The organism is Pseudomonas sp. 3JA, assembly GCF_036961705.1.
Classification (GTDB): Bacteria; Pseudomonadota; Gammaproteobacteria; order Pseudomonadales; family Pseudomonadaceae; genus Aquipseudomonas; species Aquipseudomonas fluorescens_Q.
The window spans coordinates 1-57,671 of record NZ_JBAMDJ010000009.1 but is presented as its reverse complement, the minus strand read 5'-3'; the positions used below and the strand labels follow the sequence as shown (position 1 = coordinate 57,671).

Below are 57,671 nucleotides of genomic sequence, written 5' to 3'. Positions count from 1 at the left end.
GCGGGGATATCTGGCGGAGGGCAGTTACCGAGTCGAAGTTCCGGAAGAGTCAGCCCTGCTGAGTGTGACTTGGCTGTTAGGGCAACAGCGAGTGGACGAAGCCTGGGCTCTCATAGAAACGATCACACCCTTCTTCGACCGCTTGCGTTTCTTTCCATCACCCTGTGAAAAGCTGCAATTTTCTGCGGCGCAAATACATGTCTTTGATGTCGGTGAGATTCGGCAGCGGCTCTTGAAGTTGCGCGGTCAATCACGTGTGGCGGTTCAAAAACAGGTTATCGAAGTCTGCTTACCCCTGTATGACGCCGCCGTGTCCCATTTTCTTTTGACTTACCAAGACGATTGGCCCTGCAGGGTTTATCCAGAGGGGTGGCGTGAACAGGCTGCTTTGCTTTGCACTCGCGTCAATGCAGCTCGCGAAACGCAAGGGGACACAGTCGGGGTTTCGAAACGCCGCTGGGAACTGTTCGCGCTGCTCGAACAATGCGCTGGCGATTCGAACTCGCTGACAGGCCGTCAAGTGGGTCGCGTTCGTCAGATTGTTGATGATTTCGTGCGCAAGCATGGGCGGCCTGACTCCAGCGCTCACCGTGAGTACCGGTCAACGCAACGCGAGCATGTAGCGGCGCCGGGGCATCACGTCATCGCCAAGGCTGTTGCCATGCGAATGGAGCGCTATCCGGCCAACGATGGGGTCGCGGATTTGACTCCCTTGCTTGAACCGATCACTACGGAAGAGGCAAACGTCTTCGCCTTGACGGACGGAGCTGATCTTCCGCAGGCGATTCGCCGGCGCGTGGAGCGCTGCCGTAGCGGTACGATTGCTGAGTTGATCGAACACGGCTTGATTACCTCGGGCGACACCGTCGCGCGGGTATTGCCGGCGATGAGCGCTGAAATACGTAGTTCCGGATTCCGCGACCCCTCGGTGGGCAATTTATACGCCGCTACTTATCGTGTTTTTCGTCGGCGGCGCTCGTTGTTATTGCTCGATCTGCAAAGCCAGGTCAGGCTGAGCGAGTTGCCGTGGGTCGCGGCCATCGAAGGCAATCGCCAACGTGACCCTGCCGATGCGGACATTGCCCGGCAGGCGCTTATCGAGTCCTCAGCGCTGACGTTATCTGCCTTCCCCCAGGCGATTGTGCCCAACAAGCTGCTTAAGGAACTGTGCGCCCTCGCTGAAACTGCCGGGTTGAATCTTCCCTTCGTTGACGAAGTCGCTTCGGACATATTCATGGGGGAGTTTTCAAACAAGTTCATCGACGCCGCCAGGCGCGCGGCCAAGGCGCTGACAGGCACCCTGTACGCCCGTTACTACGACATTGATATCGACGTACTGGCGAGGCTTCCCGATAAACCCAAGTCGAAGGCGAACGGATCGTTTTGGCGGCGCTCGTCGAGTACCGATGCTTTGACTTCCTTGTGCGCGCGACGCGCAAACGCAGAACTCAATACCTGGAATCCAGCAACCAACGGCACCATCATTGAGCAACAACAGATACTGACCACGCAGAATCTCTCATTGTTCTTTTGCGAGCTCAATTTGAGAACCCTGTTGTATCCACGCTTGAGCTCACTCGTTCAGGTCTGTTTTGAATGGATCTGCAGGCGTCAGCAGATGCGAATCGAGCATTATCATGGGCGTTTGATCATGCTCAAGAACACCGCATACGCCTGGCGCCAGATGGTGTTTTACCTGTCCATGCTCAACGAGTCCGAAAGGGGGCTTGCTATCGAGGCTATCGAAGCGCATTTCGCTCAGCAGCCAGGTGCTTTCCGGGAGAAATTCCAACCTGTGATGATTGGACTGCGCGTCGCGGCAGCGGGCCGTCGCCTGCCACAACATGAACCGACTGCCGAAGGTGCGCGTGTTTTTCTGGGGTGGACAACTGAGTCGCATTGGCTGCGATAAAAATTTCAGTAGAGGGCGCGTGATCAAGTCCCAGGCACATCTTCGACTCGATCAACGCCAAGCCCGAAAAAACGCCCTGATATCCTCCGACGTAGGCGCCTGCGGCATCGGCAAATGCCCCGGCACGTTGCAGGAAGGCGGTTTCTGCATCGGCTTCCTGGGCATGCCAATCGAACGCGGTCGACCAATGTGCGAGAAGTTCTCGTAGCACATCCATGTCCATGCCTTCGCTCCAGCCTTGCTCGGCCAAGGGCTCTGGTAGCCTTGCGTTCAGCAGGCGGTGCCGAAGGTCTTCAAGGACGCTGTCGGGGATGTCGATGGAAAGGCTCGATGAGCATGATTACGCCTTCGGCTGAGCGGTGGCCGGCTGCCGGATCTGAGAAAATAGCCAATCAACAAAAAACTGCGCGTCAACCGCGGCATCCCGAGACACACCGTAATAGTAACGGGACAACGGCAGGCGCAACGACGGCAGTGGACAGGTCAGGCGCCCGTTGGATAGATCCTTGCTCAATAGTGAAGCCGGACACAACGCCACGCCCAGCCCATCGACGGCGGCTTGCAGCACCAGGTGCATGTGGTCGAATTGCAAGGTTGGCGAGTTGTGCAAGGGGCTGATGCCCGCGTGTACTGTCCACGCTTGCCAATCGCTGCTGCGGGTCTTGCCCGACAGCAATGTGTGCCGGGCCAGGTCGTGGGTGTTTTCCAACGGCACGCTTTGCAGCAATGATGGCGCGGAGACCAGCAATAGGTCGTCTTCCAGCAATGCCGTGGGCTGCACATGGGCTGACCATCCGGCGCGTCCACGGCGGATGACTACGTCGAAGGGTTCTCGTGACGGGTCCGGTGGTCTGGTGCTGGTGACCACTTCGGGCTTGATGTCCGGATGCAGCGCCACGAAATCCGGTAGCCGAGGGATCAACCAGCGCACCGCGAAGGAGGGGCGCACGTTGATGATCACTTTGCGCTGGGCTGCACTGCGTGTCAGTGCGGTGGCGGCATTGGCGATCTGGGTCAGCGCCTCGCTGACCTGTTCGTAAAACGCCTTCCCCTCAGGCGTGAGCAAAGACTGACGGGTTCGACGTTCGAACAGCAGCACGCCCAAGCGCTCTTCGAGCAGCTTTACGTGGCGGCTGACGGCACTGTGGCTCACGTGCAGTTCTTCGGCGGCGCGGCTGAAGCTCTGGTGGCGAGCGGCAGCGGCGAAGGCGCGGACGGCGTTCAACGGGGGGAGGTTGGCGATCATGCGTCTAATTTAGTCACATATGAGTCGCAATTAAAACGTTTGTCAGCGTCCCGGTGCCACGCCACCCTGAAGGCCACAGCAATTCGCCTTCAATGTGGAGTGATGCATGGCCGGTTATGGACTTTTTCTGATCCTGGCGACCCTGACGGTGCTCAGCCCGGGCCCCGGTGTGGTGTTGACGATTTCCAATGCCTTGCGCCATGGCTGGCGCGGTGCACTGCCGGGCATCTTCGGGATCGCGTCGGGCGCGTTTATCGTGGCGGGTATCTGCGCCAGCAGCTTGGGATTGATCCTGGCCGCCTCGGCGACGGCCTTCACGCTTTTGAAATACATCGGCGCGCTGTACTTGTTGTACCTGGGCATCAAGATGTGGCGCACCCAACGCTTCGTGCCCGAACTCACGGTCACGTCCACGCGCCCGTGGCGGCGATTTGGCGAGGCGCTGTCGATCCAGTTGCTCAACCCCAAGGCCGGGTTTTTCTTCCTCGCCGTGTTCCCTCAGTTCATCAAGCCGTTGGATCACTATTACAGCCAGTTCTTCTTGCTGGTGTTGTCCTATAGCGTGCTTGTCGTACTGGTGCATTCCGGTTATGCGCTCATGGCCAATGGCGCCAGGGGCTGGCTCTCTTCAAGCCAGGGCGCCAGGATCGTCGGCAAGCTGTCGGGCATCACCTTCCTGGGGTTCGGCGTGCTGATGGCGTCTGCCAGCAAATGACGAGTACACGTCAACGCCGCCCCGTGCGCGTACTCACATCCACCCACACCGCCAGCACCAGAATGCTGCCCTTGACGATCATCTGCCAGTAGCTGTCGACGTCGAGCATGGACATGCCGTTGTCCAGGCTGGTGATCACCAGCGCGCCGAGGAGAGCACCGTAGACCGTGCCAGAGCCGCCGCGCATGGAGGTGCCACCGATGAAGCAGGCGGCGATGGCATCGAGTTCGCCCATGTTGCCCGCCGACGGTGAGCCAGCGGCCAGGCGTGCGGTGTTGACCACGCCGGCGAGGGCGCACATCACGCCCATGATGCCGAAGATCCACAGCTTCACGGCCTGTACGTTGATGCCGGACAGGCGCGTGGCTTCCATGTTGCTGCCCACCGAATAGACACGTCGACCGAACACGGTCTGGCTGGTGACGTAGCTGAATACGCCCAGCAGGATCAGTAGGAGCAGCACCGGCACCGGGATGCCGTCGTAGCTGTTGAGGGTATAGACGAACCCCGCCAGCACCGCGCCGATCACCACCACGCGCAATACGTCACGCACCAGAGAGTGGGCCGCCAGGCCATGGAGGGCACGGTTGCGCCGCTGTTTCCAAGTCAGAAACAGCGTCAGGGCGAACAGCAGGATACCGAGCCCGGTCCCGACCGTGTGCGGCAAGTAACCCTGCCCAACGTAGACCAGTTCCGGTGACACCGGGGCAATGGTGGTGCCGCCGGTTACTCCCAGCAGAACGCCGCGAAACGCGAGCATGCCACCCAGCCCGACGATGAACGACGGGATACGCAGGTAGGCGGTCATGTAGCCGTTGCCCAAGCCAATCACCAAGCCGCACAGGGCCACCAAACTCAGGTTCGCCAGCAGCGGAATGTGATAGACCACGTCGAGAATCGCCGCCAGGCCACCGAGCAGCCCAAGCAATGAACCCACCGACAAATCGATCTCGCCGCTGATGATCACCAGCACCATGCCGCAGGCCAGGATTCCGGTGATGGACATCTGCCGCAGCAGGTTGGAGAGGTTGCGCGGGGTCACGAACCCACCCTCGGTCTGCCAGCTGAAAAACAGCCAGATCAGCGCCACGGCGATCACCAGCGCGAGCATTTTGTAGCGGGAAAACAGCTGTTTGACCTGATTCATCTACGCGGACTTCCGATCATTATTGTTATGGCCATCGGGATGGCTGAGCGCGGCGGCAAGCACTTGTTCCTGGGTCAGTTCGTGGTTGATGAAGTCACCGCGCAACTGGCCTTCGCCGATCACCAGGACGCGGTCGGAAACCCCCAGCACCTCGGCCAGCTCCGAGGACACCATGATGATCGACACGCCTTCGGCCGCCAGCGCGCCCATCAGCTTGTAGATCTCGTACTTGGCGCCGACGTCCACGCCGCGGGTGGGTTCATCGAGAATCAGCACGCGGGGTTTGGTCAGGAGCATTTTCGCCAACACGGCTTTTTGCTGGTTGCCGCCGGAGAGGCTGGTGATCGGCAGGAACGGGCTCGCGGTCTTGAGGTGCATGCGCGAGATTTCCTTGTCGATGCTGCCCAGTTCGGCTTCGGCGTCGATGCGGGTCAGTTTCGAATAGTTATCCAGCACGGCCAGGGTGATGTTCTGCCCCACGCCAAGGTCCGGAATGATGCCTTGGCGCTTGCGGTCTTCGGGGACCATGCACAAGCCGGCGCGGATCGACTTGAGGGGTGTGCGCGTGTCGATTTGTTGGCCGTTGAGCCAGACTTCACCTTCGTAGCGGCCGGGGTAGGCGCCGAACAGCGCGGACACCAGTTCCGTGCGGCCGGCGCCGACCAGCCCGGCGATGCCGAGGATTTCCCCACGCTTGAGAACGAATGAAATGTCGTCGACCCGTTTGCGCCTGGGGTTGTCGACGTCGTAGCAGGTGAAGTGGCGCGCCTCGAAAATCACTTCGCCGACGTCATGGGGTTCGGTGGGGTAGAGGTTGCTCATTTCCCGTCCGACCATCTGGGTGATGATCTTCGGGATGTCCATGTCGGTCATGGCGGTGGTAGCGATGTGCTTGCCGTCGCGGATCACCGAAATGGTGTCGCACACGGCGGCCACTTCATCGAGCTTGTGGGAGATGTAGACGCAGGCGACGCCCTTGGCCTTGAGGTCGCGGATGATGTCCAGCAGCACCTCGATTTCCGAACGGGTCAGGGCCGAGGAGGGCTCATCGAGGATCAGCAGCCGCGCCTGTTTGTTCAACGCCTTGGCGATTTCCACCAACTGCTGGTAGCCACCGCCGTACTGCGAAACCGGCAGCGAGACATTCATGTCCGGCACTTTGAGTTCACGCATCAGGGCTTCGGCGCGGTGGATCATTGCCGGGTAGTTCATGCGTCCGCCGGGCAGCGTGAGTTCGTGGCCCATGAAGATGTTTTCCGCCACCGACAGGTCGGGGACGAGGGTCAGTTCCTGGTGAATGATGACGATCCCGGCGGCTTCGGTTTCGCTGATGGACTGCGCCTTGAGCGGCTGGCCATCCCAAAGGATTTCACCGTCCCAGGTGCCGTAGGGATAGACCGCCGACAGCACCTTCATCAGCGTGGATTTGCCGGCGCCGTTCTCACCGCACAGGCCGACACACTCACCTGGCCTGACCTTGATGTCGATGCCGTTCAGGGCTTTGACGCCGCCAAAGGTTTTGACGATGCCGTTCATTTGCAGCAGGTAGTCGGACATGGCAAGGACTCATGGAAAAGGGCTCACACATACGCAGGGGGCAAGTATTTCCTGATGTCAGTCAGCCCTCTGTGGGAGCTCGCGATAGCGGTGTTTCAGCTTGCACCCACATTGGATGGGCTGCCGCCATCGCGAGCAAGCTCCCACAGGGACTCTGCTTAACCCAGAATTTGCCCCCGGGTCACTGCCCGGCGATCTGCGCCTTGGTGTAGAACCCGTCCTTTTCCAGCAGGTCGATGTTGTCCTTGGTCAACGGTGTAGGGGTAAGCAGGATGGTGTCGACTTTCTTGCTGCCATTGTCGTATTGCGAGCTGAAGGTCGGCTTCTCGTTGCGCGCCAGTTGCACCGAGAGCTTGGCGGCTTCGGAGGCGATCAGCTTCAGCGGCTTGTAGACGGTCATGGTCTGGGTGCCATCGATCACGCGCTTGACCGCTGCAAGGTCGGCGTCCTGGCCCGAGATCGGCACCTTGCCGGCCATTTTCTGGGCGGCCAGGGCCTGGATGGCGCCGCCGGCGGTGGCGTCGTTGGAGGCGACGATGCCATCGATCTTGTTGTTGTTCCGGGTCAGGGCGTTTTCCACGATGCTCAAGGCTTCGGTGGGGTTCCATTCCTTCACCCACTGCTGGCCGACGATCTTGATATCACCCTTGTCGATGGCCGGTTGCAGCACTTTCATCTGGCCTTCGCGCAGGACCTTGGCGTTGTTGTCCGTGGGCGCGCCACCGAGCAAGAAGTAATTGCCCTTCGGCGCGGCCTTGAGCACACCGCTGGCCTGCATCTCGCCGACCTTTTCGTTATCGAAGGAAATGTAGGCGTCGATGTCGGCGTTGAGGATCAGTCGGTCATAAGACACGACCTTGATCCCGGCCTTCTTGGCTTCGGCGACGGCGTTGGTCAGCACGGTGGCGTTGAACGGCACGATGACGATCACATCGACGCCGCGGGAAATCAGGTTTTCGATCTGCGAGATCTGCTTCTGCTCGTTGGCATCGGCCGACTGGACGAAGACCTTGGCGTCGAGTTTTTCCGCCGCCGCGACGAAGTAGTCACGGTCCCGCGACCAGCGTTCCAGGCGCAGGTCATCGATGGAAAAACCGATTTTCGGATGGGCCGCATCGGCCATGACCGGCAGCGAGAGCAGGGCGAGGGCGCCAGCGAGTAACGTGCGTTTGAATGTTTTCATGGTGGTGCGTCCTTTTATTGTTGTTTGAAAGACACTGCCTGACGATGAGCGTGGTGCGGATAGAACTGTAGAGAGTCGCCGAGCGCTGTGGGCAGAGATTTGTCGCGAGAATGTAACAACCTCACAGCACCACAGCTCTGCCCGTTGTCAGGGATAGATAAACCGGTTGACCACGTTCTCGAGCATCTCCTGTCGACCGCTGACGGCTTGGGGATTCAGCTCGTTGGTGAAGGCATGCTCGGCCAGTGAGGCGAGGCTGAATTCACCGGCCAAGACCGCTTGGCCGAACGGCTGCTGCCAACCGGCGTAGCGTTGGTCCTTGAACTGCTGGAGCTGGTCGTTCTGGACCATGGCTGCCGCGCGTTCCAGGGCCAGGGCCAGGACGTCCATGGCCGCCACATGACCGTGGAACAGATCGAGTTCGTCCACGCTCTGGCGCCGCACTTTGGAATCGAAGTTGAACCCGCCGTTGGTGAAACCGCCCGCCTTGAGAATCTCGTAGGTGGCCAGGGTCATCTCTTCGACGCTGTTGGGGAACTGGTCGGTGTCCCAACCGTTCTGCGGGTCGCCCCGGTTGGCGTCGATGCTGCCGAAGATCCCCAACGAGACGGCCGTGGCGATCTCATGATGAAAGCTATGCCCGGCCAGGGTCGCGTGGTTGGCTTCGATGTTGACCTTGATCTCGTTTTCCAGGCCGAACTGTTGCAGGAAGCCGAACACCGTGGCGCTGTCGTAATCGTACTGGTGCTTGGTCGGTTCCTGGGGCTTGGGCTCGATCAGCAGGTCGCCCTTGAAGCCGATCTTGTGCTTGTGCTCGACCACCATGCGCATGAAACGGCCCAGTTGCTCGCGCTCGCGTTTCAAGTCGGTATTGAGCAGGGTTTCGTAACCTTCTCGACCGCCCCACAGCACGTAATTGGAGCCCTTCAGGCGTTGGGTCGCGTTCATGGCGCTGAACACCTGGGCGGCGGCGCAGGCGAACACTTGCGGGTCCGGATTACTGGCGGCGCCTGCGGCAAAACGTGGGTTACTGAAGCAATTGGCGGTGCCCCACAGCAGCTTGATCCCGGTTTGTTCCTGATGGCGCTCCAGGTGGTCGACCATCTGGGCGAAGTGTTCGCGGTACTCTTTGAGCGAAGTGCCTTCCGGGGCGACATCGGTGTCGTGGAAGCAGTAGTAGTCGATGCCCAGCTTGGAGAAGAACTCGAAGGCCGCTTCGGCCTTGCCGATGGCCACCTCCATGGGATCCCCAGCGTGCTGCCACGGGCGCTTGAAGGTACCGGCACCGAACACGTCCGACCCCGGCCAGACGAAGGTATGCCAGTAGCAGACCGCCATGCGCAGGTGCTCGCGCATGGGTTTACCGAGCACCAGTTTGTTGGCGTCGTAGTGACGGAAGGCAAGCGGCGAGTCGCTGGCGGCGCCTTCGTAGCGAATCTTGTCGACAGCGGGGAAGTACGACATGGGCGAGTTCCTTTTTTATTCTTGGCGGTGTCTCGATACTAACGCCGGCCCCGAGGCTGCTGATTATGAAAATCACCAACAGGGCGTTCGATTTTGAGTATTGAGGTTCATCGCTTGCGCGCCTAGTCTGTGTGCATCGGCCCAGGGTTAAACCAATGAAAACCGTCCCGCCCGTTCACCGCATCGCACTGTTGTTCAATGGCAGCAAGATCTACGACCGCGGCATCATCAGCGGCATCGGCAACTACCTGAGCAGCACCCGCGCGTCCTGGGACTTGTTCCTCGAGGAGGATTTCCTCTGTCGCTTGAAAGGCATCGAACGCTGGCAGGGCGACGGGATCATTGCCGACTTCGACGACCCGCTGATTGGCGAGGCACTGGCCGGGATCAAGCTGCCGGTGGTGGCGGTGGGCGGTTCCTATCAGGATGAGCGCGCCTATCCGAAAGGCATCCCCTATGTCGCCACCGACAATGATGCGTTGATGACGTTGGCCTACGAGCACCTGATCGAGGCCGGGCTGACGCGTTTTGCCTGTTTCAGCCTGCCTGAAGCACAAGCCAATCGCTGGGCCCAGGAACGGGAAAAAGCCTTCCGCCGGCTGGTGCAGCGCGATGGCCTGCACGCCGAGGTCTATCGCGGCATGGGCACCAGCGCACCGCTGTGGGACAGCGCCGTCGAACAGCAGATCGCCTGGCTGCAAAGTCTGCCTAAACCCATCGGCATCATCGCCGTCAGCGACGCCCGCGCCCGGCAACTGCTGCAAGCCTGCCTGACCGCCGGAATCGCTGTGCCGGAGCAGGTGGCCTTGATCGGCATCGACAACGACCCCCTGACCCGCAGCCTGACGCGAGTGCCGCTGAGCTCGGTGATCCAAGGCACCGAAACCATGGGCCGGACCGCCGCGCGCCTGCTCCACCAGATGCTGCACGGCATGCCGTCCACGGGCACACAGATTCTGATACCGCCGGATGCGATCAATGTGCAGGTGTCGAGTCTGCATCAGCCGTTGGGCAACCCTTATGTCATGCAGGCACTGCTCTTCATCCGCCAATACGCCTGCCAGGGCATCAAGACGGCCCAGGTGGCGGCCTATGTGGGCGTGTCGCGCTCATCGCTGGAATCGCACTTTCGCAAGGAGCGGGGCTGCAGTGTCCACGACGAAATCCTGCGCTTCAAACTGGCCGCCGCCGCCAATGGCCTGGAAAACACCCACTCGCCGATTGCCGACATCGCCCAGAATTGCGGCTTCAAATCGGCGCAGTACCTGCACACCGTGTTTCGCCGCGAGTTCGGCTGCACCCCTCGGGAGTATCAGCAGGGGGCCAATGCAGCAACTCACTGACCCACTGCCGAACCGCTCGTGTGGCGAGGGAGCTTGCTCCCGCTGGGGCGCGGAGCGGCCCCGAAACCGACATACCGGTGCGTCAGGTTGATTGAGTGGATGCCTTAGGGTCTGCTGCGCAGCCCAACGGGGATAAATCCCCTCGCCACAAAAAAACAGCTCTGCTCCTGATGAACTGACCCACTGCCGAACCGCTCTTGTGGCGAGGGAGCTTGCTCCCGCTGGGGCGCGAAGCGGCCCCGAAACCTGATATACCGGTGCGTCAGGTTGATGGAGTGGATGCCTTAGGGTCTGCTGCGCAGCCCAACGGGGATAAATTCCCTCGCCACAAAAAAACAGCTCTGCTCCTGATGAACTGACCCACTGCCGAACCGCTCGTGTGGCGAGGGAGCTTGCTCCCGCTGGGGCGCGGAGCGGCCCCGAAACCTGACATACCGGTGCGTCAGGTTGATTGAGTGGATGCCTTAGGGTCTGCTGCGCAGCCCAACGGGGATAAATCCCCTCGCCACAAAAAAACAGCTCTGCTCCTGATGAACTGACCCACTGCCGAACCGCTCTTGTGGCGAGGGAGCTTGCTCCCGCTGGGGCGCGAAGCGGCCCCGCTTATTTGCTGGGCTAAATATCGATCCGTTCCGCCGGGTAGGTCCCAGGCGTGGGAATCTTCAAAAAACGCCGCTCATGATCCGCGCTCGGCAAAAGGCAAACGTCGTATTTGCCAAACAGCCGATAACGATTCAGGGCAATGCGATCGTAGGCCCAGTCCCGCAGCCTGCGGGGGACGTAGCGCAGCAGTTTCACCGGGCGCCAGGCCCAGGGCAATAGGGCTACGACTTCAAAAATCGCATCCGAACGCACCCAGTAATGCTGATCGCGAACCACGGCCATGGTGTCGAATTGATGCAGGGGCAGGCCCGCCCAGGCAAGCAAGGCTTGTCCTTCTGGCGACTGTACGGAGGCCAACCGCACGCGTCGGGCGTGGTCATGGCGGATCAGGAATTTCGCCCAGCCATTGCACAGTTTACAAACGCCGTCGAACAGGACCACTGTCTCGCCTGGCTCGAGCAAGGGTGCGGGAGAGGGGCGTGTTTGGGAGATGGGCATGAATGGGTGTCTACATGGCGCCTGGTTACCCGGATAATACGCGTGTTCCAGCGTCAAGGGGCGCCCCGAAGGGTTGCTCGACCATGATGATTTCAAGGGCATGATCCGATCCATGAGCGATGACACCTACATCCTGTACATGCGCTTCCAGACCCCCGACCCTGGCATCGGCCCACGGGAGAGGGTGCCGATGCTGGAGCAGGAGCTGGCCTGGGCGCGTGAGCGCGCGACCCTGCATCGCTTCAGCTGGATCATGGTGCTGGTGCCGCCTCTGTGCCTGGGCCCGGTGCTGCCGGGCATCGCGTTTCTGCTGGGGCTGCTGGTCTATCAAGGGTTATCCGCCCCTGGCGTCGACCTTGACCGAATCGTCGGGGATTCCCTTGGCTGGCTTGTGCTCGCCACCTTGTTGTTCATGGCTGCCTGGGTCCTGCATAACTACTTGCGCGATAAGCGCCAGCCGACCAAGCGATTTTGGCAATCGATGCCCGATCAAGGGCTGGTCGAACTCGAACACCATACCCTGGTCTCCGGCATCAGCCTGTGGTCCAACGACTATGACCCGGACTGCAACACCCTCATGCAATGGACCGACGGCAAGTTGAAGTGCGTGCAAGACAGCGGTATATCGCAATGGATTCTGGCCAAGACCGCGGCGGGGCATTGGCTGGTGCTCAAGGAGCAATTTTCGGGCGACTTCAGCTACGGGCGAGTAGGGCAAATGCCCGCACCGAACAAGCTCCTGCAACCCCGCCAGCAACTGGCGATTGCTTTCGCCCCCGGCACGAACCTGCAGTTGGGCCGACGTTTCGACGGTGCGCCGATGCCATTGGTAGAGACGCCGTATTGGCTGTCTGCCGATGAGCTCAAGCGCCTGGAAGAGGCCGCTCATCACTGGAACTTTCTACCGCCGAACCGCTATGGGGTGGTCAATGATCAGGATGCCGCGTGGGTGCAACGGCTGGTGGACCGGGCGCAAGCCTGCGTTGGGCCGCGGCTGCAAGAGGACTGCTGCGCAGCCCAGCGGGAGCAAGCTCCCTCGCCACAATGAATCGAACCCATTCCTGGAAGTCCGGCCTGTCACTGGCCGGGCGCTAAAGCCACGTATTCACCACCCGCCGATCCAGCTCCTCCCAATCTGCCATGCCCAGTACCCGAGTGGTGTTCAACCCGCGCAAATAACCGCGCAGTTGATTGGCCGTGGCGCGCCTGAGCTCCGGGTCGGGTTCGGTGCTGCTCAGTAGCACGCTTTCGTACTGGATCAGGTAATCAGCCACCCGCTCACGGAAGTCGGGCAATACCGCGTCGCGAATCAGATCAAACGTTCTCATGGCTATACCTCATCAGTCTTTCTCGGCTTGCAACTATTGCTAGGAGTAATAGTGACCATTACGAAATGCAAGTTCTGCTTTGCCGGCAATCATTGGAAAATCAGCGCCATCGAACACGCAGCCCATTATTTTTATTTTCAGGACCCCACCCATGCGCCCTTTATTTTTGCTTCCCCTGGCGTTTTCCCCGTTGTTGCTGGCCGGTTGTGCCTCGGCGCCGAACGATCCGACCCTGACCTTGCAGACCAGCAAGACGCCGGCCCAATACGCTGAGTGCGTCGTACCGAAATTGCAGGGCAGTGCCTTGAACCCGATGGTCTCGCAGACCCAGCGCAGCTACCGCATCGTGGTGCCGAGCAAAGTCTCGGCGGACAACGTGCTGGAAGCCTACAAGGCCGGTAGCGGCGGCAAGGTATTCATCTACGAGCGACATTTGCTGGCCTCCAACCTCCTGCCTTCGAGTTTCGAACGCGCCGCACAGGAATGCATCTGACCGGCCCGTAAACGTTTTTCACTGTGCTCCTTTGGTTGGCCGCAACCAACCAATTCCCTTGCCCCGCACCGTCCTCGGTCGCGGGGCTTTTTTTGTTTGACGATGACTCCAGCCCGGTATTTCGGCCCGGACAGCGCATCCGCCGTGACCGGCATCGCGCACCCGCGCGGCGATCGGCAAGAGCGTTAGGGGGCACGTTTTGTCTTATAGCGTCGGCAAAGGGGAGCTGCCGTTCAAGGCTGGAATCCTTGAAAACACGCCAGCCATAAAATCCATGAACACGATAGCCCGCGTGGGGAGCAGTCTATTGGCGACATAAACCATCTGCACGGGGACAGGGGGAGCCGCATGGTGGGTGAGAATGAACTGTAATTTCCCGCTGTTCAGCCCGCTCTCAAACAGCCACGCAGGTCCATGCGCCACGCCCAGGCCTGCCGCGACTGCCGCACTCACAGCGTCGGGCGAGTTGACCCTGAGCCTGCCGCTAATCGGGATGTCCGCGTCCCGGAATCGCCAGGTCGCCCCGGACGACAGCAAGGTGTAGATGATGCAATCGTGGTCGCGTAGATCATCCGGGGTCTGCGGTACTCCACGTTTGGCCAAGTACTCCTTGCTGGCGACGAAGACCCGGTCGTACCACCCAAGAGGCCGGGCGCGCAGGGCGCTGTCCTCCAGGTGTCCTATGCGAATGGCGAGTTCGGTGCCTTCATTGACCAGGTCTACGTATCGATCGTTGAGTTGCAGATCCAGGTTCAATTGAGGGTAGCGCTCCAAAAAGGCCGGCACATGCGGCAGCACAAACGCGTGTGCGAGCGCTGTCGGACAGGCTACGCGCAAGAGGCCCGATGGCTCGACGTTGTTCCTGAAGGACGATTCGGATTCATCCACCGCATCCAGGATGCGCCGGATGTCCGCATAGTAGCGTTCGCCCTCCGGCGTCAAGGAGAGCTTGCGCGTAGACCGGTGGAGCAAGCGCGTCTGCAAATGGTCCTCCAGAGCCGCTACATAGCGGCTTACATTGGGTTGCCCCAACCCTAGATCGCGCCCTGCCGCCGAAAAGCTCCCAGTTTCTACAGCACGCGCGAAGCATGTCATCAAAAGAAATCGGTCCACTTCTCCACCTCGATTCATGCCTGATTTGCATGAATCATATGCGAATAGGTGGTCTTATCCTATACGAGGCATGAGCGCATATTTCTCCATGTCGACCGCGGTGGTCGTCATTCACCGGAGAATTCAAATGTCGCGCTTGCAAGGTAAACGTACGCTCATCACTGGCGGCACCAGTGGCATCGGGCTGGAAACGGCAAAGCAGTTCCTCGCGGAAGGGGCTCGCGTGATCGTAACGGGTGTCAACCCCGATTCGATTGCAAAGGCCCAGGCCGAACTGGGCCCGGAAGTGCCGGTGCTGCGCGCCGACTCGGCCAGCGTTGCAGCACAAAAGGAGCTGGCCCAAGTCATCAAGGAACACTACGGCCAACTCGACGTTGCCTTCCTCAATGCCGGCGTATCCGTCTGGCTGCCCATCGAGCAATGGACGGAAGAAATGTTCGACCGCTCTTTCGACATCAACGTCAAAGGGCCGTACTTCCTGATGCAGGCGCTGTTGCCGGTCTTCGCAAATCCTGCTTCCGTCGTGTTGACCACTTCCGTAAGCGCCCATGCAGGCGCAGATCGCTCGTCCGTGTATGCCGCAACGAAGGCCGCATTGCTGAACATGTCGAAGACGCTCTCGACCGAATTGCTGGGCCGTGGCATCCGGGTCAACGCAGTGAGCCCTGGCCCCGTCGAGACGCCGCTTTACGACAAGCTCGGTATTCCGGAAGCTTATCGCGAGCAGCTTAACAAAGAGATCGCGGCCACCATTCCGCTTGGGCGCTTCGGTACCTCCGACGAGGTGGCCAAAGCAGTGCTGTATCTGGCATCCGACGAGTCGCGCTGGACGGTCGGCTCTGAAATCGTCCTTGACGGCGGCCGCCTGCTGAATGGCTAAGGGCGCAGCTCAAGAATTGTGCGAGTGCAACATCGCTTGGGCTGAGTTAATCAGATACTGAACGCCCGCCTCAGCACTTAGCGACGAACGAGTCCAATCCAGACTGTGCAAACAGCGGTACGCGGGAAACCTCTGCCGCTGTTTCCTCAGGTTAGCCAATCGTCCGCTTGGATGAACTCGATGAGCGCTTTCAGGGCCGGCGGCACATGGCGTCGGCTGGGGTAATAGAGAAAAAACCGACTTGGCGGCGCTTTCCATTGCGCAAGCAGTTCCGTGAGATGCCCATTGCGGAGGTCGTCGCGTGCCAGCTCCTCGTAGACGTAGGCGATCCCGGCGCCGTCTTTCGCCGCCTGGATCATCAGCGCATCGTCTTCAAGAATGAGTGGGCCGGTGACGGACAACCGGATCGGTTGCCCCTCTGCCTGATACTCCCAAGCGTAGAGTTTGCCGCTGGGAAAACGCCGGGCGATGCAGGCATGGTCGAGCAAGTCCCGTGGAGCCTGGGCGATCCCCTTCGTGGCCAGGTAGTTTGGCGCGGCTACGGTCACGAACGATTGTGGGGGGCCGACAGGGACGGCGATCATGTCGCCGGCCAGGCTTTCGCCAAAGCGCACGCCGGCGTCAAAGCCACCGTTGACGATATCGGTCAAGCCGTCATCAGTGACCAGGTCCAGTTGAATGCGAGGATACCTGGCCACAAACGGCGCGAGCACGTTTGCAAATACCGCGCGTGCCGCCGGACGCGCCACGTTGAGGCGAAGCTTGCCGGCGGGCACATCCTGCAGCGAGGTCAACTGGGCCAAGGCTTCGGCAACCTGCTGCAGGGTAGGGGCCAGCGTTGCCAATAGCTGATGACCGGCCTCGGTCGGGGTAACGCTGCGCGTGGTGCGGTTGAGCAGCCTGACACCCAGGCGTGCTTCCAGTGCCCGCATGGCGTGGCTCAATGCCGAGGCCGAAACGCCACGCTCGTCGGCGGCCTTGCGAAAGCTGCGATGGCGAGCGACGGTGGCAAAGGCATCCAGTTCGGAAAGATCGGGGTGCTGACTCATGAATACGGTTCAGTAGTTCAAATACGATTACCCATCTTATCGTCATGAGATCCCTCGCGGATACTGCCCACATCATCTGTGGAGAACTCGCTATGCAAAAGAATCGTCTTGGATCATCGGACTTCCTGATTTCACCCATTGGCCTGGGAACCTGGGCCATTGCTGGCACCGGCTGGGAATACAGCTGGGGTGCGCAGGACGACGAGGACAGCCTGGGTGCCCTTGAATATGCCGTTGAATGCGGGGTGAACTGGGTCGATACGGCGGCGGTTTATGGTTTGGGCCATGCCGAGCAGTTGGTCGGGCAGCTGTTGCGTAGGCTGCCGGCTTCGCAGCGCCCATTGGTGTTCACCAAGGGCAGCCTGGTCTGGGACCCGGTCACCAAGGCAATCTCACATTCGTTGGCGCCTCGATCGTTGCTCGCCGAGGTCGAGGCAAGCTTGCGCCGACTGCAAGTCGAAACCCTCGACCTTTATCAGATCCACTGGCCGGCCTTTCCTGCCGACGGCAGCAGCGAAGGGCTCGAGCAGGCGCTTTCGGCGTTGGCCACCGCCCGTGAACAGGGGAAAATTCGCGCTATTGGCGTCTCCAATTTCGATGTCGCGCAGCTCAAGCGGGCCCGGGCGGTGACCGAGATCGTTTCACTTCAGCCGCCATATTCCGCCTTGATGCGGGACATTGAGGAAGACGTCCTGCCATTTTGCGAGCACACGGGAATGGGGGTCTTGGCCTATTCCACCCTTCAATCGGGACTGCTTTCCGGCAGCATGACGCGCGAACGTATCGCCCAATTGCCCGACGACGATTGGCGCAAGGCGCGAAGCGCGGACTTCCAGGAGCCTCGTTTGAGCGCGAACCTGGCGCTGGTCGAGGTCTTGGCCGGTATCGGCGAACGGCACGGGGTCAGTGCGGCGGCAGTCGCCATCGCCTGGGTGCTGCGCAAGCCGGTGGTGACCGGTGCCATCGTCGGAGCCCGTTGCCGCGGGCAGGTCGATGGGCTGATTGCCGGCGCGCAGCTGCGCCTCAGCGCCGAGGAGATCGAAGAAATTCAACCCTTCCTGCCATTGGGCATGGGCACGAATGTCCCACAGAGCGCTTGAGCAATTGATCGTGCAGGCGCCCGCTGGAATGAGCGGGTTTGACGCTTCGCTGCATAACCGGCACTATCTGCTCGTTGATGATCATTAGTGCTCGTTTATGCAGGTTGTATCCCATGACTTCTCCCCATGAAGCGTTCCCCGGCGAACGCCAGCAATTGATCAGCCAGCGTCTCGCCCGGTATGGCCGGGTGATCGCGGCTGACCTGGCCAGCGAATTCAATGTGTCCGAACACTCGATCCGGCGTGACCTGGGGGTATTGGCAGCGGCGGGGTTATGCAAGCGCGTTTATGGCGGCGCGATACTTGTGCCGGCTGCCGAAGGGTCGCTGGATGTTCGCGTGCGTAAGGACCCGGTACGCAAGGGCAGCCTCGGCCAAGCGGCCGCTGCATTGCTGCGTGCGGGCCAGCACGTGTTCATCGATGCCGGGTCGACGAACCTGGCGATTGCAGGTGCCATCGATCCGAACCTTCAGTTGACCCTCTCCACCAATTCGCCGTTGATTGCGGTGCAGTTGATGAAACTGCCCCGTGCCGAAGTCATCCTTCTGGGGGGGCGCTTGAACCCAATCGCCGGTGGTGTGATCGGGCTGACGGCGGTGGAGCAATTGCGCCAGTTCAGTTATGACGTGTGTTTTCTGGGGGCCTGCGCCATTGATCCAGACAATGGGGTCACGGCATTCGGCCTTGAGGACGCAGAGTTCAAGCGCGCAGTGGTGGCGGCAAGTGGGCAAGTGATTACCGCGGTGACCAACGAAAAGCTGTCCAGCGTTGCTCATTATCAGGTGGTTTCTTGTGATGAGGTCGCCGCCCTGGTGGTGGAGCACGATGCGCCACGTGAGCGGCTGGAGCCCTTCTACGACCGGGTGACCAACGTCGTGACGAGTGTCCGTGAGCAACTGCGTAGTTGATGCCTTAGCGGCGCAGTGCAGGGCAATCGGGTAGATACTGTACGGCCCCCATTGTCCGCCAGGCGATTTGCGTCTAGTTTGCTGCCCGATCACAAATACAAAAAAACAGGAGTCATCGATGCAACCGATTCGTCTCGGGCTGGTGGGCTACGGCAAGATTGCCCAGGATCAACACGTTCCAGCCATCCACGCCAACCCCGCGTTCCAACTGGTGGCGGTCGCCACGCAAGGGCAGCCCTGCGCCGGGGTGGAGAATTTCCGATCCCTGGGCGAGTTGCTCGAAAACGGTCCGCAGGTCGATGCGATTGCGTTTTGCACACCGCCACAAGGTCGATTCGCCCTGGTGCAACAGGCGCTGGCGGCCGGTAAACACGTCCTGGTGGAAAAGCCGCCGTGCGCCACGCTGGGTGAAGCCATGGCCTTGGTGGAGCAGGTTCGCGAGCAAGGCGTCAGCGGCCTGTTCGCCTGGCATTCGCGTTACGCCCCGGGCATCGCTGCCGCCCGTGACTGGCTGGCCAGTCGCACCTTGCACAGCGTGCAGATCGACTGGAAGGAAGACGTGCGCAAGTGGCACCCCGGCCAGGCGTGGATCTGGCAGCCCGGCGGCCTGGGGGTCTTCGATCCGGGTATCAATGCCTTGTCGATTGTGACCCATCTGCTGGCGTTGCCGCTGTTCGTGGAGTCCGCCGAGTTGCGCGTGCCGGACAACTGCCAGTCGCCGATTGCCGCCAGCATCAAGATGGCTGATGCGCGCCACCTCGACATCCGGGCGGAGTTCGATTTCGACCATGGTCATGACGAACTCTGGAGCATCGAGATTCGCTGCGCCGAAGGCGTCCTGCGCCTGGACAACGGCGGTGCGCTGTTGAGCATCGACGGCGTGCGCCAGGCCGTCTCCGAGGAGGGCGAGTACGCCGCGGTGTATCGACATTTTCAGCAACTGATCAACGACAAGGCCAGCGACATGGACCTGCAGCCACTGCGGTTGGTCGCGGACAGCTTCTTTGTCGGCAGTCGGACGGCGGTCGAGCCGTTCTACGATTAACCCAGGGAACTGCAGTTGAACGAACAGACATTGTCCATGCGCCTGGAGCGCGTGGCGGCGCATATGCCGGCAGGTGCGCACTTGGCCGATATCGGCTCGGATCACGCTTACCTGCCGGTGGCCTTGCTGCGCCGTGGTGTGATTGCGATGGCGGTGGCCGGCGAGGTGGCGTTGACGCCGTTGCGCGCCGCCGAACGCACCGTGGTCGAGAATGGCCTGGAACGGCGGATCAGCGTGCGCCTGGCCAATGGCCTGGCGGCAATCGAGCCGGAAGACGGGATCACGGCGATCAGCCTCTGCGGCATGGGCGGTGAGACGATCCGCGACATCCTGGACAGCGGTAAAGCGCGGTTGAGCGGTCAGGAGCGGCTGATTCTACAACCCAACGGCGGCGAACAACCGCTGCGCCAGTGGCTGATGGAAAACGACTACCGCATCCTTTGCGAGGAAGTGCTGCGGGAAAACCGCTTCTACTACGAGATCATCGTCGCCGAGCGCGCCGGGCCAGTGACGTACACCGCCGAGGAGCTGTACTTCGGCCCGCTGCAGATGCAAGCGCGAACCCCGGTCTTCCTGGCCAAGTGGCAACGCCTGCTGCGTCAGAAGCAAAAGACCCTCACCAGCTTCGCCAAGGCGCGGCAAACCGTGCCGCAAGAGAAGCTGCAGGACATCGCCCGGCAGGCTCGCTGGATCACGGAGCTGTTGGCTTGAGCCGCATTGAGGCCATCAGCTAAATGCCAGTGTCTCCAGCCGCCTGATTATCGACCCACCACCGGGTAGTGTTTGATACGACACGCATACGAGTTGCCGTCACCTTTACAGATGCCATCCAGGTAGCGGTAGTCCACCCGTACCGACTGTCCTTTGCCGGGCCATTGCCGGCGGGGGAGCGTGGCTTGGTAGTCCGGGGTTTCCGGGGTGAAGGTGAGCGATGAGCCTTGCGCTGGGCACTCCACCGAGGCGGACTTCGGCCTGACTTTTAGGATCTGCGCCTGAAGCTGCGGGTAGGGTTGTTTCAAGACCTCGATGATACGTAGCTCCAGGTGGCAGATCTGCCACGTCGAGGCCTGGACGGGCCCACTCAGGAAGGCGAGCGTCAAGGCAGACAGTCCGAGGCACGCTGCGTGAGAGGTCATGGTTGCCCTTGTTTGAGGTGCTGACGTTTGCGCCTTTGCCTGATTCAACCGTAAAGCCCCATCAGCGAGAAAGACTTGTCAGTGGTCAGTGCAACCATTTCGGCCAGCGAATGCAGGAGCACTGGCACCAGCAAGCCACCGCTGACCACTCTTGCTATGGCGAATACGCCTCCACAGGAGAAGATCAGCGCGACGGTTATCCAGTTCCCGTATTGGATGTGCATGCCGGCGAAGATGGCTGACGTGACGATGATCGCGATCCATGTCCAGGTACGGCTGTTCTCATAGGGGAACAGCCGGAGCATGTAATGGCGGAAAAATAACTCTTCAGCGATGGGTGGCAACACGATCAGCGAGGCGATTTTGATCATGGCCTGCCAATTGTTGAGCCCGTCCAGGAGCTGGGCCATGAACACTTCTCGCGGCAGCCCCAGCACGAATATGGCGACTCCGAAAAACAGGTAGGAGCCCACGATGCCAAGCGCGCCCCACTGCAGGGGTTTGCCTATGTAATGACCGCGCCATTGCGTGCGCGCATCGGAGCGGTACTGCAGGGCGAAGAGGGCGAGGAGAGCGAGCGCGGTGATACCTGAGGTGGTGGTGAACGTCAGGTAGGCCTGCATGTCTGCGGGTATGAAAAGGACTTCGGGCACTGCAGCCAGAAAGACTATCAGGGTCGCAAGTACAAACATCCCGATCCGGGGAAAGAAGCGGTAGCGCGGTAAAGTGGCGGCGGTTGCAAACTCAGGGGCGGCACTTAGATTCGTCACAGTCACTCCATGAGTGCAAGGAAAAAGGCATGATGCCAGCATTTTGAGGGCGTCAGGTACGAGTTCCTGCTGGGTTGATGGCGTCGTGATTCAATCCAGGCGACGACATGAATAAGCGTGGGTCTGATAAGGGAACTCAATGTGCTTGCGTCCGCGCAGAGCCGGATGGGTCTGAATCAAGGCCAGTAGTTGATCCGCTACCCGTTTCTTCTCTGCGTCAGGCAGTGCTGCAATAAAACTCACGGACAGAAAGCGATCCAGGATGACCGTCTCGGGGCTGCCTGCGTGGGTGTAACTGAAACCGGTCAGTTCGGGCTGCGAGAAGTAACGTCCGTTGAAGGGATGTCGCCAGTTTCCAGTATGAAAGCGTGGGGTATCGCCTTCGAAGGGGGTGATGATTTTAGTGATGTCGGCCACCCAGTCCACGGACTCATCACGCACGTTCCAGATCAAGCCGAGCCGGCCGCCCGGTTTGAGTACTCGGTGAATTTCCTGGAGCGCGGTTTCATTCGCGAACCAGTGGAAGGCCTGGGCGCATACGAGCGCCTGCGCCGTCCCTGGCTCGAGGGGAATGGATTCGGCCGTTCCCTCCAGAATCCTGGTGTTCGGCAGGTGCTTGGCAAACTCGATTCGCATCGCCTCGACCGGTTCGATGGCGATGGCATTGATCGCCATTGAGTCCAGCAGGCGAGTAAATTTACCGGTACCGGCTCCTAACTCAACGACTGTCGATCCTGGGCTGATTTCCAGTGCGCTGCTGAGCCATGCCTGTATTTCGCTTGGGTAGTCTGGGCGCCCTTGGGTATAGGTGCTGGCTTCTGCTGAGTATCCTATCTGAGCGGCCTTATGGATGACTGTCATCTTCAGCGACCCTTCGGGTGGATGGGGGTAGATGGATTATGCGGTGTGTTCAGGTCGTCAGCTAGTTGATCCTTTCTGTGCTTGATCTCATGTGTTTGCGTTGGGGCTGATCGTTCATCGTTTTTTTTTGGCGATTGGTTGGTGTGTATATCCGTTTCTGAGGTAATGGCTGCTTATGGTTCCGCTCTTACAGCCATCCCTTTCAAAGCCTTTTGACTTTAGCGGCCTTCAGCACCCTATCCCTCGACAGATGAGCATTCGCCGCTTTGCCCTCCAGCCATTCTTCGCTGGATATTGCTAGCCAGCGCCCGTAAGCGCTGAGCCAGTCCTTCTCGGATGTGGTACTCAAAGCTGCTTCGACCCTCCGCCAATCTGCCAGACATACGGCGGTTCCGTACCGTTGATCTCCCAATCACCAATGATGCGCTCCTTGTAGATCAATGGATTATGCGAGGCAGCGGTGCGGGCGTTACGCCAGTGACGGTCGAGGGTCTTGCTGGTGCTAGTGGCCGAAGCACCGAGGGCATTGAACAGGTCGCTGGTGGCGCGCAACACCAGGTCGGAAATCACCACCTGGGCCTGAGCCGACTCCAGTTCGGCGGCGATGTTGGCGGTGTGCTCGGTTTCGGCGTCCTGGCTGAAGCGGCTTTCGTAGGCACGTTGGGAGGCGCTCGCGGCGCGCAGGGTGGTGGCTTCGGCGGCATAGACCTGGGCCGATGCCCTGCCGATCACTTGCTGCACTTGCACGTCCTGGCTCACTTCGCTGGCATTGCCGGTGCTGAAGACCCGCGTGCGTTTGCGCACTTGCTCGGTGATGTCATGAACCGCAGCGCGACCGGCGCCGGTCAGCACGGCCAGCAACACCAGTTGATAAAACGCGGTCTGGTATTTGAAGCGGGTAGAGAAGTCGATGAGGTTTTCTGCCTCGACCAACGCATTCTCGAACAGCGACGTGCCGCTGCCGGTGGTGCGTTGGCCAAAACCGTCCCAGTCATCGCTTTGCTTGACGCCCGGCTGGTGTACGCGGACGGCGGCAATCACGTCGGTGCCGTTGTCGTCGCGTTGGGCATACACGTCGATCCAGTCGGCGAAGATACTGCCGGTGCTGTAGTACTTGGTGCCATTGACGACCCACTGATCACCCTGGCGGGAAACCCGGGTGCCGACTTCGCCGATCTTCACCGCGCCGACTTCCGTCCAGGCATTGCCCACCAGTTCACCCTCGACGAAACGCTTGAACCAGATGTCTTGTGGGCTACTGGCGTGGGCGTTGAGACGGTCCTCGACGAATGCGAAGTGCCCGCGCAAGGCCTGGGGCAGGTTGGAATCGGCTTCAGCCAGTTCAATCAGCAATTGCAGCAGTTGCGGCAACGAGGCCCCGGCGCCGCCATATTCGACCGGTACGCGGACGGCGCCAAAGCCGGCTTCCTTCAGCCAGTTCACTTGTTCAAAGGGCAGGCTGCGTGTCTGCTCACGCTCCAGGGCGCCGGCCTGGATGCGCGCAAAGATCGGCCGGAAGCGTTCGGCCAGGAGCTCATAGTCGGTGCCCGTGGAAAGGGTCGGCGGCAGGTGTTGTTGCTGTGCGGTCATGTTGATCTTCCTTCTTGATGGCGAGTAGGCAGGCAGGGGAAAAATCTGCCGGTGCCAAAGGCCATTGCACAGTCCATGCCCGAGGCCCAACGCCCGTAAATGCGGGGCCCATACGGCGCTTATCAGCGAAAGGGCTGTCCTGGCCACGGACAATCTGTTGCGCAACTGTTTGCCGGGCAACAGTTGCGGCGGCGGGCATCGACAGGCCAGGTGTTGGCCAGGCAACAGCGGACCAACAGCTTGACTGTCGGGCGACAGCGCAGTGATTGGCTTGCTCATGTAATTAATTGATTAATAAGGAAATATCAAACTGGCACGGTTGCTGCTCTACACCTTGTGCAGACGCTGAGGTGGCGTCTCCAGGCATGGGGTAAGCGATGAGCAAGCAATTCAAAGTGGTGGCGGTGTCAGGCAGCGTGCAGCACCCGTCACGCACCCTGGCCCTGCTCCAGGCGTTGGTGGACCGGCTTGGACAGCAACTGCCGATCGAGGTGCGCTTGATCGAATTGGCCAAGGTCGGTCCACAGTTCGCCGGGGTGTTGCGTCGCGAGGCGTTGCCGGCTGCCGTGCAGGAGGACCTGCACGCCATTGAATCGGCCGATCTGCTGATTGCCGCCAGCCCGGTGTACCGAGCTTCATACACCGGCCTGTTCAAGCACCTGTTCGATTTCGTTCATCACGAAGCCCTCAAGAACGTACCGGTGCTGTTGGCCGCGACAGGCGGCTCGGATCGCCATGCCTTGATGATCGATCACCAGTTGCGGCCCCTGTTCGGCTTCTTCCAGGCCCTCAGTCTGCCAGTGGGGGTCTATGCCAGCGAAACCGATTTCAGCCAATACCGGATCTCCAGTGCACAGGTGCTGGAGCGTATCGAGCGCGCCGTCGAGTCGGCGTTGTTGAGCCTCGTTCCGAGCGTTCGACGCGACGCCAGTGCCGCCTGATCCATTTTTCCTTTCAAAACGAGCCGTGGAGTACATGCAATGAGCCAGGACACGATCAAATTTGCCTACTGGGTGCCCAACGTCAGCGGCGGGCTGGTGGTCAGCAAAATCGAGCAACGCACCGACTGGGGCATCGACTACAACCGCAAGCTGGCCCAGATCGCTGAAGCGGCCGGCTTCGACTACGCCCTGTCGCAAGTGCGCTTTACTGCCGGTTACGGGGCTGAATACCAACATGAGTCCGTGGCGTTCAGTCATGCCTTGCTGGCCGCCACCACGCGCCTGAAAGTCATCGCCGCGGTGTTGCCGGGGCCGTGGACGCCGTCGGTGTTGGCCAAGCAGATCGCAACCATCGACCACCTGACCGGCGGCCGGGTGGCGGTCAACATCGTGTCGGGCTGGTTCAAGGGCGAGTTCACCGCCATTGGCGAGCCGTGGCTGGAGCACGATGAGCGCTATCGCCGTTCCGAAGAATTCATCACTGCGCTCAAGGGCATCTGGACCACCGACAACTTCACCTTGCGCGGTGATTTCTACCGCTTCCACGACTACACCCTCAAGCCAAAACCACTGCAGCAGCACCCGGAGATCTTCCAGGGCGGCAGCTCACGTGCGGCGCGGGACATGGCCGCCCGGGTATCGGACTGGTACTTCACCAACGGCAATACCGTGGAAGGCGTCAAGGCGCAGATCGATGACCTCCAGGCGAAAGCCGCGGCCAACAACCACAAGGTCAAGGTCGGCGTTAACGCCTTTGTCATTGCCCGCGACACCGAAGAAGAGGCGCGTGCGGTCCTCGCCCAGATCATCGACCAGGCCGATCCCGAGGCCGTCAATGCCTTTGGCGATGCGGCGAAGCAGGCCGGCAAGTCCAGTCCGGAAGGCGAGGGCAACTGGGCCAAATCCAGCTTCGAGGACCTGGTGCAATACAACGATGGCTTCAAGACCAACCTGATCGGCACGCCGCAGCAGATCGCCGAACGCATCGTCGCGCTCAAGGCGGTGGGTGTGGATCTGGTGCTCGCCGGCTTTCTGCACTTCCAGGAAGAAGTCGAGTATTTCGGCCGTAGGGTGCTGCCGCTGGTGCGTGAGCTGGAGCAACGCAAAGTGGCAGCCAAAACGGCGGCGGTCGCTTAGGCGCGGGAGGCAGCATGGGCACGTTCACCGACACCCCCGACACGGTCCCGGCCAGCTTGCCCCAGTGGTTGCAGCGCCAGGCGCTGGAGCATGGCAAGGACATCGCGCTGCGTCATAAGCACCTCGGTGTCTGGCAGGAGCGGAGCTGGGCGCACGTGGCCGACGAGGTGCGCCGTTTCGCCAGTGCCCTGCAAGCCCGCGGTTTTGCGGCGGGCGCGACCCTGACGATCATCAGTCGACCCAGGCCGCAGGCACTGCTTGCCGCCTTGGCCGCGCAATGGCTGGGCGGCGTGGCGAGTCTGTTCGACCCGTTGGACGCATCGGCCGGACAGGTGCAATTGCTCGGCACGCTGCAGCCGGATTTCGTCCTGGTCGAAGGCGTGGAAGACATGCTGCGTCTGCATGCGGCGCAGGTGGCCGTGGGGGTGTGGGTCTACCTCGACAAGCGTGGTCTGTCGGATTCGCTGCCATTTGCGCAAGCGTTGGATTACGCCGCGTTGGCTGCCGAGCGGCCAATCGTTGACCTGGCCCCGCAAGGGCAAGTGCTGCAGACGGCCTTTGTTTTTTATCGCGGAAGTGGACGGGCGATGGAGGAGCAACGCGTCAGCCACGCCGAGCTGCTGCAGGAGGGCCAGCGGTTGGTGACGCGCGAAGGCCTGGGACGGCAGGAAGAGGCATTGGCCGCACGGGCGTTCGCCTCGGGCGGGCAAGCTCGCTATCTGCTGGCGCCTTGGTTGATGGCCGGTTTTCGCCTGAACTTCCCTGAGAACCTGGCGACCCGTGATCGCGACCGTCGCGAGCTGGGCCCGACGCTGGTGGCCGGGACGCGGGAAACCTACGAACGTTTGCACCGCTATGCGCTGGAACGTTTGCCGGCGCCGGGCAGTGGGGCGCGCGGGCTGGTGGACTGGGCGTTGGCCGCGCAGCCGGGGCTGTTGCAACGGCATCTGGGGCACTGGCTGGTTCGCCGGCCATTGCGCGACGTGCTGGGTTTTTCCCGCACCCGCTCGCCGCTGCTGGTGGGCGACGCCTTGCGGCCCGAAACCCAGGCATTTTTCCAGGCATTGGGTATCAAGATTCGCCAGTGGGACGACGGGGCCCACTGGCAAGCGGCGCCGAACCTGGTGCAACACGCCACCGATGACTGGACGGGTCTCCAGTCGCAACTGGCCTGAAAGGAGACGCCCCATGACCCAGACGGCCATCACGCATTTGCTGGAGCTGGACCATATTTCGCTGTCATTCAAAGGCGTCAAAGCGGTCACGGACATCAGCTTTCGCGTCGCCGCCGGTGAGATCTGCGCCTTGATCGGCCCCAACGGCGCCGGCAAAAGTTCGCTGCTGAACGTCATCAGCGGCGTGTACCAGGCCCAGGACGGGCACATCCGTTTTGATCGACAGGAGCGGCGCCGGATGCGCCCCCACGACGTGGCGGTTCGCGGCATCGCCCGGACATTTCAGAACATCGCGCTGTTCAAGGGCATGAGCGTGCTCGACAACGTGCTCACCGGACGCAACCTCAAGCGCCGCAGCACCTGGATCGAACAGGCACTGCGCATCGGTCGCGCCCGGGCCGAGGATGACCGTCAGCGCGAAGCGGCCGAGCGTGTCATCGCGTTCCTGCATTTGCAGCCTTGGCGCGACACCCTGGTGGGCACGTTGCCCTATGGCTTGCAGAAGCGGGTGGAACTGGCCCGTGCGCTGGCGGCGGAGCCCCGGCTGTTGCTGCTGGACGAGCCCATGGCCGGGATGAACGCCGACGAGAAGCAGCAGATGAGCCGCTTTATCGTCGACATCAACCGTGAACTGGGCACGACGGTGGTGTTGATCGAGCACGATATCGGCGTGGTCATGGACATCAGCGACCACGTGGTGGTGCTCGATTACGGTCGCAAGATCGGCGACGGCTCGCCTGAAGATGTACGGCAGAACCCCGAGGTCATTTCGGCCTACCTGGGCACTCGCCACTGACACTGGATATTCGACGCCTTCTCTCCAGGGAGGGCAGGCAAGTTGCGCCCGCAGAACAGGAACAGCTATGGAATTTTTCTTTGAAGTATTGATTGGCGGGTTGTTGGCGGGGGTGATGTACGCCTTGGTGGCCATCGGTTTTGTGCTGATCTACAAGGCCTCCGGGGTATTCAATTTCGCCCAGGGCGCGATGGTGCTGTTCTCGGCGCTGACCTTCGTCAGCCTGCTGGAGCGCGGTGTGCCGTTCTGGCTGGCGTTCGTCATCAGCCTGGCGGCGATGCTGCTGATCGCCGTGGCCGTGGAACGTGTGGTACTGCGCCCTTTGGTCAACCGTTCACCGATCACGCTGTTCATGGCCACCCTCGGTCTGTCCTACGTCATCGAAGGGTTCGCCCAGGCGCTGTGGGGTGCCCAGGTGCATGGCCTGGAACTGGGCATCAGTGATGAACCGCTGGAGCTGGGTGGGATGTTGTTGTCGCAGTTCGACATTTTTGCCGCAGTGACCGCGGCGTTCCTGGTGCTGCTGTTGTCCTGGCTGTTCAACAAGACCCGGCTCGGATTGTCGTTGCGGGCGGTGGCCGATGACCCGCTGGCGGCGTTGGCCGTGGGCATTCGTTTGCAGCGGGTCTGGGTGGTGGTGTGGGCGGTGGCGGGGTTTGTCGGGCTGGTCGCCGGCCTGCTCTGGGGCGCGCGCCTGGGTGTGCAGTTCTCGCTCTCGCTGGTGGTGCTCAAGGCGTTGCCGGTGCTGATCATCGGCGGCTTTACCTCCATCAGCGGGGCGATTGTCGGCGGCTTGATCATCGGTGCCTCGGAGAAGCTGGCCGAGGTTTACCTCGGGCCCTTCATCGGCAGCGGCATCGAGAACTGGTTTCCCTACGTGCTGGCGCTGGTGTTTTTGCTGGTGCGTCCGGCGGGGTTGTTTGGCGAACGGGCCATCGAACGGGTTTAGGGGAGCGCATCATGTTTTATCGAGAAACAGGCCAGTTCAACACCCGCTATGCCCAGGACCGCCGGGTCTTCGCGCTGCGCCAGGACCGTCACGGGCTGGTCGCGTTGCTGCTGTTGGCCTTTGTCGTGGTGCCTTGGCTGGGCAATGACTACTGGTTCAGCGCGATCCTGATTCCGTTCCTGGTGCTGTCCCTGGCCGGGTTGGGGCTCAATCTGCTCACTGGCTATGCCGGACAACTGTCCCTCGGTTCGGCGGCGTTCATGGCGGTGGGCGCCTTTGCCACCTACAACCTTGAAATAAGGGTCGCCGGCTTGCCGTTGTTGGTCAGTATCGCCCTGGGCGGATTGACGGCGGCGTTGGTGGCGGTGCTGTTCGGCTTGCCGAGTTTGCGCATCAAAGGCTTCTACCTGCTGGTCTCGACCCTGGCAGCGCAGTTCTTCGTGACCTGGGCGCTGACCCGGTTCAGTTGGTTTTCCAACAACAGCGCCTCCGGCGTGATCAGCGCGCCGCGCCTGGACGTATTCGGGATAAACCTCGACGCGCCGGCCGGTCGCTATCTGTTGACCCTGAGCGTGGTGGTAGCGCTGTTCTGGCTGGGCAAGAACCTGGTGCGCAGCGAGTTGGGGCGCAACTGGATGGCGGTGCGCGACATGGACACCGCCGCCGCGGTCATCGGCATTGCATTGGCAAAAACCAAGCTGCTGGCGTTCGCCATCAGCGGTTTTTTCCTCGGGGTGGCCGGTGCGCTCTGGGCCTTCGCTTACCTGGGCACGGTGGAGCCCCACGGGTTCGACCTCAATCGGTCGTTCCAGATTCTGTTCATCATCATTATCGGCGGCCTCGGCAGCCTGCTGGGCAACTTCCTCGGCGCGGCCTTCATCGTGCTGTTTCCGGTGTTGCTCTCGAACCTGGTGTCGCTGCTGCCCGGCGGGCTGGTGGACGCCGGCCAGGTGGAGAACCTGCAGAAGATGATATTCGGCGCCCTGATCATTTTGTTCCTGATCAAGGAACCAGAGGGCCTTGCGCGCCTCTGGCAGAGATTTCGCCAGCGCGCTCGGCTGTGGCCGTTGCGCTACTGAGCGAACCGCACAACGCGGGTTTGCAGTTCCATTTTGTTGGCTTATCCATGGCTTCATAACAAGGAAAATCCGATGTTCAAACGATCATTCGCCAGTAGCCTGGCACTGGCCCTGAGCCTCACCGCCGCGGCCTTCACTGTCCAGGCGGACAACGAACAATACTTCCCGCTGCAAAGCTATCGCGTCGGCCCTTATGCGGCCGGCGGCACCGGTTTTTTCGGCGGTTTCATCGACTACCTCAAGTACGTCAACGCCAATGGCGGCGTGAACGGCGTCAAGCTGACCTGGAGTGAGTGCGAGACCGAATACGTGGTCGAGAAAGGCGTGGAGTGCTACGAACGCCTGAAGAAAGGCTTGAACGGCGCGCCGGCAGCTGCCACCAACCCGCTGTCGGTGGGCATCGCCTACGCCACGCTGGAGCGCTCGACAGCCGACAAACTGCCGCTGATCACCATCAACCATGGGCGCACGGATTCCACCGATGGCAGCGTGTTCCCTTACGTTTTTCCGTTGCAGTTGAACCCGTATTCCGAGGTCTCGGCGATCATTAATTACATCGGCCATCGCGCCGGGGGGCTGGACAAACTCAAGGGCCTGAAAATCGTTACCCTGTATCACGGCTCGCCCTACGGCAAGGAAACCAATGAGGTCCTGCAAACCCTGGCCGACAAATACGGTTTTGCGCTGACCTTGCTGGAGGTGCCGCACCCGGGCAACGAGCAACAATCGCAGTGGCTGAATATCCGTCGGGAAAAACCCGATTGGGTGATCCTGCGCGGTTGGGGCGTGATGAACCCGGTGGCGCTGAAAACCGCGCAGAAAGTCGGTTTCCCGGCCGACCACATCATCGGCAACATCTGGAGCAACTCCGAGGATGACGCTGCGCCGGCCGGTGCCGCGGCCAAGGGCTTCATCGCCATCACCACGCACCCTTCGGGCACCGATTTTCCAGTGTTGCAGGGCATCAAGAAACAAGTGGTCGATGCCGGTCATGGCGACCTGGCTGATCCCAAGCGTTTCGGCACCGTGTATTACAACCTCGGCGTGGTCAACGGCATCCTCAACGTAGAAGCGCTGCGCATTGCCCAGCAGAAATTCGGTCAGCAACCCCTGACGGGTGAGCAAGTGCGTTGGGGCTTCGAGAACCTCAAGCTCGACGACGCCCGGCTCAAGGAACTGGGGGCGTTGGGCCTGGTGCAGCCGTTGCAGTTGTCGTGCTCGGACCATGAAGGCGGTGGTGCGGTGCGCTTCCAGCAATGGGACGGTACGCAGTGGAAGCTGATCAGTGACTGGGTGCAGGCCGACCGCGCCCTGTTGCGGCCGATCATCGAAGCGTCTTCGCATCAGTACGCCCGGGAAAAAAGCCTTACTCCGCGTGATTGCAGCACGGAATCCTGAGGCATCGCGGCGGCCGGGCGCATGCGTCCGGCCGCTACTTGAAAAGGCGAAACAGCATGGTGACGAACGTGCCGATCCTGCAGATCGACGATATTGAAGTGCTCTACGAACAGACCATCCTGGCGGTGCGCAGTGTGTCGCTGGAGGTGGAAAAAGGGCAGGTCGTGGTGCTGCTGGGCGCCAACGGCGCGGGTAAAAGCACCACGCTGAAGGCGGCCTCCAACCTGGTGCGCGCCGAACGGGGCGAGGTGGTGCGGGGGCGGATTGTCTACCAGGGGCGAGACGTGACCCGCAGCGCGCCTCACACCTTGGCGGCGAGCGGTCTGGTGCAAGTGCTGGAAGGTCGGCATTGCTTTGCCCAGTTGACCGTGGAGGAAAACCTGCTGGCCGGTGCCCTGGCGCGCCAGGTGCCACGGCGCCAGTTGCTGGCTGAGCTGGAATCGGTTTACGGCCATTTTCCCCGACTGAAACTGCGGCGCAAAAGCCTGGCCGGCTACACCTCGGGCGGCGAGCAACAGATGATCGCAATAGGCCGCGCGCTGATGGCCAAGCCGCAACTGGTCTTGCTGGACGAACCGTCGATGGGGTTGGCGCCGCAGATCGTCGAGGAAATCTTCGAGATCGTCCGCCAACTCAATCAGCGTGACGGCGTCAGTTTCCTGATTGCCGAACAGAACATCAACATCGCCCTGCGCTACGCCCACTACGGTTACGTGTTGGAAAGCGGTCGCGTGGTCAGTGAAGGCAGCGCTGAACAACTGGCGGCCCGCAGCGATCTCCAGGATTTCTACCTGGGCGCGCGAACGAGAGGCCAGGAAGCATCCGAGATTGAAGCAAGGAGCTCCCCCTAAAAGGGCCACTGTCGAATCGCTTTTGTGGCGAGGGAGCTTGCTCCCGCTGGGCTGCGCAGCAGCCCCAAAGCCAGTCATCGAGGTGTATCAGGTGGATGTCATCCGTTTCATTGGGGGCGCTGCGCAACCCAGCGGGAGCAAGCTCCCTCGCCGCGGAGCCCTTTGGAACTCAGGTCGACAGGTTGATCACCCGGCCATCCCGGGTGTCCAGTGCCGGGCGGCGCCGATTGACCACCAGTTCGCCAATCCTGATCAGCAACGTGCGGGTGACATTGCGACTCAGGCCCAGCAGGCTGGCGGTATGGACCTGATTGCAATTGGCGTATCGGTAGGCGGTGCGTAGCAACTCGGCCTCGACCTTTTCATACACGTCGCCATGCTCTTGTTCGAGCAGTTTCTCGAAGGCTTTTTGCAAAAGCGCCTCTGCGCTTTGGGGGGCCGAGTCCGGCGGGTTGTCCCGGCGTTCGATACGGAGGTTCGACAGGTGCAGGTCCTGCACGCCGATCACATTGTTACGGCAAATCAACAGGGTGTGGTGAATGACATTTTCCAGTTCGCGGATGTTCCCCGGCCAGGAGTAGTCGAGCAACTTGCGTTGCGCCTGGGCATCCAGCGTCACCTCGCCGTGGCCAAGCCTGTGGCTGTACTGTGCAATGAAGTGGCGTATCAACGGCAGGATGTCGCCGGGACGTTCGCGCAGCGGCTTGAGCACCAGGCTGACCACGTTCAGGCGGTAATAGAGGTCTTCGCGAAAGTGTCCGGCATTGATGGCTTTTTCCAGCTGTACGTTGGTGGCCGCCAACACGCGTACATTGATCTTGATGCTCTTGCGCGACCCCAGTCGAACCACTTCGCGCTCCTGTAATACCCGCAGCAATTTGACCTGGATCGGCAGCGGCAGATCACCGATTTCATCGAGGAACAAGGTGCCGCCATCCGCTTCCTCGAACCAACCAGCCTTGGCCGTCAACGCGCCGGTGAAGGCGCCTTTTTCATGGCCGAACAGCTCGGCCTCCACCAGGGTTTCGGAAAACGCCCCGCAGTTGACCGCCACGAACGGCTTGTGGCGACGGGCGCTGAGGTTGTGCACGTGGCGCGCCACCAGTTCCTTGCCGGTCCCGGTCTGGCCGATGATCAGCACGCTGGCGTCACTGGGCGCCACTTGTTGCAGGTGTTCCAGCAAGGCGCGGGAGGTGGGGTCTTCGAAGACCTGGGCCGTGGCACGAATCGAGGTGGCCAGGCCGGGAGAGGGGGGAAGTGTTAGAAGCTGCATGACGGTGGCCCGTTAATGAGATTGCCGTGACTGAGGATGGGTAAATGCCGACGTTCTTGAGGCAGTACCGCGAAGCCATTGGGCTTAAGGCTTAATCTAAATGATCTAAAAAATATAAAACAAATAACCTTTAGTTATTTGCTTAAGGCTTTCGTCCCAGAATTCAGTACAGCGCTAGGGGTCATGTCGCCGTTAACGAGATAAATTGAAATGACCATAAAAAGTTTTATTGACTAAAAAATTACATCGGGTAATTATTCTCCTGCATCTGCTTTCACGCAGAGTCATTTTGCAGGGGCAACCCGATGAATCAGAACACCGTGCCTTCACTGGCCAGTCTCTACGTCGAGACTCACGAATCGCCTTCTGACGCACGCCTGGCGCCTTCACTTATGCAAGGCTTTCCCGCCGAACCCCACCGCCGCGTCACCTGGCACAACTGGATGAGCCCACCGTTCAACCAATGGGGCTTTCGCAACCTGGCGCGCTTGCGTCCTTCCATCGATGTGCGGGCCGGCAGCGGGCCGGTCAGCGCGTTCAAGCAGGCGCTCCAGCCGTTGGATGAGCTGCACTTCGACAGCGAGTGTGGCTTGAGCATCAGCGTGATCGACCACCTGATCGCCAGCCAGACCGATGGGTTCCTGGTCCTCAAGGGTGACACCGTGCTGTTCGAGCGCTACTTCAATGGCCAGAGCCCCCAGGACCGGCACATCATGTTTTCGGTGACCAAGTCGCTGATCGGTGCCCTGGGCGAGCAACTGGTCTGCGAAGGCCTGTTGGACCCGACGCTGACAGCCGCCCATTACGTACCGGAACTGACGGGCAGCGCGTTCGGCGATGCGACCGTGCGCCAGCTGTTCGACATGGCCGTGGCCGTCGATTACAGCGAGGTCTATGAGGACCCGGATTCCGAGAGCTCCCAATACGGCTACGCCTGCGGTTTCCAGCCGGCGCCAGCGCAGTACACGACGTTCGAATCCCTGTACCAGTACTTGCCGTCATTGAGAAAGCGCGGCAGTCACGGCGGCTTTTTCCATTACGTGACGGCCACCACCGAGGCGCTGGCCTGGGTCATGGAGCGGGCATCAGGCAAGGCCTGCCATCAGTTGCTGCAAGATATCTGGAGCCAGTTGGGCTGTGAACGTGACGGCTACTTCCTGGCGGATCCCTGGGGCCGCAGCGTCGCCGGTGCCGGTTTCAGTGCGACCTTGCGTGACATGGCGCGCTTCGGTCGCCTGCTGGCCAACGATGGCCGCCAGGGGGGGACACAACTGCTCTCGGCCGAGGCGCTGGCCGGTATCGCCACCGGAACCGACCCCGCGATCTACGCTGCATCCCCCGACTTTTCGAGCTGGACCCCAGGCGCGTCCTACCGCAGCCAATGGTATGTCTTCAACGACCACAGCCAGGCGCTCATGGCCGGTGGCATCCATGGTCAATACCTGTTCATCGACAAACCGTCCGGCGTGGTGATCGTCAAGCAGTCGTCCCTGGACGAAGCCGTCAGCCCCTTCGACGGCGACAGCGTGCGCATGCTGCGTGCCATCGCGGCGCAACTGACGCCCTGACTTCATCCGATAAATACAAGAGTTCGTTCCGCTCACCCGGCCCAGCCAGGTGTTGGCGCGGGTTTGCGCCGCCATTTACTGCCCTGTAACAACAATAATCAACAGGAGCTCCATATGGTTTCCATGATGCGTTTGTCCCGAGCGTTCCTCGTGCTCGGGTTACCCTTGACCGCCCAGGTTGCCTGGGCGGGCTACACCTTCGAGGAGGGCAACCTCAAGGGCGAGGTCAACTTCAGTGCCGGTGGCGCAGTCCTTTCTACCCGCAACGTCAACTTTGGCGGCGGCGTGGTGGACATGCGCAGCGGCAAGAATCGCGGCACGAAAATCGACTGGCAGGAGTTCTACGTCAAGCCGGGCGTCAAGTTGGAGTATGCCGTGCAGCCGGATTTCGCCCTGTTGGCCGGCGGCTCACTGGTGGGGGCGACCACCTTCGGGGACGGCGATGCCGGTGGCTTCACCCGCAGTTCCGACGGCAAGGTCTCGACCGAAGAGTTTTATGGCGGTTTCCGCGCCGGGGAGTGGACGGTTACGGGCGGTCGCCAGAATTACATGATCGGCAACGGTTTCATCGTGATGGATGGCAACCTCGACCAGTTGAACGACGGCGCCTATTGGCTCGCACCCCGCACCGCCTTCAAGGATTCGGCGGTGGTCGCCTGGGACCATGGCGCATTGAAGGTCCAGGGCTTCAGCCTGGGGACCGACAGCGACCTGGGTGACTTTCGCATGAGCGGCGTGAACCTGGACTACAACCTCGACGACCAGGTGACGCTGGGCGCCACCGCGTTGAAGGTCAAGGCCATGGGGCCCAAGGGCAGCACGTTGCCGCGCCGTCGCGATGGCATGCTGGTGTATAACGTCAGGGCCTTGAACGCCCGGCTCCCGGCTATCCCGGACCTGACCCTCAATGCCGAATATGCCCTGGAACGAGGCAGCGGCGAAGGCGTGGATTACGATGCCAAGGCCTGGTACGGCCAGGCGGATTACACCTTCAGCACGCTGCCGTTGACCCCGGTGATCGGCTACCGCTACGCGAGCTTTTCTGGCGACGACAACCTCACGGACAACCGACAGAAAGCCTGGGACCCGTTGAGCAAGGGCTTCGTCGACTGGAGCACCTGGCTGATCGGTGATGTCGTCGGCAACTACCTGCTGTTCAACAGCAACGAAAACGTCCAGCAGTTCTCACTCAAGACCCACCTCAACGAAACCCTTACGCTCGGTGCGATCCACTACCAGTTCTGGCTGGACGAAAAAAACTACATGGGCACCGCCGTCAGCGACAAACGGTTTGCCGACGAAAGTGTAGTCTTCCTGGATTGGGCGCCTTCGAAGTCGTTGTCTACCTCGCTGTCCTATAACTGGGTCAAGCCCATGGCAGCGGCCAGACAAGTCTTCGGCGACGACCGGAAATTCAGCGCGCTGGAACTCTACTTCACCTACCGCTATTAAGTGCCGCGAGCCTTCGCGGCCGCGCTGGAGTGTTTGATCATGAGCCTGTTTTTGCGCAACACCTTGCTGGGCGCTGTCGTTTCGATGTTGGTCAGTGGCGCAAGCCTGGCCGAAGAACGGACGGTGCGAATCTACAACTGGATCGAGTACCTGCCGCCTGAAATCCTCAAGAGTTTCGAGGAGGAAACCGGCATCCGTCCCATCTACGACGTTTTCGACAGCGTCGAGACCTTGGAGTCCAAACTCCTGACCGGCAACTCCGGATATGACGTGGTCTACCCGAGCAGTTCCAACGTCAGCCACCTGATTGCCGCGGGCGCGGTCCAACCCCTGGACCGCAGCCAATTGCCGAACTGGCAGCATCTGGACCCCGAGTTCATGAAAACCCTGGAGGCCATCGGTGACGAAGGCAACCGTTACGCGGCGCCGTATCTCTGGGGCACGACCCTGATCGGCTATAACGTCGACAAGGTCCGGCAGGTGCTCGGGGCTGACGTGCAGATGAATACCTGGGACATCATCTTCAAGGAAGAGAATATGGCCAAGTTGGCCAGTTGCGGTGTCGGCTTCCTTGATGCGGCGAACGAGATCGTACCCATCGCCTTGCATTACAAGGGCCTGGATCCCAACAGCCAGAAGCGCGAAGACTACCCGCAGGCCCAGGCGGCGATGCACACGGTTCGCCCGTACATCACCTATTTCAACTCTTCACGCTATGGCATGGACCTGGCCAACGGTGAGATCTGCGTCGGGGTGGGCTGGTCTGGCGGCGTGGCCCTGGCCACGCGACTGGCCGATGCCGCCGGCAAGGGTGTCAAGGTGGCGATGGCCTTACCCAAGGAAGGTGCGCCGATGTGGGCGGACGTCATGATGGTGCCCACCAACGCCCCTCATACCGCAGAGGCCTACGCCTTCATCAACTACATCCTGCGCCCGGATGTGATTGCCCGGATCAGCAACAAGATTGGTTACCCCAACCCGAACAAGGACGCCACGGCATTGGTGGACGCCGAGATCCGTAGCAACCCGGCCATGTATATACCGGATGAAGCTCGCAAGACCCTGTTCATGCTAGAGCCCGTGCCGGCTGCCGTGGAGCGGATCCGCACGCGCACCTGGACCGCCATCAAGACCAATCGCTGATCAGGCTGGCCCGGCGTCGCGACGCCGGGCGCTTATCGGTGGATGTGCTCAGGCGCGCATGCCCTGGAACAGCAGCTCAGTGATACGCTGGACCTGCGTTGAATGGGCTTCGATATCCGGTTGTTCCTGGTTGACCAACCTGAACAGCTGCAAGTGCGAATAGTCGTTCAACAGGAACGCAGCGAGGTCCACGTCCAGGTCGGCGCGTAATTTGCCGGCCTGTTGCAATTCCCTGATCAGACCACTGATCTCGGCCCTGAGCGCATCGTTCATGGCGCGGTACCCCTCGGGCAGCCCGTTGTCGCCACCAAACAGGATCAGCGGCAGCAACTCGCGCCACAGGCTCGGGTGCATGACCTCCAGTGCGTAACCGGTCAACAGCCGCTCCAGATAACACAACGCTTCGACCGGGTCTTCGATGTCAGGCATTTGGCTACGGGTGTCGCTGAGCGCGCGCTGGTCGGCGTCGTGCAGGATTTCCAGGATGATTTCCTGCTTGTTGCCGAAGTACTTGAACACGGTGGGCGCCGATACGCCGGCCTGGCTGGCGATCTGTTCGATGGTGGTGTTCTGGAAACCCTGGCGCTCGAACAGTTCGACCGCTGCCTTGCTGATGGCTTGGCGGCGTTCGGCTTTTTGACGTTCACGCAGTCCGCTCACGGGAGGTCCTTGTTGGAGAGAAGAGAATAGAAGGCCGGTGCTTCCACAGGGGCTTGCGACTGACTTGCCTTCCGAACTCATGCAAAAATACTTAACTGAGTAAAATGTTTAAAGCATTTATTTCAGGGTTTTCGGTGGAGTGCTGATCGGGAGCTTTTGTGGCGAGGGGATTTATCCCCGCTGGGCTGCGCAGCAGCCCTAAAAACGTTCGGCTCGGTGTCAAGTCAACGGTATTTTTGGGGGCTGCTACGCAGCCCAACGGGGATAAATCCCCTCGCCACAATGGGCAAAACGCCATGTCCCACTTGGCGAAATCAGGCACAGAGATGGCGCGTTCAGGTAACTAACTCGGGAGGGAAGGCAGGTAACGTGGCGCGACTTTTCACCGCAAGTGCGCACGTTCGCCCAGGGTGGTTCAACACAACCAAACGCTGCCGCTTCCAGGAGGGGCGGGAAACCAGCAACACCGACTGTCCCTGCGCGCGTCTCAATGTTCGATCACAAGAGAATAAAAAGAATGACCAGCCCCAGCTTCAAGGACTCGAACGGCCATCTGGCACAGGGCTTCAAGCCTCGTCACGTCACCATGCTGTCCATTGCCGGAATCATCGGCGCGGGTCTGTTCGTGGGATCGGGGCATGCCATTGCCGCCGCTGGCCCGGCCGTCATGCTGGCCTATCTGTTCTCCGGCCTGCTGGTGGTCCTGGTCATGCGCATGCTGGGCGAGATGGCGGTTGCCAATCCGGATACTGGCTCCTTCTCCACCTATGCCGACCAGGCCATCGGACGCTGGGCAGGCTTTACCATCGGTTGGCTCTACTGGTGGTTCTGGGTGCTGGTGATTCCCATCGAAGCGTTGGCCGCCGGTCATGTGCTGAACCAGTGGTTTCCCGCCATCGACGCGTGGTTATTTGCCTCGGTCTCCATCGTTCTGCTGGCCGTGACGAATCTGTTCAGCGTGTCCAAATACGGCGAGTTCGAGTTCTGGTTCGCCATGGCCAAGGTCGTGGCGATCATCGGCTTCATCTCCCTGGGTTTCGCGGTGCTGATGGGCTGGATTCCCGAGCGTGAAGCCAGCGGCCTGAGTCGGTTGATGGAGGAACATGGCGGGTTCGCCCCCAACGGCCTGTCGGCGGTGGTGGGCGCGTTCATTACCATCATGTTCAGCTTCATCGGTACGGAGGCGGTGACCATCGCAGCCGCCGAATCCGATAACCCTGCGCAGAACATTGCCAAGGCCACCCGTTCGGTGATCTGGCGCATCGGTGTGTTTTACCTGCTGTCGATCTTCGTGGTCATTTCCGTGGTCCCCTGGAACGATCCGCTCCTGGCTTCAGTGGGTTCCTACCAGCGGGCCCTGGAGCTGATGAACATTCCCCACGCCAAATTCCTGGTGGATGTGGTGGTGCTGATCGCCGTGGCCAGTTGCATGAACTCCTCGATCTACATCGCCTCGCGGATGTTGTACTCCCTGGGGCGTCGCGGCGATGCGCCAAAGGCCTTGAAGGTGACGTCTTCGGCTGGTGTGCCACGGTCCGCGGTGATTGCCAGTACCGTACTGGGTGCGGGCGTCACCTTGTTCAGTTACTTCATGCCCGCCGGCCTGTTCCAGTTCCTGCTCGCCAGCTCCGGCGCCATCGCCTTGCTGGTGTATCTGGTGATCGCGATCTCGCAACTGCGCATGCGCCGGATGTTGCAACGGCAGAATATCGAGCTGCCTTTTCGCATGTGTCTGTTCCCCTGGCTGACATGGTTGGTCATCGTGTTCATCTCGGCGGCGCTGGCGGTCATGATGGTCACGCCCGAGCATCGCAGCGAGGTCAGTACCACCTTGGGCCTGGCATTGGTCATTTCCTTTATCGGGTTGGTGACGTCGCGGCATTCGCCCCGGCCTGAACGGGTCGTTTCCCTCGGCTAGCCACGCTGTTTTTACCCGGTTGACGCCACGTTACTGGCGTCAACAAAACCTCATTTCGGGCCCATTCGGGAGGCAATAAGCTCCGCCTTGAAACGCGGCCCGTCCGCTTGTCACCCACTTGCAAGCACACCCCTGCAAACCGGCACTAACCCACGGCTGCGTTGTCAGTAATTGGCGCCTGTAGGGATGAGGATCGCCCCTGATAACAGCACGCCAGCTGGATTAGTTTTTTCTCGATCACGCTCGGGAAAAAAGGCCTTGCGATGGATTGCGTCCTGGACCGACCATTTCTCTTGCAGGCGATTTCCCATGGGGTTTCTACTCGATCCGCGTCATGACATTGATGCTGCCTTATTGAGCTACCGCCGGGTGTTCTGGGCGCTGGCATTGTTCAGTGGCGTGATCAATCTGTTGGTGCTGGTGCCGTCGCTCTACATGATGCAGGTCTACGACCGGGTCCTGACCAGCCGCAACGAAACCACCTTGTTCATGCTGACCTTGATGGCCCTGGGACTGTTCATGTTCAGCGCCCTCATCGAGTGGGTCCGTGGCGAGGTGATGATTCGCATGAGCGCGGGGCTGGATGAAGCCTTGGGCGAGCGGATTTTCGACGCCGCCTTCGCTCGCAGCCTGCGCGAGCACAACGCCAACCCGGCGCAGGTGCTCACCGACCTGGCAACGCTGCGCCAGTTGATTACCGGGCAGGGCCTGATCGCCTTGCTCGATGCACCCTGGCTGCCGATCTTCTTGCTGGTGGCGTTCATCTTTCACCCCTGGTTCGGTGTGCTGACATTGGTGTTGGCCTTGGTGCTGATCGGCTTGGCGCTGTGGGGAGAACTGGCGACGCGAACACGCCTGGGGGAGGCCAATCGACTGGGGGTGCAGTCGTCGATCTATGTGAACAGCACGCTGCACAATGCCGAAGTTATCCAGGCCCTGGGCATGCTCGGGCCGCTGCGTCAGCGCTGGAGCCTGTTGCAGCAACGGATCATTGCCGCCCAGGCCCATGCCAGCGACCGCAGTGCACGTATTACCTCGACGACTCGTTTCGTGCGGATCTCCGGGCAGTCCCTGGCGTTGGGGTTGGGCGCTTTGCTGGTGCTTGAAGGCCAACTGTCGGCGGGCATGATGATTGCGATGTCGCTGTTGCTGGGTCGGGCCTTGGCACCCGTGGAAATCGCCATCGGCTCGTGGAAGCAATTCAATTCCGGACGCCAGAGCTACCAGCGCCTGAGCCAATTGCTGGCCCAGCACCCACGCGAGCGCCTGCGCATGCCGTTGCCACCGCCCACCGGCGCGGTGCGCCTGGAACAGTTGTATGTCGGTCCGCCAGGTGCTTCGCAGCCGATCCTGCGCGGGATCAATTTCAGCCTCGCCAAAGGCGATGTACTGGCGGTGGTCGGGCCCAGCGCCAGTGGTAAATCGACACTGGCGCGGGCCTTGGTCGGGGTCTGGCCGGCCATGGGCGGGTCGGTGCGCCTGGACGATGCCGAGATCAGCCAGTGGTCCCACGATGCCTTGGGCCCGTACCTTGGATACCTGCCACAGGACATCGAGCTGTTCGATGGCACGGTCGCCGACAACATTGCCCGCTTCGGTGAGCAGGACGCCGACAAGATCATCGCCGCCGGGCGTCATGCCGGCATCCACGAAATGATCCTAAGGTTCCCCAAGGGCTACGACACGCCGTTGGGCCCGGGTGGGCTTGGCTTGTCCGGTGGGCAAAAGCAACGCCTGGGCCTGGCTCGCGCGCTCTATGGGCGGCCATCGCTGATCGTGCTCGATGAGCCCAACTCCAATCTCGATGACGCCGGCGAGTTGGCGCTGGTGCAGGCCATCAGTGCGCTCAAGGCAGCCGGCAGCACCGTGGTGTTGATTACCCACCGTCCCAATGTACTGGCGGTGGTCGATCACATCCTGGTGCTCAAGGACGGTACTCAACAAGCGTTCGGCCCTCGGGACCGGGTGCTCAAGGCATTGATGCCGGGGCCAAGACCGGCCGCGGTCAGGGAGGCGGGTGGCGATGCGTGATCTGACTCCAGGGGCACACGCGTACAGCGAGCAGGGGCTGAGTGTTCGCAGCACCACGACGCTGCCCAGTGCCAGCACCGACGCCGGGAGCGCGGCGCGTTATGGCGTGGGATTCCTGGTCCTGACGCTGGGTGGTTTCCTGCTCTGGGCCTGCCTGGCGCCGCTCGACCAAGGGGTGGTAGGCAGTGGCACCGTGGTGGTGGCGGGGGAGCGCAAGGCCGTGCAGTCGCTGGTCGGCGGAGTCGTGGAAAAACTGCTGGTCAGCGACGGCGACCGCGTCACCCAGGGGCAATTGCTCGTGCAACTCAACACGGTGCAAGCGCAGTCGCAATTGGACGTAACCCTGGGCAAGCTGCTCAATGATCGCAGCATCGAGGCGCGCTTGATTGCCGAGCGCCTGGGCAGCGCCGAGATCCAATGGCCCGCGGAACTGCTGGCCCACGCCGACGAACCGCGAGTCAAGGCGGCCATGGCCTTGCAGAGTCAGTTGTTCATCACCCGCCGCGCGGAGCTGGGCAGCCGCTTGCAGATCATTGAGCACGAAGCCGCGGCCTTGCAGCAGCAATTGCTTGGCTACGAAGGCGTCAAGCGCAACTACGACGCGCAGATGCGTTTCCAGCAGCAGGAGCTTGAAGGCCTGCGCGATTTGGCCCGCGAAGGCTACGTTCCGCGCAACAAACTCTTCGAGGCCGAGCGCAACGCGGCCCAGTTGGCGGGACAGATCGCCTCCGGTGTGGGGGATGTCGGCAGGACCCGGCAGGCGATCAATGAAAGCCGACTCAAGGCCCTGCAGGCGCAGCAGGAGTTTCGCCGTGATGCCGAAACCCAGCTCAGCGAAGTCTCGGCCGAGGCCGCTGGTTATGCCGATCAGATTCGTGCCTTGCAGTTTGAAGTCGACAACGGTGCAATCCGTGCGCCGGTGGCCGGGCAAGTCATGGATGTGAGCATTCATACCGTCGGCGGCGTTGCGCAGGCCGGCCAGACGCTGATGCAGGTGGTGCCGCTGGATGCACCGATGGCGATCACCGCGCGTTTCGAGCCGCTGATGGCCAACAAACTGCGCCCGGGCCTGCCGGTGCATGTGCATTTCACCGCGCTGCAACGGGTGGATACGCCGACGGTCACCGGCACGGTGACGACGGTGTCGGCGGACCAGTTGATCGATGAGCAGACACACCAACCGTACTTTTCCGCCAAGGTCGAGATTCCCGCCGACACCGTGGTTGAGTTGCAGCGCGCCGGTCTGCTGGTGCGCCCGGGCATGCTCGCCGACGTCACGGTGGTGACGGGCGAGCGCACCTTGATGAATTACCTGATGAAGCCTTTGCGTGAACGCTTGCTTGCAGCCTTCAAGGAGGAATGAGCATGGTCGACCGTCGCCGCTACCGTTGCCGTGTGTTGCTGGGCCTGTATACCGGTTGGGCGTTGATCGATCCGCTGTGGGCTGCCGAGGGAGGCTTGAGCCTCACCGCCGCCTACGATGCCTCGCGCCTCAATGATCCGACCGTGCAATCGGCGGCTCACGCTTTTGAAGCTTCGCGGCATGAAGAGGACATCGGGCGTGGCGGCCTTTACCCGCAAGTGTCGCTGACCTCGCGCTACGGCTACGGCGGGCGGACCGACGGCGGTGACGACAGCACTTACGTCAACAGCAACGATTACCAGGCCAACAACGTCACCCTGGCGGCGCAACAGCCGCTCTACGACAAGGCCCGCTGGGCTGCGTACCAGGAAGGCAAGGCGCGGGGGCAACTGGGTATCCAGGTGTTCGACGTGGCCGATCAGACCTTGTATGACCGGGTGGCAAAGGGGTATTTCGACGTTGCCCGGGCCGAGAACGAGATCAAGCTGATCCAGCAGCAAAAGGCGGCCATCCAAGGCTTGGTCATCCAGAGCAAAAAACTGTACGAGGGCGGCCAAGGCGCGATCACCGATATCGACGAAGCCCAGGCGCGGCTCGACCTGGTGCATGCCCAGGAGGCTGAAGCCCAGGCGCGTCGCGTGGCGGCGTTGCGGGCCTTGTCCGGGCGTGCCAGCGTGCCCATCGATGACATCCTGCCGATGCGCGAAGAACTGGCCGCCGGCAGTCCGATCCCGCCTGAGCAGGACTTGCCGTACTGGACGGCGATTGCCCGTGAAGCCAGCCCCGAACTGGCCGCTCGGCTGGCTGCGGTGAAAGTGGCCGAGGCCCAGGCCGACAGCCAGCGTGCCGGGCATTATCCAACCTTGTCGCTGACCACTCAGTTGACCCGGCGGGAAACCCGTCAATACCAGGAACTCGACCCGCGCCAGGACACCTACTACGTGGGGGTGCAGTTGGATATTCCGTTGTATCGCGGCGGGGCGGTACGGGCGTCGGTGGCCAAGGCCGAAGCGCAACTGGCCGGCGCCCAGTCCGACTACGACGTGCAACGCCAACAACTGGCCGAGGATATCGAGGCCGATTACCTGGGCGTCGTAGCCGGGTTTGCCAAGAGTAAGGCGATGCAACGGGCGGTGGAGTCCAATCAGCGAGCACTGACCTCGACGGAAAAAGGCTTCCAGGGTGGCGTGCGCTCCACGGTGGATATTCTTGACGCGCAGCAGCGGCTGTTCCAGGCCCGTCGGGACCTGCTCAATACCAAGCTCGACATGCTGCAAAGCTATGTGAGCCTGCACACCCACACCGGCCAGATGAACCGCGCGGTGCTGGAGCAGGTGCAAAGCTTGTTCTAGACAAGCCAGGGTTCAAGTTCGCAACTTATCCCTGTGGCGAGGGAGCTTGCTCCCGCTGGGCTGCGAAGCGGCCCCAAACCTAGACAATGAGTGGTATCAGGCAGACCGAGTCCACCGGTTCACGACTGCTGCGCAGCCGAGCGGGAGCAAGCTCCCTCGCCACAAAAGCCGCCCATGAGCTTCAACTTTTCTGGCACAACACGCCGTCCTGTGGGGAGCTTGCTCGCGATAGCGGTGGGTCAGTCAGCATCCATGCTGAATGTGCCGCAGCTATTGCGGGTAAGCCTGCTCAGGGGCAATCAGGCGGTGAAGTCGCTGGCGTGCAGCTCCTTGACGCCCACCAGTTCGAATTCGAACTCGGGGGTGGCGTCGGCGTTGGTGCTGCCGGAGAGGATGCCGTCGACGAAGCGCAGCTGGCCGGTGGCGTTGGTGGCGTCGAAGGCGTTGCTGCCGATGAACGTGAAGGCATCGACCGTGGCGGTCAGCGGGTTGGCGTCCAGGCCGGTGAGGTCCAACTTGTCGAACTCCGTACTCTTGAAACCGCTGATCACGTCGCGCAAGGCCCCGACGCCCATGTCCGACAGCGCACCAAATGCGTAGGTGTCCGCACCAGTGCCACCGGTGAGGTTGTCGGTGCCTGCGCCGCCAATCAACCGGTCATCGCCCGAACCACCCACCAGCGTATCGTTGCCGGCCCCTCCATCGAGGACGTTTGCCGCGCTGTTCCCCGACAGTGTGTCGGCGTAGGCGCTTCCTTTCAGGTTCTCGATGAACTTCAAGGTGTCGAGCCCGGACCCCACGGTGCTCTGTTGCGCCGACGTCGAGAGGTTGACGGTCACGCCAGACAGGGCGCGCTCGAAGCTGGCCGTGTCAATGCCATCGCGTCCATCCAGCACATTGTTGCCGGCGCCGGCGAACAGCGTATTGTCCAGCGCATTGCCGGTGCCATTGGCGGCGCCGGCGCTATCGACATACAGGTTCTCGACGTTGTTGCCCAAGGTATAGGTCGCGAGGCTGCTGTGCACGCTGTCGATCCCGCCAGTCACGGTATTGCTGTTGGTCTCGATCACGCTGTCGTCGGCATTGTCGACAAAGTAACTGTCGTTGCCGTCACCACCGCTCATGCTGTCGTTCCCTGTGGCGCCGTCGAGTACGTTGTTGGCGGCATTGCCGGTGATGAAGTTGCGCCGTTCATTGCCGGTGCCGTCGATGTCCGACACACCGGTGAGTACCAGGTTCTCGAGATTGGCCCCCAGCGTCCAACTGACCGAGGCCTGCACCGTATCGATCTGCGCCGTCGAGGTGTTGGTTTCCACCACACTGTCTAACGCGTTGTCGACCACGTAGATGTCGTTGCCATCGCCGCCGGTCATGGTATCGGCGCCCAGGTCGCCATCGATCGTGTCGTTGCCCGAGCTGCCCACCAGGGTGTCGTCCTGGTCGGTGCCGGAGATCATCCCGCCCTGGTTCTGGGCGTTGTCGAAGATGTCCTGCACGCTGTTGTTGTCGTTGGGATTACCCTGGAAGCCCAGGTCATCGGCAATGTAGTCCGCCAGGCGTTGACCGACGATTTCCGCTGACTCCTCGTGCAGGTGCCAGACGTCATCGGGATACACCAGCGGGTCGACTTCGTAGCGCAAGGGCAGGTCGGTGTAGTCCACCGCCAGCTTGACGTCGGCGCGCTCGGCGGCCATGGCCTCCTGGGCGGCGCGGACATAACCGACGCCCTCGACGATGGACGCGATTTTCTCTTCCGAATAACCCCGGGCCCGGGCCGCATCCTCTTCGTAGTGACCGGTTTCCATCAGGTACACGCTGAAGTTGCCAAATTGGGCATGCAAATAGTCGAACACCTTCAGGGTCGCGGCTTTATACGCAGCCGCAGCCGCGGCCTTGTCCGTGGCGCGGGCGATTTCCTGGGCGGCTTCCTCGCCCTGGCCCCAGATGATGCCCATGGTGACGTTGTCGATCGACTGCAGTTCGGTGCGCTGGTCGCGCAGCAACGTCACCGCCCGCAACAGTGCCGGCCCGGGTTGGTTGGTGTCTGTCAGCCACCAGCACAGTTGGAGTTCCTCGGGGCTGAGCGTGGACAGGCCGTTGACCGTGCTGCCGCCGACCGCGATGTCGATACCGTTGCCATCGGCATCGGTGAACTGGCTGCGCACGTCATAGGTGGTGTAGCGGTTCAAGTCATTGACCAGCATCGAGGTGCCGGATTGGTCATCGTCCTCGGTCATGCGCAGCAGGCGCGCATTGGATTGGCCGAGGGTGGGCAGGTAGAGAATGTCCTGCTGGGCGCGCTCGCCGAAGACGAAGTCGTTGGCGGTGAGGGTGTTGAGGTAGTTGCCGTTGAGGGCGATCTCGAAGCGATTGCCATCGGCGTCGGCTTCGGCGGACTTGATGTAGGTTTTGTCGCCCGCCGTGTTCAGGGTCATGTACAGCGTGCCGTTGCTGCCATCGCCGAGGCCGAGAAAGCCCAGCCCTGAAACGTCGATTTTGTCGACGCCAACGGTAAAGTCATAAATCGTGTCGGTGGCTGTGACACCCCCGGTGTCGTAGTCGCGGTAGCTATCGGACAGGTTGCTGTAGCGGAACGTGTCGGCGCCATCGCCACCGTACAACGAGTCGCGTCCGGCACCGCCGTCGACGATATCCGCGCCGGTGCCGGCCTTGATCGTATCGTTGCCGCCGAGGCCGAGGATCAGGTCCGCACCCGTCGTGCCGTTGAGGGTTTCGGCGTTGTTGGTGCCGGTAATGGTGTTGGCGGGTGCATCGGCCACCACCAGGCTGAAGTTGTCGCTGACCGAGGCGCCCGAGGGGTCGGTGGCCTTGACCAGTATGTCGTAGTTGCCTGCAGCGGTGCTGGTTGGCGTGCCGCTGAAGGTCAGGCTGGTGGCATTGAAGCTCAGCCAGGCGGGCAGGGCGGTGCCGTTGGCGAGGGTCGCGGTATAGGTCAGCACATCCTGGTTGGCGTCGGTGAAGCTGTTGCTCGCCACCGTGTATTTGAAAGGCGTGCTTTCACTGGCGTTCTGGTCCAGGAGTGGGGTGGCCACGACCGGGGCCACGTTGGTGGGGTTGGTCTGGTCGGCGAAGACGAAGTGACTGGCCGTCAGGCTGCTGACGAAGTTGCCCGCCATCGAGATCTCGAACCGGTTGCCGTTGGCGTCGACCGTGAGGTCCTTGAGGTAGGTGCGGTTGGTCGACGAGCTGTAAGTGACCTGCAGGGTGCCGTTGAGCCCGTTGCCCAGACCGGTATAGCCAAGCGCCGAGACATCGATCTTGTCCGCCGTCAGCTCGAAGTCGAGGATCTGGTCACTGGCGCTGGTGGAACTGGTGCGGTAGCTATCGAGTTTCGAGGTGTAGCGGAACACATCGGCGCCGGTGCCACCGGTGAGTTTGTCGACCCCGGTGCCGCCGACCAGGATGTCGTTGCCGGCGCCGCCATTGAGGGTGTCGTTGCCCGCGCCACCGAACAGTTGTTCATTGGCCGCGGTGCCGGTCAGCGTGTCGTTGTTCGGCGTGCCATTGATCACAATGGTGGTGGGAACGTCCTGCACGGCGAGGGTAAAGCTGTCGCTGACGGTGGCGTTGCTGCCGTCGCTCGCGGTGACCTGGATGGCGTAGGTGCCCGACGCGGTGTCGGGTGGCGTGCCACTGAAGGTGCGGGTGGCGGCATCGAAGACCAGCCAGCTGGGCAGGGCGTTGCCATTGGCGAGTTTGGCGGTGTAGCTCAGGCTGTCGTTGTCCGGATCGGTGAAACTGGTGGCCGGCACCACGTAACTGAACGGGGTATTTTCGGTCGCGTTCTGGTCCAACAGCGGCGTCGCCAGTACCGGCGCCTGGTTGGTCGGCGAGGTGGTGGCGAAGACGAAGTTGGCGCTGGTCAAGGTGTTGAGGTAATTGCCATCCAACGCCACTTCGAAGCGGTTGCCATTGGCGTCGGCCTCCAGGGACTTGATGTAGGTCTTGGTGCCGGCACTGTTGAGCACCAGGTACACGGTGTTGTTCTTGCCGTCCCCCAGGCCAGTGAAACCCATGGCCGAGAGGTCGATCTTGTCGGCGCTGACGTTGAAGTCGGTAATCAGGTCGCCGAGGTTGGCGCCACCGGTGTTGTAGTTGCGGTAGCTGTCCAGGCGGTTGGAGAACACGAAGGTGTCCGCCCCGGCGCCACCGGTGAGGGTGTCCATGCCGGCACCGCCGTCGAGCTTGTCGTCGCCGGCGCCACCACTGAGGCTGTCATTGCCTGCCAGGCCGAGCAAGGTGTCGGCGGCATCGCTCCCCAGCAGTGAGTCGCTGCCACTGGTGCCGGTGATCACCCGGTTGAAGATGAAGTTGCTGGCGGTCAGGGTGCTGGCCAGGTTGCCCGAGAGAATCAGCTCGAAGCGATTGCCGCTGGCATCGGCGTCGTAGTCCTTGATGTAGGTGCGGTCGCTGCTGGCGCTGTAGCTGACCTGCAGGGTGCCGCCACGGCCATTGCCCAGGCCGGTGAAACCGAGGCCGGCAAGGTCAATCTTGTCCTGGGTGACGTCGAAGTCGGTGATGGTGTCATCGAAACTGGTGGTCGCGTTGCGGTAGCTGTCCGACTGGGCGACGAACCGGAACGTATCGGCGCCGGTTCCGCCGGTGAGTTTGTCGATGCCGGCGCCACCGACCAGGATGTCGCCACCGGCTGCGCCATTGATCGTATCGTTGCCCGCGCCGCCATAGAAAATCTCGCTGGCGGCGCTGCCGAGCAGTGTGTCGTTGCCCGCGGTACCTTGCACGGTGGTCATCGGCACCGTGGCGCTGACGTAGCTGCCGTCGCCATAGACCAGCGTGGCGCCCTTGCTGGTGTGACTGATGGTGTTGGCGATGATGGCGTTGCGGTCGGTGCCGTCTTCATTGCGCTCTGCAACACCGTAGGTCGACAGGTCGCTGCCGCTGATGATGTTGCCCTGGATGAGGTTATCACTGCCGTTGAAGTACTTGCCGGACACGCCCAGGGTGTCGTCGTAGGACTGGATGATGATTTCCGGTACGGCGCCGCCCAGGGAATTGTTGTTGAGGGTGTTGTCGATGATTTCGACGTGGTTGCTGCCGTAGATGCGGATCCCGGCGCTGCTGTTATCGTGAATGTCGACGCCGGTGACGGTCACTTCGCTGGAGAGCTTGATCAGCACCCCTTCAGCGCCGTTGCCATACACCTCGCCGCCGGTGATGGTGATATTGCTGGGCGAGGGAATGTCCTCGCTACCGCGCTGGACCACGATGCCATTGCCGCCGTTGTCGTAGGCGACGTTATTGGTCATGGTGAAATCGTGGGTGCTGGTGACGACGTTGAAACCGTGGCGGTCGTTGTCGTAGGCGACGTTGTTTTCGAAGGTGCTGTCGCTGAGGAAGTCGGCGACGAAGCCGTCCAGGCCGTTGCCGTGGGACACGCTGTTCTTGATGACCATGTTGACGGTTTGCTCGTGGGGGTCGAAACCGTACCCGGAGCAATCCTTGATCTCGACGCTGTCGAGGGTGACGTTGGAGTCGTAGCCTTCTTCGCCTGGAATGTAGCCGTTGAACCAGCCGTCGACCTTGCCGGTGGTGCTGTCGCGGTTGCCGTCGATGGTGAGGTTGCTGACGCCGAAGTCGTGGGTTTCCTCGCCGTAGGCCGAGCGGATGATACCGGTGATCTTGGTGTCGGAGCCGTCGACCAGCTTGACCGTGGTCGCGCCCATGCCGTCGCCGTACAGGTAGACGTTGCTCTTGAGCATCAGGCAGCCATCGGAAGGTTCCTCACCCCCCGAAACGATGTAGGTACCGCTCGGCATGTACACCTGCCCACCGCCGGCCGCTGCCGCCGCATCAATCGCACTTTGGATGGCTGCCGTGTCGTCGGTGATGCCATCTCCTTTGGCGCCAAAATTTTGTACGTTGAAAATCATGAGCTTATCTCCGTATCAGGCTTAAACCTAGGTAGACGTCAACATTCCATCGACGACCTTCGTGTTATGACCCAGCGGAGCGCAAAAGTTGTGACCGCATATCGGGGAAAGTGTCAAAAAGCCGGACTAACTGATCAGCGGTTGTGTCGTGAAGGGCAGGAGTAACGTTTCGTTGACGCTTTCTGAAGCCCGACGCCGCCTACTGTGGGGCCGTTGGTGTGGCGGACATGCGGTTTCCTTGATTGGCATCAACCTCACTTTCGGGATGGCGCGATAACCTCGAATAAACCATCGCCCCGCTGAAGAGGGCGACCGAGGAACCCCATGATTTATCCGCTGTTTCTGACCTTGCACCTGTTTGCCGCGCTGGTTTTCATCGGCACGGTTTTCTTCGAAGTCCTGTTCCTGGAGAGCATCCGCAAACAACTGCCCATCAAGGTCATGGTGCTGCTGGAGCAAGGCATCAGCCAACGCGCCCGGCAGTTGATGCCGTGGGTGCTGCTGGTGCTGTTCGGCGCGGGCATTGGCATGGTCTGGCTGCGCTATTGGCCGGTGCTCTCGTCGCCGTTGCAGTCATCCTTCGGTTTGCTGCTGGGGCTCAAGATCCTGTTGGCGGGCAGTGTGCTGGGCCATTTCCTCTGGGCCATGTGGTTGTTCAGGAGTGGGCGCATGAACGCCCGCTACGTGCACGTCATCCATGCCAGCGTCTTCTTGCACATGGTCGCGATCGTGCTGCTGGCCAAGGCCATGTTCTACGTCACCTGGTAAGCGCTGGCGCGTGGTTCCAAGGCGCTTGATACAGGTCAAGGTGCCCCGGCGGGTTACCCCGCACACTGCACCCGCACTGCCACTCGGAGATTGTCATGTTCGACCCGTTCCATACCCTCGGTGAGCGACCTTCGGGCCGCGCGTCTGTGGTGGCTGATTTCGATTGTCCGGTCGGTACACGTAGATTCCACACAGGCATCGGTTCGCTCGACCTGCTTCGAGGGTTGCGCAGCAGCCGTCAGAAACGACGGCCCTTGTCCCTGGCGGTGCACCTGCCTTCGCGCTTGCGGCTGGCGTCGTGTTCGCCCCTGGCCAGTGACTGCCGGTGCGGCGAGATAGAGGGTTATCTGCAACGTCTGACGTATGAGATGGGTTTGGTCGGTTGCCACTTGGGCGCAGGGCGGCGTGTCGAGCAGTTTTGCCTGACCGGTGGCACACCGGTGATCGCTCATCTGCAGACGTTGATGAGTGACCTGCGCAAGCGCTTCGACTTCAGTGAATACGACGGTGGCGACCACAGTATCGAGGTGGACCTGCACCACACGGATTGGTCGACCATGGGCCTGATCCGTGACCAGGGTTTCACTCATGTCAGCATCGGCGTCCCCGACATTGGCGTCGACAGCGACCTGTCGGTCGATTGCTACCAGAATCCGGCTCCGATTCATTCGTTGATCGATGCGGCGCGCACGTTTGGTTTTCGCTCCATCAACATTGACCTGGGTTACGGTCACGCTTGGCAGACGCCCAGCAGTTTCGCCCTGAAACTGGCGACGTTGATCGAACTGGAACCGGACCGGTTGCACGTTTTCGACTATGCCCGCGCGCCTTATCGTTACCGCTCGAAGAACGCCGGGGTGGCCGGTGCCTTTTGCAGCCCGGCCGACAAGGACGCCATGCGGCGGATCTGCTGCGAGCAACTGATTGGCGCGGGTTATCACTACATCGGCCTGGGCCAGTTCGTCAGGGCCGACGATGACCTGGCGGTGGCCCAGGAACACGGACGCCTGCATCGCAATTGCCAGGGGTTTACCCGTCACGGTTGCTGTGATCATGTGGGCTTTGGTCTGTCGGCCATTACTCAGATCGAGCACCTGTACGTACAGAACACCGACGACCTGCATCAATATTGCCAACAGCTGGATGCCGGGCAGTTGCCGGTGTGTCGCGGCTGGCGCTGTGAAGCGCAGGATCAGGTCAAGGCGAGCGTGACCGAGCAGCTGTCCTGTGACCTGGAGCTGGATATCCTGGCCATCGAGGCACGCTTCGGCCTGGTGTTTCGCGAGCATTTCGCGTCTGTCTGGCCGTCGCTGGAAGTGTTGCATGACCAGGGATTGATCGAACTGTCGAGCCGGTTTATCGGCATCCTGCCCGCCGGGCGCTTGAACGTCGATGCGATCTGCAATCTGTTCGACCCAGGAATGGATGACGCAGGCCCACACCCTTTTGAAAAGTTGAACCCATCATGAATGCTGTATCCGGTTTCAATCGTGCCCTGGTGGAGAAATACGACCGCCCGGGGCCGCGCTACACCTCCTATCCGACGGCGCCGCAGTTCCACCAGGCCTTTGCCATGGACGAATACCAGCAGGCAGCCCAGCGCAGCAACCAGGCGCCGCAGCCCAAGTCGTTATCGGTGTACATCCATATCCCGTTCTGCCAGAGCCTCTGCTATTACTGCGCGTGCAACAAGATCATCACGCGCAAAAGCCATCGTGCCGTCGAATACCTGACCTACCTCAAGCGCGAAATTGCCCTGCAGGCGGGCTTGTTCGACCGCTCGCGCAAACTGACCCAACTGCATCTGGGCGGGGGCACGCCGACTTACCTGACCCATGAGCAACTGGCCGACCTGATGGACTGCCTGCACCAGTCGTTCGACATGGACGACAGCGACGCCCATGAGTTTTCCATCGAGGTCGATCCGCGGACCATCGATGCGCAACAGATCCAAGGCTTGCGCCAGCTGGGGTTCAACCGCCTGAGCTTTGGCGTCCAGGATTTCGATGCCCAGGTGCAGATCGCCGTCAATCGGGTGCAAAGCGAAGCCCAGGTCGTCGAGCTGGTGGAGGCCGCGCGCCTGGCGCGCTTCAAGTCGGTCAGCGTCGATCTGATCTATGGCCTGCCTTTGCAGACCATCGCCAGTTTCGATGTCACCTTGAGCAAGATCATCGCCCTGCGTCCGGACCGGATCGCGGCCTACAGCTACGCCCACCTGCCGCAACGGGTGCGGGCGCAACGGATGATCCGGCCAGAAGACATGCCGCCGCCAGAGCGCAAGCTGGAGTTGCTCGAGCTGACCATCAATCGCCTGACTGAAGCCGGCTACGTCTATATCGGCATGGACCACTTTGCCTTGCCGGATGACGAACTGGTACGCGCCCGCGCCCAGGGCAGCCTGCAGCGCAATTTCCAGGGTTACTCCACCCACGCCGACTGCGACCTGATTGGCCTGGGGGTGTCCTCGATCGGCAAGGTGGGCGACAGCTACAACCAGAACGTCAAGGAGCTTTCCCAGTATTACGCCCGGTTGGATCAAGGCTTGCTGGCGGTGCAGCGTGGTTATCGGCTGAGCGACGACGATCGCCTGCGGCGCGAGGTCATCAGCGAACTGATGTGTCACGCACGCATCGATTTCGGCCAGATCGAGCGCGCCCACGGCATTCGATTTACCGAGTACTTCGCCGATGCCCTGGACCGACTCCAGGAGCTGGTGCGCGACGGACTGCTGGACCTTCGCGACGACGAGCTGGTGTTGTTGCCCCAGGGGCAATTGATGATGCGCAACGTGGCCATGGCTTTCGACGCGTACCTGGGGGCGGACCAGACGGTTCAGTATTCGCGTACGGTCTGAAAACCGCTCTTGTGGCGAGGGAGCTCGCTCCCGCTGGGCTGCGAAGCAGCCCCAAGGCAAGTCATTGAGGTGTATCAGGTTGATGTAGTCAGCTTCATTGGGGGTGCTTCGCACCCCAGCGGGAGCAAGCTCCCTCGCCACGGGAGTTATCTTCCGGGCTGCAAAGCCCTTTTCAGAAACTCCGCCGTCCGGCTTTCCCGGCAGGCCGCGACTTCCTCCGGAGCCCCGCAGGCCACGACGTTCCCACCTTGGGAACCTGCGCCCGGGCCGATGTCGATGACCCAGTCACTCTGTGCCACGACGCGCATGTCATGTTCCACCACAACCACCGTGTGACCGTCCTCCACCAGGCGATTCAACTGTACCAGCAAGCGGTCGACGTCTTGGGGGTGCAGCCCGTTGGTGGGCTCATCCAACACATACAACGTCGCTCCTCGGGCCTTGCGCTGCAGTTCTGTCGCCAGCTTGATCCGCTGGGCTTCGCCGCCGGACAGTTCCGTGGCCGGTTGGCCCAGGCGCAGGTAGCCCAACCCGATATCCTGCAGCACCTGCAATGAGCGCCTGGCCGCCGCTTGCTCGGCAAACACCTCGAGTGCCTGGTTCACGGTCAGTTGCAGCACTTGGGAAATGTTCAAGCCCTGCCAGTTTACTTCCAGGGTCTGCGGGTTGTACCGCGCCCCGTGGCAAGTGGGGCAGGGTGCGTACACGCTGGGCATGAACAGCAATTCCACACTGACGAAACCCTCGCCCTCACAGGTTTCGCAACGGCCCTTGGCGACGTTGAAGGAAAACCGTCCGGCATCGAATCCCAGTGCTTGCGCCTGCGCTGTCGCGGCAAACAGTTTGCGCACGTGATCGAACAGCCCGGTGTAGGTGGCGAGGTTGGAGCGCGGGGTGCGGCCGATGGGTTTCTGGTCCACCTGCACCAGCCGCCTGACCGCCTCAAGCCCAGCGCTAACGCGCCCGCCGCTGGTTTGCACGGGTTCGTCTTCCAGGCTTTGTTCATCGGGTTCGGCGTTGGGGCTGGCCTGGCCCAGGTGGGCGCCGACCAGATCCAACAGGGCCTGGCTGACGAGGCTGGATTTGCCTGAGCCGGAGATGCCGGTCACGGCGGTGAAGCAACCCAAGGGAAAGGCCGCGCTCAAGTTGTCGAGGTTGTTGCGGGTGATGCCTTCCAGGCGCAGCCAATCCCTGGGTGTCCGAGGGCTGCGTGCCATAACGTGTTCCTCGCCAAAGAGGTAGGCGCGGGTGCGTGATTCCGGCACTTGGCCGAGGCCTGACGGCGGACCGCTGTAGAGGACTTTCCCGCCTTGTTCGCCGGCGTCCGGGCCGACGTCGATGAGCCAGTCGGCCCGGCGCATGGTATCGAGGTCATGTTCGACCACAAACACCGAGTTGCCCGCTGCCTTGAGGCGTTGCAGGGCGCCAAACAGCGCCTCGCTGTCGGCCGGATGCAGGCCGGCGGAGGGTTCGTCCAGCACGTAGATCACCCCGAACAACTGGGAATTGAGCTGGGTCGCCAGGCGCAGGCGTTGCAGTTCGCCGGACGAAAGCGTCGGCGTGCTGCGTTCCAGGGCGAGGTAGCCCAGGCCCAGGTCGATCAGGGTGACGATCCGTTCCAGCAGCTCGGCGGCGATGCGTTGGGCGGCCAGGCGTTTCTCCAGGGAGAGATTGGGCGTGTGGCGCGCGTCGGGCCCACCCGCGTGCGGATTGTCGCCCCTGGCGGCGCGTTGCTCGCGGGCTTTTCGGGTTTGCTGGTGGCTGAGGACGTCGCCCGTTTCTTCGGCCTGTTCCAGGTAGTCGGGTGCCAGGACGCGCTTGAGCACTTCGGCCAACTCAAGCAACGGCAGGTGCGACAGCTCGGCGATGTCCAGGCCGGCAAAGGTCACCGTCAACGCCTGGCGTTTGAGCCGCTTGCCTTCGCACACGGGGCAGGGGCTGGCGCGCATGTATTGCGCCACGCGTTTGCGCATCTGCGCGCTTTGGGAGTGCATGAAGGTGTGCAGCAAGTAGCGTCGGGCGCCACTGAATGTGCCCTGGTAGCTCGGTTCGAGCTTGCGTTTGAGAGCTGCGCGGGTCTGGGCCGGGGTGAGCCCGGCGTATACGGGAACGGTAGGGGTTTGTTCGGTGAAGAGAATCCAGTCCCGCTGCTTCTTCGGCAGGTCGCGCCAGGGGATGTCGACGTCATAGCCCAGGGTCACCAGGATGTCCCGCAGGTTCTGCCCCTGCCAAGCCATGGGCCAGGCGGCCACGGCGCGCTCGCGGATGGTCAGCGACGGGTCCGGCACCATGGAGGCTTCGGTCACCTCATAGACCCGGCCCAGGCCATGGCATTCCTGGCAGGCACCTTGTGGCGTGTTGGGCGAGAAGTCTTCGGCATAGAGCATCGGTTGGTCGGCCGGGTAGCTGCCGGCGCGGGAGTAAAGCATGCGAATCAGGCTCGACAGAGTGGTGACGCTGCCCACCGATGAGCGTGCGCTGGGAGTGCCGCGCTGTTGCTGCAAGGCGACTGCCGGCGGCAGGCCCTCGATGCTGTCCACGTCCGGCACGCCGACCTGGTCGATCAGGCGCCGTGCGTAGGGTGCGACGGACTCGAAATAACGACGCTGTGCTTCGGCGTAGAGCGTGGAGAAGGCCAACGACGACTTGCCGGAGCCCGACACACCGGTGAACACCACCAGGGCATCACGGGGGATATCCACGTCGACGTTCTTGAGGTTGTGTTCGCGGGCGCCACGCACCCGGACGAAACCGGTGCCTTGCGGCAAGTCAGCGGTTGAAGCGGGGGCGTGGCGTGGGGGCATCGGGCATTCCTTGTGGACGTTGGTGCAACGTTTCAGGGTGTTATGGCGCTGGCAGAGTGAACTGGATCACAGCGCTGACAATTATGCGACCGGGTTCAACCGTTCGCGTGCGATAAAAATTCATTCCGGGCGCAAGGCTCTGAAGATCGTTCCTCACGCTCCGCGTGGGAACGCCGCCAGGGACGCTCCGCGTTCCGCTTCTGGAATGTGACGCAGAGCGTCACGGGATGCATTACCACGCAAAGCGTGGGAACGATCGGGTCGCGGAGGCGGTGGAAGATCGTTCCTCACGCTCCGCGTGGGAAT

At 61.4% G+C, this 57,671-nt stretch carries 45 protein-coding genes and 1 pseudogene (1 of these 46 running past the window's edge); 28 read left to right on the top strand and 18 right to left on the bottom strand.

All coding sequences use genetic code 11. The features are described from left to right. On the top strand, window positions 1–1,912 hold the 3' portion of the coding sequence (locus V7773_RS09310) for a hypothetical protein (protein ID WP_336073123.1). It extends 395 nt beyond the left edge of the window; the window shows 1,912 of its 2,307 coding nt (coding positions 396–2,307); the start codon falls outside the window, past its left edge; it ends in the stop codon at window positions 1,910–1,912. Between the two features lie 202 nt (window positions 1,913–2,114). Here the strand turns inward: V7773_RS09310 and V7773_RS09305 are convergent. Beyond that, window positions 2,115–2,186 (bottom strand): annotated as a pseudogene (locus V7773_RS09305) (hypothetical protein); the annotation flags it as partial. Window positions 2,187–2,252: 66 nt separating this feature from the next. Next, on the bottom strand, window positions 2,253–3,158 hold the full coding sequence (gene gcvA / locus V7773_RS09300) for a transcriptional regulator GcvA (protein ID WP_336073122.1): 906 nt from the start codon (window positions 3,156–3,158) through the stop codon (window positions 2,253–2,255). 106 nt (window positions 3,159–3,264) lie between these two features. Between gcvA and V7773_RS09295 the strand changes: the two genes are divergently transcribed. Continuing rightward, the gene (locus tag V7773_RS09295) at window positions 3,265–3,873 is read left to right on the top strand and encodes a LysE family translocator (protein ID WP_092141568.1); all 609 of its coding nucleotides are present in this window, start codon (window positions 3,265–3,267) and stop codon (window positions 3,871–3,873) included. Between the two features lie 10 nt (window positions 3,874–3,883). Here V7773_RS09295 and V7773_RS09290 read toward each other — a convergent pair whose 3' ends face one another. The 4 genes from V7773_RS09290 to xylA all read right to left on the bottom strand — a co-directional run bounded on the left by V7773_RS09290 (window position 3,884) and on the right by xylA (window position 9,224). After that, window positions 3,884–5,020, bottom strand: coding sequence for a sugar ABC transporter permease (locus V7773_RS09290; protein WP_003201312.1), 1,137 nt, complete (start codon window positions 5,018–5,020; stop codon window positions 3,884–3,886). After that, on the bottom strand, window positions 5,021–6,577 hold the full coding sequence (gene xylG / locus V7773_RS09285; protein WP_092344923.1) for a D-xylose ABC transporter ATP-binding protein: 1,557 nt from the start codon (window positions 6,575–6,577) through the stop codon (window positions 5,021–5,023). A 181-nt stretch (window positions 6,578–6,758) separates the two neighbouring features. Continuing rightward, window positions 6,759–7,760, bottom strand: coding sequence for a D-xylose ABC transporter substrate-binding protein (xylF, locus tag V7773_RS09280; protein WP_025213958.1), 1,002 nt, complete (start codon window positions 7,758–7,760; stop codon window positions 6,759–6,761). A gap of 147 nt (window positions 7,761–7,907) precedes the next feature. Next, entirely contained in the window at window positions 7,908–9,224 is a 1,317-nt protein-coding gene (gene xylA, locus V7773_RS09275) for a xylose isomerase (protein ID WP_336073118.1), read from the bottom strand. Window positions 9,225–9,379: 155 nt separating this feature from the next. On the opposite strand from xylA, the gene V7773_RS09270 reads away from it, so the two are divergent. Then, complete coding sequence (locus tag V7773_RS09270; RefSeq protein WP_336073117.1) at window positions 9,380–10,567, top strand: XylR family transcriptional regulator; 1,188 nt, start codon at window positions 9,380–9,382, stop codon at window positions 10,565–10,567. Between the two features lie 615 nt (window positions 10,568–11,182). Here the strand turns inward: V7773_RS09270 and V7773_RS09265 are convergent. Beyond that, complete coding sequence (locus V7773_RS09265; protein ID WP_336073116.1) at window positions 11,183–11,668, bottom strand: thiol-disulfide oxidoreductase DCC family protein; 486 nt, start codon at window positions 11,666–11,668, stop codon at window positions 11,183–11,185. 112 nt (window positions 11,669–11,780) lie between these two features. On the opposite strand from V7773_RS09265, the gene V7773_RS09260 reads away from it, so the two are divergent. Next, the gene (locus V7773_RS09260; protein ID WP_336073115.1) at window positions 11,781–12,716 is read left to right on the top strand and encodes a hypothetical protein; all 936 of its coding nucleotides are present in this window, start codon (window positions 11,781–11,783) and stop codon (window positions 12,714–12,716) included. 43 nt (window positions 12,717–12,759) lie between these two features. Here the strand turns inward: V7773_RS09260 and V7773_RS09255 are convergent, their stop codons facing one another. Next, window positions 12,760–12,996: a hypothetical protein gene (locus tag V7773_RS09255; protein ID WP_003201330.1), complete on the bottom strand. Its 237-nt coding sequence runs from the start codon at window positions 12,994–12,996 to the stop codon at window positions 12,760–12,762. Window positions 12,997–13,147: 151 nt separating this feature from the next. On the opposite strand from V7773_RS09255, the gene V7773_RS09250 reads away from it, so the two are divergent. Next, on the top strand, window positions 13,148–13,489 hold the full coding sequence (locus V7773_RS09250) for a hypothetical protein (protein WP_072344635.1): 342 nt from the start codon (window positions 13,148–13,150) through the stop codon (window positions 13,487–13,489). A gap of 204 nt (window positions 13,490–13,693) precedes the next feature. Here the strand turns inward: V7773_RS09250 and V7773_RS09245 are convergent, their stop codons facing one another. Next, window positions 13,694–14,602 (bottom strand): LysR family transcriptional regulator, encoded by a 909-nt coding sequence (locus V7773_RS09245; RefSeq protein WP_336073114.1) that lies wholly within the window; start codon window positions 14,600–14,602, stop codon window positions 13,694–13,696. 127 nt (window positions 14,603–14,729) lie between these two features. Between V7773_RS09245 and V7773_RS09240 the strand changes: the two genes are divergently transcribed. Beyond that, complete coding sequence (locus V7773_RS09240) at window positions 14,730–15,482, top strand: SDR family oxidoreductase (RefSeq protein WP_336073113.1); 753 nt, start codon at window positions 14,730–14,732, stop codon at window positions 15,480–15,482. 146 nt (window positions 15,483–15,628) lie between these two features. Here the strand turns inward: V7773_RS09240 and V7773_RS09235 are convergent, their stop codons facing one another. After that, window positions 15,629–16,531: a LysR family transcriptional regulator gene (locus tag V7773_RS09235; RefSeq protein WP_336073111.1), complete on the bottom strand. Its 903-nt coding sequence runs from the start codon at window positions 16,529–16,531 to the stop codon at window positions 15,629–15,631. A 92-nt stretch (window positions 16,532–16,623) separates the two neighbouring features. On the opposite strand from V7773_RS09235, the gene V7773_RS09230 reads away from it, so the two are divergent. The 4 genes from V7773_RS09230 (at window position 16,624) to V7773_RS09215 (ending at window position 20,295) form a co-directional block, all read left to right on the top strand. Beyond that, window positions 16,624–17,631: an aldo/keto reductase gene (locus tag V7773_RS09230; RefSeq protein WP_336073110.1), complete on the top strand. Its 1,008-nt coding sequence runs from the start codon at window positions 16,624–16,626 to the stop codon at window positions 17,629–17,631. A gap of 113 nt (window positions 17,632–17,744) precedes the next feature. Next, window positions 17,745–18,539 carry a DeoR/GlpR family DNA-binding transcription regulator gene (locus V7773_RS09225; protein WP_336073109.1) on the top strand — a complete coding sequence of 265 codons (795 nt, stop codon included), beginning with the start codon at window positions 17,745–17,747 and terminating at the stop codon, window positions 18,537–18,539. A gap of 118 nt (window positions 18,540–18,657) precedes the next feature. Beyond that, window positions 18,658–19,584: a Gfo/Idh/MocA family protein gene (locus tag V7773_RS09220; RefSeq protein WP_336073108.1), complete on the top strand. Its 927-nt coding sequence runs from the start codon at window positions 18,658–18,660 to the stop codon at window positions 19,582–19,584. Window positions 19,585–19,599: 15 nt separating this feature from the next. Further along, window positions 19,600–20,295 carry a tRNA (adenine(22)-N(1))-methyltransferase gene (locus V7773_RS09215; protein WP_092464454.1) on the top strand — a complete coding sequence of 232 codons (696 nt, stop codon included), beginning with the start codon at window positions 19,600–19,602 and terminating at the stop codon, window positions 20,293–20,295. A gap of 47 nt (window positions 20,296–20,342) precedes the next feature. Here the strand turns inward: V7773_RS09215 and V7773_RS09210 are convergent, their stop codons facing one another. From V7773_RS09210 to V7773_RS09195, 4 genes are all read right to left on the bottom strand, one after another. Further along, window positions 20,343–20,720, bottom strand: a complete 378-nt coding sequence (locus V7773_RS09210; RefSeq protein WP_336073106.1) for a hypothetical protein — start codon at window positions 20,718–20,720, stop codon at window positions 20,343–20,345. 44 nt (window positions 20,721–20,764) lie between these two features. Next, window positions 20,765–21,490 (bottom strand): CPBP family intramembrane glutamic endopeptidase, encoded by a 726-nt coding sequence (locus V7773_RS09205; protein WP_336073103.1) that lies wholly within the window; start codon window positions 21,488–21,490, stop codon window positions 20,765–20,767. 90 nt (window positions 21,491–21,580) lie between these two features. Next, window positions 21,581–22,351: a class I SAM-dependent methyltransferase gene (locus V7773_RS09200; RefSeq protein ID WP_336073102.1), complete on the bottom strand. Its 771-nt coding sequence runs from the start codon at window positions 22,349–22,351 to the stop codon at window positions 21,581–21,583. A 345-nt stretch (window positions 22,352–22,696) separates the two neighbouring features. Beyond that, window positions 22,697–23,941 carry an acyl-CoA dehydrogenase family protein gene (locus V7773_RS09195; RefSeq protein WP_336073101.1) on the bottom strand — a complete coding sequence of 415 codons (1,245 nt, stop codon included), beginning with the start codon at window positions 23,939–23,941 and terminating at the stop codon, window positions 22,697–22,699. Window positions 23,942–24,318: 377 nt separating this feature from the next. Between V7773_RS09195 and msuE the strand changes: the two genes are divergently transcribed. From msuE to V7773_RS09155, 8 genes are all read left to right on the top strand, one after another. Then, the gene (msuE, locus tag V7773_RS09190; protein WP_072344676.1) at window positions 24,319–24,882 is read left to right on the top strand and encodes an FMN reductase; all 564 of its coding nucleotides are present in this window, start codon (window positions 24,319–24,321) and stop codon (window positions 24,880–24,882) included. Between the two features lie 39 nt (window positions 24,883–24,921). After that, entirely contained in the window at window positions 24,922–26,019 is a 1,098-nt protein-coding gene (gene sfnG, locus V7773_RS09185) for a dimethylsulfone monooxygenase SfnG (protein WP_336073099.1), read from the top strand. Window positions 26,020–26,033: 14 nt separating this feature from the next. Continuing rightward, window positions 26,034–27,194, top strand: a complete 1,161-nt coding sequence (locus V7773_RS09180; protein ID WP_336073098.1) for an AMP-binding protein — start codon at window positions 26,034–26,036, stop codon at window positions 27,192–27,194. 13 nt (window positions 27,195–27,207) lie between these two features. Further along, entirely contained in the window at window positions 27,208–27,990 is a 783-nt protein-coding gene (locus tag V7773_RS09175) for an ABC transporter ATP-binding protein (RefSeq protein WP_336073097.1), read from the top strand. 67 nt (window positions 27,991–28,057) lie between these two features. Beyond that, window positions 28,058–28,939, top strand: coding sequence for a branched-chain amino acid ABC transporter permease (locus V7773_RS09170; RefSeq protein WP_336073096.1), 882 nt, complete (start codon window positions 28,058–28,060; stop codon window positions 28,937–28,939). An 11-nt stretch (window positions 28,940–28,950) separates the two neighbouring features. Then, entirely contained in the window at window positions 28,951–30,018 is a 1,068-nt protein-coding gene (locus V7773_RS09165) for a branched-chain amino acid ABC transporter permease (RefSeq protein WP_336073095.1), read from the top strand. 72 nt (window positions 30,019–30,090) lie between these two features. Then, entirely contained in the window at window positions 30,091–31,416 is a 1,326-nt protein-coding gene (locus V7773_RS09160; protein WP_336073094.1) for an ABC transporter substrate-binding protein, read from the top strand. A 56-nt stretch (window positions 31,417–31,472) separates the two neighbouring features. Continuing rightward, window positions 31,473–32,267: an ABC transporter ATP-binding protein gene (locus V7773_RS09155; protein WP_336073093.1), complete on the top strand. Its 795-nt coding sequence runs from the start codon at window positions 31,473–31,475 to the stop codon at window positions 32,265–32,267. A 169-nt stretch (window positions 32,268–32,436) separates the two neighbouring features. On the opposite strand, the gene V7773_RS09150 is transcribed toward V7773_RS09155, so the two are convergent. After that, the gene (locus V7773_RS09150; RefSeq protein WP_336073090.1) at window positions 32,437–33,540 is read right to left on the bottom strand and encodes a sigma-54 interaction domain-containing protein; all 1,104 of its coding nucleotides are present in this window, start codon (window positions 33,538–33,540) and stop codon (window positions 32,437–32,439) included. Window positions 33,541–33,845: 305 nt separating this feature from the next. On the opposite strand from V7773_RS09150, the gene V7773_RS09145 reads away from it, so the two are divergent. From V7773_RS09145 to V7773_RS09135, 3 genes are all read left to right on the top strand, one after another. Continuing rightward, on the top strand, window positions 33,846–35,108 hold the full coding sequence (locus V7773_RS09145; RefSeq protein WP_336073088.1) for a serine hydrolase domain-containing protein: 1,263 nt from the start codon (window positions 33,846–33,848) through the stop codon (window positions 35,106–35,108). A 114-nt stretch (window positions 35,109–35,222) separates the two neighbouring features. After that, window positions 35,223–36,560, top strand: coding sequence for an alginate export family protein (locus tag V7773_RS09140; RefSeq protein ID WP_336073087.1), 1,338 nt, complete (start codon window positions 35,223–35,225; stop codon window positions 36,558–36,560). Between the two features lie 39 nt (window positions 36,561–36,599). Next, window positions 36,600–37,703, top strand: coding sequence for a polyamine ABC transporter substrate-binding protein (locus V7773_RS09135; protein ID WP_063321474.1), 1,104 nt, complete (start codon window positions 36,600–36,602; stop codon window positions 37,701–37,703). Window positions 37,704–37,751: 48 nt separating this feature from the next. Here V7773_RS09135 and V7773_RS09130 read toward each other — a convergent pair whose 3' ends face one another. Further along, a complete protein-coding gene (locus V7773_RS09130) occupies window positions 37,752–38,363 on the bottom strand; it encodes a TetR/AcrR family transcriptional regulator (RefSeq protein WP_336073086.1) in 612 nt (203 codons plus the stop codon). Window positions 38,364–38,880: 517 nt separating this feature from the next. Between V7773_RS09130 and V7773_RS09125 the strand changes: the two genes are divergently transcribed. The 4 genes from V7773_RS09125 (at window position 38,881) to V7773_RS09110 (ending at window position 45,027) form a co-directional block, all read left to right on the top strand. Then, entirely contained in the window at window positions 38,881–40,281 is a 1,401-nt protein-coding gene (locus V7773_RS09125) for an amino acid permease (RefSeq protein WP_336073085.1), read from the top strand. Window positions 40,282–40,590: 309 nt separating this feature from the next. After that, the gene (locus V7773_RS09120; protein WP_336073084.1) at window positions 40,591–42,312 is read left to right on the top strand and encodes a type I secretion system permease/ATPase; all 1,722 of its coding nucleotides are present in this window, start codon (window positions 40,591–40,593) and stop codon (window positions 42,310–42,312) included. After that, a complete protein-coding gene (locus V7773_RS09115) occupies window positions 42,305–43,675 on the top strand; it encodes an HlyD family type I secretion periplasmic adaptor subunit (protein ID WP_092222064.1) in 1,371 nt (456 codons plus the stop codon). Before V7773_RS09120 ends, V7773_RS09115 begins: the two co-directional genes overlap by 8 nt. 2 nt (window positions 43,676–43,677) lie before the next feature. Then, window positions 43,678–45,027: a TolC family outer membrane protein gene (locus V7773_RS09110; RefSeq protein WP_092344960.1), complete on the top strand. Its 1,350-nt coding sequence runs from the start codon at window positions 43,678–43,680 to the stop codon at window positions 45,025–45,027. 299 nt (window positions 45,028–45,326) lie between these two features. Here the strand turns inward: V7773_RS09110 and V7773_RS09105 are convergent, their stop codons facing one another. Next, a complete protein-coding gene (locus V7773_RS09105) occupies window positions 45,327–50,939 on the bottom strand; it encodes a putative Ig domain-containing protein (RefSeq protein WP_336073083.1) in 5,613 nt (1,870 codons plus the stop codon). 324 nt (window positions 50,940–51,263) lie between these two features. On the opposite strand from V7773_RS09105, the gene V7773_RS09100 reads away from it, so the two are divergent. From V7773_RS09100 to hemN, 3 genes are all read left to right on the top strand, one after another. Then, window positions 51,264–51,707, top strand: a complete 444-nt coding sequence (locus V7773_RS09100) for a CopD family copper resistance protein (protein WP_063321467.1) — start codon at window positions 51,264–51,266, stop codon at window positions 51,705–51,707. A gap of 95 nt (window positions 51,708–51,802) precedes the next feature. After that, entirely contained in the window at window positions 51,803–53,176 is a 1,374-nt protein-coding gene (locus V7773_RS09095; RefSeq protein WP_336073082.1) for a coproporphyrinogen III oxidase, read from the top strand. Then, window positions 53,173–54,561, top strand: a complete 1,389-nt coding sequence (gene hemN, locus V7773_RS09090; protein ID WP_063321465.1) for an oxygen-independent coproporphyrinogen III oxidase — start codon at window positions 53,173–53,175, stop codon at window positions 54,559–54,561. Before V7773_RS09095 ends, hemN begins: the two co-directional genes overlap by 4 nt. A gap of 146 nt (window positions 54,562–54,707) precedes the next feature. Here hemN and V7773_RS09085 read toward each other — a convergent pair whose 3' ends face one another. After that, window positions 54,708–57,365, bottom strand: a complete 2,658-nt coding sequence (locus V7773_RS09085) for an excinuclease ABC subunit UvrA (protein WP_336073081.1) — start codon at window positions 57,363–57,365, stop codon at window positions 54,708–54,710. Between the last annotated feature and the right edge of the window lie 306 nt (window positions 57,366–57,671).

Excerpts from the sequence above, each read along its gene's own strand:
- V7773_RS09160 (WP_336073094.1), top strand. The coding sequence starts at position 30,091 with ATGTTCAAACGATCATTCGCCAGTAGCCTGGCACTGGCCCTGAGCCTC.
- xylA (WP_336073118.1), bottom strand. The coding sequence starts at position 9,224 with ATGTCGTACTTCCCCGCTGTCGACAAGATTCGCTACGAAGGCGCCGCC.
- V7773_RS09085 (WP_336073081.1), bottom strand. The coding sequence starts at position 57,365 with ATGCCCCCACGCCACGCCCCCGCTTCAACCGCTGACTTGCCGCAAGGC.
- V7773_RS09135 (WP_063321474.1), top strand. The coding sequence starts at position 36,600 with ATGAGCCTGTTTTTGCGCAACACCTTGCTGGGCGCTGTCGTTTCGATG.
- V7773_RS09100 (WP_063321467.1), top strand. The coding sequence starts at position 51,264 with ATGATTTATCCGCTGTTTCTGACCTTGCACCTGTTTGCCGCGCTGGTT.
- V7773_RS09145 (WP_336073088.1), top strand. The coding sequence starts at position 33,846 with ATGAATCAGAACACCGTGCCTTCACTGGCCAGTCTCTACGTCGAGACT.
- V7773_RS09175 (WP_336073097.1), top strand. The coding sequence starts at position 27,208 with ATGACCCAGACGGCCATCACGCATTTGCTGGAGCTGGACCATATTTCG.
- V7773_RS09125 (WP_336073085.1), top strand. The coding sequence starts at position 38,881 with ATGACCAGCCCCAGCTTCAAGGACTCGAACGGCCATCTGGCACAGGGC.
- V7773_RS09105 (WP_336073083.1), bottom strand. The coding sequence starts at position 50,939 with ATGATTTTCAACGTACAAAATTTTGGCGCCAAAGGAGATGGCATCACC.
- V7773_RS09270 (WP_336073117.1), top strand. The coding sequence starts at position 9,380 with ATGAAAACCGTCCCGCCCGTTCACCGCATCGCACTGTTGTTCAATGGC.
- V7773_RS09250 (WP_072344635.1), top strand. The coding sequence starts at position 13,148 with ATGCGCCCTTTATTTTTGCTTCCCCTGGCGTTTTCCCCGTTGTTGCTG.
- V7773_RS09140 (WP_336073087.1), top strand. The coding sequence starts at position 35,223 with ATGGTTTCCATGATGCGTTTGTCCCGAGCGTTCCTCGTGCTCGGGTTA.
- V7773_RS09115 (WP_092222064.1), top strand. The coding sequence starts at position 42,305 with ATGCGTGATCTGACTCCAGGGGCACACGCGTACAGCGAGCAGGGGCTG.
- V7773_RS09240 (WP_336073113.1), top strand. The coding sequence starts at position 14,730 with ATGTCGCGCTTGCAAGGTAAACGTACGCTCATCACTGGCGGCACCAGT.
- V7773_RS09235 (WP_336073111.1), bottom strand. The coding sequence starts at position 16,531 with ATGAGTCAGCACCCCGATCTTTCCGAACTGGATGCCTTTGCCACCGTC.
- V7773_RS09295 (WP_092141568.1), top strand. The coding sequence starts at position 3,265 with ATGGCCGGTTATGGACTTTTTCTGATCCTGGCGACCCTGACGGTGCTC.
- V7773_RS09255 (WP_003201330.1), bottom strand. The coding sequence starts at position 12,996 with ATGAGAACGTTTGATCTGATTCGCGACGCGGTATTGCCCGACTTCCGT.
- V7773_RS09180 (WP_336073098.1), top strand. The coding sequence starts at position 26,034 with ATGGGCACGTTCACCGACACCCCCGACACGGTCCCGGCCAGCTTGCCC.
- V7773_RS09155 (WP_336073093.1), top strand. The coding sequence starts at position 31,473 with ATGGTGACGAACGTGCCGATCCTGCAGATCGACGATATTGAAGTGCTC.
- V7773_RS09170 (WP_336073096.1), top strand. The coding sequence starts at position 28,058 with ATGGAATTTTTCTTTGAAGTATTGATTGGCGGGTTGTTGGCGGGGGTG.
- V7773_RS09120 (WP_336073084.1), top strand. The coding sequence starts at position 40,591 with ATGGGGTTTCTACTCGATCCGCGTCATGACATTGATGCTGCCTTATTG.
- gcvA (WP_336073122.1), bottom strand. The coding sequence starts at position 3,158 with ATGATCGCCAACCTCCCCCCGTTGAACGCCGTCCGCGCCTTCGCCGCT.
- hemN (WP_063321465.1), top strand. The coding sequence starts at position 53,173 with ATGAATGCTGTATCCGGTTTCAATCGTGCCCTGGTGGAGAAATACGAC.
- V7773_RS09195 (WP_336073101.1), bottom strand. The coding sequence starts at position 23,941 with ATGACCGCACAGCAACAACACCTGCCGCCGACCCTTTCCACGGGCACC.
- V7773_RS09265 (WP_336073116.1), bottom strand. The coding sequence starts at position 11,668 with ATGCCCATCTCCCAAACACGCCCCTCTCCCGCACCCTTGCTCGAGCCA.
- V7773_RS09200 (WP_336073102.1), bottom strand. The coding sequence starts at position 22,351 with ATGACAGTCATCCATAAGGCCGCTCAGATAGGATACTCAGCAGAAGCC.
- V7773_RS09225 (WP_336073109.1), top strand. The coding sequence starts at position 17,745 with ATGACTTCTCCCCATGAAGCGTTCCCCGGCGAACGCCAGCAATTGATC.
- sfnG (WP_336073099.1), top strand. The coding sequence starts at position 24,922 with ATGAGCCAGGACACGATCAAATTTGCCTACTGGGTGCCCAACGTCAGC.
- V7773_RS09290 (WP_003201312.1), bottom strand. The coding sequence starts at position 5,020 with ATGAATCAGGTCAAACAGCTGTTTTCCCGCTACAAAATGCTCGCGCTG.
- msuE (WP_072344676.1), top strand. The coding sequence starts at position 24,319 with ATGAGCAAGCAATTCAAAGTGGTGGCGGTGTCAGGCAGCGTGCAGCAC.
- V7773_RS09150 (WP_336073090.1), bottom strand. The coding sequence starts at position 33,540 with ATGCAGCTTCTAACACTTCCCCCCTCTCCCGGCCTGGCCACCTCGATT.
- V7773_RS09095 (WP_336073082.1), top strand. The coding sequence starts at position 51,803 with ATGTTCGACCCGTTCCATACCCTCGGTGAGCGACCTTCGGGCCGCGCG.
- V7773_RS09165 (WP_336073095.1), top strand. The coding sequence starts at position 28,951 with ATGTTTTATCGAGAAACAGGCCAGTTCAACACCCGCTATGCCCAGGAC.
- V7773_RS09210 (WP_336073106.1), bottom strand. The coding sequence starts at position 20,720 with ATGACCTCTCACGCAGCGTGCCTCGGACTGTCTGCCTTGACGCTCGCC.
- V7773_RS09260 (WP_336073115.1), top strand. The coding sequence starts at position 11,781 with ATGAGCGATGACACCTACATCCTGTACATGCGCTTCCAGACCCCCGAC.
- V7773_RS09230 (WP_336073110.1), top strand. The coding sequence starts at position 16,624 with ATGCAAAAGAATCGTCTTGGATCATCGGACTTCCTGATTTCACCCATT.
- V7773_RS09220 (WP_336073108.1), top strand. The coding sequence starts at position 18,658 with ATGCAACCGATTCGTCTCGGGCTGGTGGGCTACGGCAAGATTGCCCAG.
- V7773_RS09110 (WP_092344960.1), top strand. The coding sequence starts at position 43,678 with ATGGTCGACCGTCGCCGCTACCGTTGCCGTGTGTTGCTGGGCCTGTAT.
- xylG (WP_092344923.1), bottom strand. The coding sequence starts at position 6,577 with ATGTCCGACTACCTGCTGCAAATGAACGGCATCGTCAAAACCTTTGGC.
- xylF (WP_025213958.1), bottom strand. The coding sequence starts at position 7,760 with ATGAAAACATTCAAACGCACGTTACTCGCTGGCGCCCTCGCCCTGCTC.